Source organism: Mycobacterium sp. E136 (assembly GCF_001666865.1).
Classification (GTDB): Bacteria; Actinomycetota; Actinomycetes; order Mycobacteriales; family Mycobacteriaceae; genus Mycobacterium.
Genome location: NZ_LZJE01000271.1, coordinates 1 through 46,658 on the forward strand (window position 1 = coordinate 1; position 46,658 = coordinate 46,658).

Below are 46,658 nucleotides of genomic sequence, written 5' to 3' on the forward strand. Positions count from 1 at the left end.
CGATGATCTGACCCCACTGCGGGTCCTCCGGGCCCACGACGGCGCAATCGCGCACCGCCGGATGTTCGACGAGGACGTCCTCGATCTCGGCCGGTGCGATGTTCTCGCCGCCGCGGATGATCGTGTCGTCGGAGCGCCCGCCGATGAACAGATAGCCGTCCTCGTCGAACATCCGGCGGTGCGCGATTGCGCCGTCGTGGGCCCGGAGGACCCGCAGTGGGGTCAGATCATCGTTGCGGTGGTCGTCCCCGACGGCCCGGCCACCCCGGACCCGGACGAACTGCGCGAGCACGTGCGACGCCAGCTGCGCGGGTCACGGACTCCCGACCGTGTCGTGTTCCGCGACGAGTTACCGACGAACGCGACCGGCAAGGTGTTGCGTCGAGAACTGATCGCCGAGTTGACAGCTACCAAATAGCAAGGAGCCCAGCATGATCAAGAACGGCACGCGGCTGCAGAGTCAGGTGTGCGACACCCAGGTCATCGTCGTGCGCAGCGCGGACAGCCTCGACGATCTGCGCGCGGGCGGCGTTCCGATGGTGCCGCTGGACGCCGAGAAGTCCGCCGACGCCCAGATCGACCCGGAGTTCTCCGGCGGCAACGCGATGGGCAAGCGCTACGTCGACGACAACGGCGCCGAAGTCCTGGTGACGAAGGCCGGCGCGGGCACGCTGAGCGTGGGCACCACGCCGCTGTCTCTCAAGGAAGCCAAACCGCTGCCGGCCAGCGACTGATATTTTCCACGGGTGAGCCCACGCCGCCTGCTCACCCGGTATGTGGCTGGCCTCGCGTCGGCCTACCTGCTGACGGCCGTCGAGGTCATCGCGATCGTCGGACTCCTCGCCGGGCGTAGCGTCGTCACGCTCGAGAACGTGCTCACCGCGGCGGCACTGCTTGCGGTTGGCACCGCGACCGTCGGCCTCAGCGCCGCGTACATTCTGCTGCAGCCACTGCGTCACCTGCGCGCCGGACGCGAACCCACCGCCGCCGAACGGCGCTCGACGCTGATGATGATGCGCCGCCAGTCCGCGGCCACGCTGGCACCATGGATCCTGACGGCCGCGGTCCTGGTACCGCTGAACCTCGACGCCGGATCCGAGGCGCTGGCCGTGATCGGGTCGGCCATGCTCTTCGGGGCGATCGCCACGGTGTGCACCGGATTCCTTTTCACCCTGCGGACGCTGCGGCCCGTATTGGCAAGTGTGGCACCGGATTCCACCACACCGCGGTTGACAGCGCCGGGAGTTCGGGCGCGGCTGCTGCTGATGTGGACCGTGTGTACGGCGCTACCGGGCGTGGCCATCGCCGCACTGTTGGTCATGCGCAACAACGGTTGGCTGATCGCGGAGAGCGCCGCGATCGAGTTGGCGCTGATCGTGCTCGCCCTCGTCGCGGTCGTGCTCGGCCTGCGTTCGCTGATCCTGACCTCGATGTCGATCTCCGATCCCGTCGGCGAAGTCGTGAAGGCGATGGCCGACGTGGAACGCGGTCACATCGACCGATCCGTCGAGGTATACGAATGGTCCGAAATCGGCCGTCTGCAACGCGGTTTCAACAGCATGGTGGCGGGGCTGCGGGAGCGGGACCGGCTGCGCGACCTGTTCGGTCGCCACGTCGGCGAGGACGTGGTCCGGCGGGCGGTCGATGAGAACGAATCACTGTCGGGCGACGAGCGAGACGTCGCGGTGCTGTTCATCGACCTGGCCGGGTCGACCAGGTTGGCGGCCATCCACACGCCGGGCGAGGTCGCCGACCTCCTCAACGACTTCTTCCGCATCGTCGTCGCGGCCGTCGACCGGCGGCACGGCCTGATCAACAAGTTCCAAGGCGACGCGGCGTTGGCGGTGTTCGGCGCCCCGTTGCGCATCGACGATCCGGCGTCGGCGGCGCTGGAGACCGCGCGGGTCCTCGTCACCGATCTGCAGCGCCTGCACCTCGACTTCGGCATCGGGGTGTCGGCCGGGCCGGTGTTCGCGGGCAACATCGGTGCGGAGAACCGGTACGAGTACACCGTCGTCGGTGACGCGGTCAACGAGGCGGCGCGGTTGGCCGACCGCGCCAAGGAGTTCAGCGGACGCGTGGTGGGTTCCGGTGCCGTACTCGAACGCGCCGGCGAGGCGGAGCGACGGTGCTGGGGGGCGCAGGGCTCGGAAACCTTACGCGGTCGATCCGCACCCACGCAGCTGTGGGCACCGTGCAGAGACGCTGGTTAGAGACGCGGACCGTCGGGGAATACAGCGGCATGGCTGTGCGCACCGCGGACTCCGACGCCCTTCGCAAGGCTGTAGCCGGCGCATCGATCGGCAATGCCGTGGAGTGGTTCGACTTCGCCATCTACGGGCTCCTCGCCACCTACATCGCGGAGAAGTTCTTCCCGCCCGGCGACGAGACTGCGGCCCTGCTCAACACTTTCGCCGTCTTCGCCGCCGCCTTCTTCATGCGGCCGTTGGGCGGCTTCTTCTTCGGCCCGCTGGGTGACCGGATCGGCCGTCAACGCGTGCTCGCGCTGGTGATCCTGCTCATGTCGGCGTCGACGCTGGCCATCGGTCTGGTCCCGAGCTACGAATCGATCGGTGTGGCGGCGCCGCTGCTGTTGCTGTTTCTGCGGTGTCTGCAGGGTTTCTCGGCCGGAGGCGAGTACGGCAGCGGCGCATGCTTCCTCGCCGAATACGCCACCGACAAGCATCGCGGTTTCATCGTCTCGTTCCTGGTGTGGTCGGTTGTCGTCGGTTTCCTTTTGGGGGCGTTGACCGTCACCGGGCTCGAGGCCGTCTTGTCCGAACCGTCGATGGACTCCTTCGGGTGGCGAATCCCCTTCCTGATCGCCGGTGTGCTCGGGGTCGTCGGGCTCTACATCCGGTTGCAACTTCGCGACACACCGGAGTTCGAGGACCTGCGCGAGAAAGGGGAGGTCGCGACGTCACCGCTGCGCGAGGCGCTGCGCACATCATGGCGGCCCATCCTGCAGATCGCCGGTCTGGTCGTGATCCACAACGTCGGGTTCTACATCGTATTCACGTATCTGCCAACATATTTCACCGAGACTCTCGACTTCACCAAGGTCGACGCCTTCGTCTCGATCGCGGTCGCCAGCGTTGTGGCGATGATCCTGATCCCACCGCTGGGCGCGCTGTCCGACCGGATCGGGCGTAAGCCGCTGCTGTTCTCCGGCGCGATCGGTTTCGCGGTCTTCGCCTATCCGCTGTTCCTGCTGTTGAATTCGGGTTCGCTTGTCGCCGCGGTCACGGCCCACGCCGCCCTGGCCGCCCTCGAGTCGGTGTTCGTGTCGTCGTCGTTGGCCGCCGGTGCCGAGCTGTTCGCCACCAGGGTGCGTTCCAGTGGCTACTCCATCGGGTACAACGTGTCCGTCGCCGTATTCGGCGGCACTGCGCCGTATGTCGCGACATGGCTCGTCGACCGCACCGACAACCAGATCGCACCGGCCTACTACGTGATCGCCGCGGCCGCCGTCAGCATCGCGACTCTGCTGACCATGCGGGAGACCGCGCGTCGGCCGTTGCGCGCCACCGTGCACACATAGCGCACACCTCAGCGCCGCAACCGGCTGCACTGAATACGCGTATGCCACACAATCGGTGAATGCCGACGGTGTCTTCGCGGGTCTCCCCCGTGCGTGTGGGGCTGGCCAGCTTCATCGGAACAACGGTCGAGTTCTACGACTTCCTCATCTACGGCACGGCCGCTGCGCTGGTGTTCCCGAAGTTGTTCTTTCCCGCCGTGTCTCCGGCGACCGGACTGCTGTTGTCGTTCGCCACCTTTGGCGTCGGGTTCGTCGCGCGGCCGCTCGGCGGTGTCGTGTTCGGCCACTTCGGTGATCGCGTCGGGCGCAAGAAGATGCTCGTCTACTCACTGCTGGTGATGGGCACCGCGACGGTACTCATGGGCGTGCTGCCGACCTACGCTCAGATCGGACTCGCGGCGCCGCTCCTGTTGACGGCGTTACGGCTGGCGCAGGGTTTCGCCGTCGGAGGCGAGTGGGGCGGCGCGACACTGATGGCCGTCGAACATGCCTCCGACCGCCGCAAAGGTCTCTACGGGGCGTTCCCGCAGATGGGCGCTCCGGCAGGGACAGCATGCGCGACGCTGGCCTTCTGGGCGGTGTCGCGCCTGCCCGACGACCAGTTCCTCGCGTGGGGATGGCGCATCCCGTTCCTGGCCAGTGCGGTGCTGATCGCCATCGGACTGGTGATCCGGCTGTCGGTTGCGGAGAGTCCGGATTTCGCGGCGTTGCGGCGACGCGATCAGGTGGTGCGCATGCCGATCGCGGATGCGTTTCGCAGGCACTGGAAACAGATCCTGCTGGTGGCGGGCGCGTATCTGTCTCAGGGCGTCTTCGCCTACATCTGCGTGGCCTACCTGGTGTCGTATGGGACCACCGTCATCGGGATCGACAGGACCCAAGCACTTTTCGGGGTCGCCGTGGCGGCAGTGATCGCGGTAGCCACCTATCCGATGTTCGGCGCGCTGTCCGACCGCCTGGGCCGCAAGCCGGTCTTCCTCGCGGGTGTGATCCTGATGGGGCTGTCGATCGGCCCGGCGTTCGCGTTGATCAACACGGGCAGCGCGCTGCTGTTCGGGGTCGCGCTGTTGCTGGTGTTCGGTTTGGCGATGGCTCCGGCCGCCGGGGTCACCGGTTCGTTGTTCAGCCTGGCGTTCGATCCCGACGTCCGCTACAGCGGCGTGTCGATCGGCTATACGTTGTCGCAAGTAGCGGGTTCGGCGTTCGCGCCGACGATCGCCACCGCGTTGTATGCGGCGACGAAGACGAGCGGGTCCATCGTCGCCTATCTCACCGTCGTGTCGGTGATCTCCGCGCTCTCGGCCTGCTTTCTACCGGGCGCGTGGACGCGCTCGCCTGCGGATCAGCCGGGTGAACTCGACCGCCGAGCGGCGGACCGACTCCAATTCGAGTGAGACGAAGAGGGTGTCGACCATCGCGAACGGCAGAGTCGTGGCCACCGCACCGCGGCCGTACTCGATGTGCCAGGATCCGGGATGGATGGTCAAGCCCCTCGCCCGTCCTTCCTCTAGGCACGTCCGCTCACCGGGCAGCAGCGTCGCCGCCGTGTTGTCGTCGGATTCGAGGTCGTAGGAGTCGATCCGGCCGGCCATCAAGAACTTGTGGATCTGCACCCGCTTGTAGCGACCCGAAAAGCCTTGTGTGCCGGTCGGCGAGCCGAAGATGACGATGTACTCACGCGGGCTGAAGTACACGAACCGGACCTTGCCGAGGATTCCGCCTGCCCTGCTGGCGACCCACCGTCCCGGTGCGTCGTCGATGAGGTCGGGGTACGCGTCGGCGAGCAATCGGATCGCGCGGGCGGTGAGCTCGCCGTCGTCGACGGGCAGTCCGACCACCTGCCGCGCGACGTCGTGGAGCACGTCGGGATCGATTCGGTACCGCATCAATCGAACTCCAGCGGCAGGCTGGTCGGCCCGCTCATACCGAGCAGCGGCTTCCACGGGGCCGGTCCGGCCAGACGTGGGTTCGGCATACGGTGCGCGATGATGATCAGCGCCTCGCAGAGCTCACGGCGTGCAAGGTTCGCGCCCAGGCAGTAGTGCGCACCGCCCCCGAAGGTGAGGATGGGTGGTGGATCGCTTCGGGTGATGTCGAAGCGGGTCGGGTCGTCGTAGACGGCCGGATCACGGTTGGCGGCATAGGTGTTGACGATGATGAACGTTCCGGCAGGGAAGGTGTAGTCGCCGATCGCGACGTCGTCTGCGACGGTTCGGACCGTGCTGCACATCGACGGTGAGTGGCGCATGGTCTCTTCGACGGCACGCATCGCGAGGCTGGGATCGTCACGCAGCAGCGCCCACTGATCGGGGTGCTCACACAGCACCTGCATGGATGCCGCGAGTTGGCTTCGGGTGGTGTCTGTTCCGGCGATGAGCACGCTGAAGGCCAGCATGCGTAGTTCACTCGCATCGAGCCGGTCACCGTCGTCTTCGGCCCGGATGAGCTCGGAGAGCAGGTCATCGGTGAGGTCGCGGCGGCGATGGGCGATCATGTCGTCGATGTAGCGGTCGAATTCGTCCCACGCCCTGAGAACGGTCGGTTCTTCCGCGGCGAGATCGCAGTCGAAGCTGACGATCTTGAAGATGTCTTCGGCCCACCGTGAAAACCGTTGCCAGTCCTGCCTTGGCGCTCCCAGCAGCGCGCAGATCACGGGGATGGGGTACGGCCTGGCGATGTCGTCGACGAATTCGCAGCGCCCGTCGTGGACGACGCGGTCGATGAACTCGTTGACGACCGTGTGGATGGTGGGATCCATGCGTGCCGTCGCCCGTGGTGTGAAGGCCTTCGACACCAGCCCCCGCAACCGGCGGTGTTCTTCTCCGTCCATGTTGAGGATGCTGTGGGTGACCCTGTCCCACAACTCGCCTGAGGTGATGCCGTGCGCCGACAGGTGGATGCCCTTGGGGATGCCGAATCGGGGATCGCGCAGGACGGTCCTGGCCAGCTCGTAGGACAGCACCTCGGGCCCGATCGGGCCGAGCGCGACCGGCGCTTGGCGCAGCGCCGCCTGGAACTGCGGATAGATCTCCTGCGGCGTCGCCGTGATGTCATAGGACAGCGTCGGCAGCCCGGCGTCGAAGATGCTGGGCTTCGCGGTCCCGACGCTCATCGTGTGCTCTCCGCCCGGATCTTCAGCGGAAGCTCGGGCAGCGAGCACGTCGCCGACGGCCATGTGATCTCCGGGACGAAGTCGGGAGCGAGTTCGAACTCCGGTATCCGCGTGAGCCATTCGGTCACGACGAGCCGCAGCTCCATCCGGGCCAGATGGGCGCCCAAGCAGCGGTGTGGACCGCCGCCGAAGCCCCAGTGCTTGTGCAACTTACCGTCCATCACCAGGTCGTCTCCGGAGTGCGGATCGCTTCCGTCGCGGTTGATCGCGCCGACACAGAGCCGGACTTGTGCCCCCTCGGGCAACGTGACGCCCGCGACCGTCACCTCTCGTGTGGTCACGCGCCCCAATACCGGCGCCGCCGGTTCCAACCGGATCACCTCCTCGACGAACGCGCCGACATGGTCGGGTTCCTCCCGGAGTCGCCGGCGCAGGTCCGGACGACGGGCCAGTTCCAGCATGGCGGCACCGATCGAGGCCGTGACGGTGTCGAGGCCCGCGAGGACGAACACGAGCGACATGCCCGTCGCTTCGGCGTCGGTGAGCGCATCCTCGCCGCGGAGGACGTCGGACAGTATGCCCGCCTGCGGTGACTCCCGCTGCGTCCGTACGGCTTCGGTGAGGTAGCCGAAAAGCTCGGCTGCGGGGGTCAGGTCGACGCTTGTCGGGTCGGTGGCGAGGCTTACCGCGATGATCGCGTCCTTCCACGCGATCAAGCGCTCACGGTCTTCGAGCGGAAGACCGAACAGGGTCAGAAACACCTGTGACGGATACGGGATCGCGAGGTCTCCCATGACCTCGCAGTCGGGGCGGTCGGCGATCTCGTCGATGATGTCGATCACCTGCGCCTGCAGTGACGGCAGCAGCGCGCTGAGCGTCTGCGGGCTGAAGTAGGGATGCAGCAGGCGGCGGTACCGGGTGTGCTCGGGTGGGTCGAATCCGAGCGGCACGAGCGGAACCGGGCTGATCATGTCGTCGTAGTCGGTCCTCGACGAGAACGTCTCCGGATCCCTGAGTGCGGCAAGCACATCGCCGCGACGGGTGAAGTAGAACCAACCCTCGCCGTAGAGCACCGGGCCCAGGTCGCGCAGTTTCGCCCAGCCCGCACCGCGGTCTCGCGCCATGGGCAGATCTTCGTAGCGGACCTGCGTCAGCCCCAGCGCCTCGGTCATGACACGTTGGTGGCCAGAAACGTCAGCGGAAGCCCGACGACCGACAGGTCGATCTCGTCGAGATAGGATCCCTCACCCGAGAACCCCTGGCGGAAACGAGTGGTGGAGCCGTAGCGCTGCGCAACGGATTCCGCGGCCGAGGCGTCCGGTACCCGCAGCACGACCGTGTACACACCGTCGCCGTGGCGATTCAGGAACTCATTGACATACGTTGCGACCGAGGCCGTGGAGTCGGGTACCGGGCTGATCAGCTCGATGCCCCGGTTCCAGTCCAGATGGACGCGGACCCCGAGTTCGGTGAGTTCGGCTTCTTCGAATTCGAAGCCGAGGTCGGTGAACATCGCCGCCATCGTCTCGCGCCGTTGTGGCGCCACCGCGAATACGACGTGATGCAATTGCAGCGGAGATGCGTTGTCGCTCATCGGCGTACCAGCCCCCGAGGTTGCACCAGGCCGAGGTCCAGATGAGTCAGCCATCCGGGCGGGGCGTCGCAGACGTCGGGTATGGCGTTGATGGCCCCCATCGCCGTCCAGGTGTAGCCCGGGTGGGTCATGGTTCCGTCGGCCCTCACCACCCCTTGCAGCGTGAGTTCGGTGGGCGGGTCGCCCTCGATGACGATGCGATAGCGGGTTCTGCCCCAGTCCCAGGCCGGGTCGAGCTGGTCGGGTCCGCCGGTCAGGTAGATGGCGTGGTAGACGATCAGCGGTTCGCCGCCTGATCGGGCGGCCCAGGTGTGGTGTTGTGCGGCAACGGTTCCACGCGGAATAACACCCTCGTCGTGCGAAATGTCCTCGGTGGCCACCGCGGCCTGGACGTCTGCGGCGGTCACATCGTCGATGGTCACGCCGAGTCCATCGGCGACCATGTGCATCGACTGCGCGAAGAAGGGCACGCCGAGCCCGAGGATCGTCGGTTCCGAGAGGAACTTCTCCTTGTCCTTGCCGAATCCCATCCAGTCGATGTGGTCCATCGGGGCGTCGGTCAGCACGTTGACGACTTCCCACACCTCGATCTTGTCGACCGCGCTGGCGACGCGCGCGAGGGTGAGGGGCAGGATGTCACCGGCGTAGCCGGGATGGATGCCGCCGGCGTGGAAGGAGGCCCCGCCGTCTTGACATGCGGCGCGGATCTTGTCGCCACCGTCGCGGAAATCCTCTGTGGGATAGAAGAAACCACTCGTCGTGACGACATTCTTGCCTGACCGCAGGAGTCCGCACACGGTGTCGATGTCCATGATGACGGGCGTGTAGAACACACAGTCGGCGTCGAGGGCGGTGATCGAGTCGACGTCGTCGGTCGCGACCACCCCGACGGGCCCGATGCCCGCGATCTCGCCGGCATCCTTGCCGACCTTGTCCTTGCTGTGCACCAGCACCGCGACGAGGTCGAAAACCGGACTCTGCGCGAAATGCCGCACCCCGACCTGGCCGACGTCGCCCGTCATCCACTGGATGACCCGGTAGGTTTTCTCAGGCATTGAGGACTCCCCGCGGAAGTAGCAGCGGCAGGTCGTTGTAGGTGGCGATGCCCGGTTGCGCCGCCACGACGGCCGGGATCGCGGTGATCGCCGGCATCGCGACGATCGACAGGCCGAGCATGATGTAGTCGTCCAGGGTCTCGCCCACGAAACCCTCGGGCGGAAGGAAACTCAGCGTGGTCTTGATGGTCGGCGTGCCCGCGACCTCCACCGTGTAGCCCATGTCGAGTTCCCAATCCGGGTCGAGCGTCTGGCCCTTGCGCCACCGCCCGCGAATCTCGATGACCTCCTTGCCGCCGACGATCCCCTTCCAGCCGACGTCGACCCCGGCGACGCAGCCCTTCGCGATCACCCAGTCGCCGGGCAGGTGGAGGTCGGCAGTGGTCTGGGCGTACGCGACGTCGCAGCGGACCTCGTCGAGACTCACGCCGAGCGCTTCGGCGACGAGCAGGACACCGTCTCGGAAGATCGCCGAGCCCTTCTCGGTGATCGATTTCAGATCTGGATGGTCGATGGGATAGCCGAAGCCCATGGGCTTTTCGGTGTCCGGTGAGTTGTAGATCGTGGTGTCGATGGCCTCCACGACCGACACCTTGTCCACGCTCTCCGACAAGCCCGCCGACACGATGGCGAAGAGTTGGATGAAGCCGGGGTTGATTCCGCTGCCGAAAATGGTCGACTGACCGTGCCGGCACGCCTCGACGATGCGGTCGCGGTCGTCGCCGAAGAAGTGGCCGGTGATGAACTCGGATGTGGAGACGATGTTCACCCCGGCGCGCAGTATTCGAACCATCTCGTCCACGTCAGCGAACATCGGGTTGTAGACGACACAGTCCGGTCGCAGCGCCAGCAGGGCGTCGACGTCGTCGGTCGTGGTCACGCCCAGCGGGTCGATGCCGCACAACTCCCCCACGTCGCGACCGACCTTGTCTTTCGACCACGCATAGCATCCGACCAGCTCCAGATGCGGGTTGCGGGCCACCGCGCGGACCGAACGCTTGCCCACGTTGCCCGTTGTCCACTGGACGATGCGATACGTCATGCCGCCGACCGTTCGGCGGGGCTGAAAACTACTGGCACCGAGCGGAATCCGCGGGTGACCGAGCTCCCGTGAAAGTGTCCCGATGCATCGGGGTCGAGGGCGAGGTCCGGCATCCGCGTCAGCACCTGCTCGAGACCGACCTGGAACTCCAGTCGCGCGAGGTTCGAGCCGAGGCAGCGGTGCACACCCGCACCGAAGCCCAGATGCCGGTTCTCCCGGCGGTCGAGAATGCACCGGTCGGCGTCGCGGAACTCGCGTTCGTCCCGGTTGGCGGAGGCGTAGTTGACGATGACCGACTGGCCCGCTTCGAACGTCTGCCCGCCCAACTCGACCTCTTTGGCGACAGTGCGGGGGATTCCGTGGATCGATCCGCCGAATCGGATGAACTCCTCGACCGCGCGCGGCACCATGTCCGCGTCACCGGCCAATCGGTCACGCTCCTCGGGATGGGTGGCGAGGTAATGGAAGGCGAATGACATCGCGCTCGCGGTGGTCTCCAGACCGGCCTGCACCAGCAGCATCGCGTTCGACACCACATCGGCGAACGGCAGCTTCTCGCCGTCGATTTCGGCCGACAACAGGACGTCGATCATGTCGTCCTGCGGTGGTGCGGCGCTGCGCTCGGCCACCGCATCATGGATGTGCTGGTAGAGACCACCCCATGCGGCCATCCGCTCGTCCTCGGTCGCCCCGTTGAGGGCGGTGTCCGTCAGCTCGACACACAGCGGGACATCCCCGATCGGCATGCCGAGGAGGTATTTGAAGAACACGATGCCGGGCTGCCGCCAGGCCACCTCGGCCAGGTCCCCGGCACCGCGTTCGATGAAGCCGTCGATCAGTCGATCGGTCTCCTCCCGGATCTGCGGCCGCAGCGCCTTCATTCTGGCCGGGGAGAAGTACGGATTGAGCACCTTGCGAAACTTCTGCTGACGCGGCGGGTCGAGGGTGATGACGAGGTCGCCCGCGAGGTGCTCGGACGCTTCGGGTGTCGGATTGCTGGAGAAGTGCTGCCAGTCCTGGAGGATCTTGTAGCACTGCTCATACCGCACGGCCACCCACGCGCCGCCGGGGGTGGCGCTGAGGAACGGCGAATCGGTGTGGGCGAACGGCGCATTGCGGCGCATCACCGCGTATACGTCGTAGAGGAACTCCTCGTCGTTGAAATCCTCGTGCCGGAGATCCCAGTTCGCCGCGTGTTCCTCCGGGGCTTTTCGGCTCACGGAGCCGGATTCCCTTGGGATTGGGCGGCTTGCCGCGCCTCTCGCTCCTGGTGGATGCGGACCAGTTCGCGCCAACCGATCCGGTTGTACTTCGGCACCGGCTGAACGCCCCACTCGTCCTGAGCGGTGTCTTTGCCCTCGGCGCCCTCCGGGGGACCCAGCGGCGGATACGGCACCTTGCACTCCAGCGCGTCATCGGAGTAGCGAACCTTGAGCAGCTCACTGCAGATCTCGGTGAGGCTCAGGGTGGGATAGCCGTAGTAAACCGCCATGAACGGCAGCGTGAACGCGCCCTCGATCACCAGCGCGACCAGGCAGACGAGCACGGCACGCTTGATGTAGAGGTGCATCCGCGCGTAGTACGGCGTGGTGCCGGGTGGTAGGTCGTCGGCGTTGTCTTTCTCGCCGCTGTCGGGGGTAAGCGAAGGCGATGTCATCAGTCGGCTCCTTGAACCTGTTCAGTCGGTGAAGATTTCGCGGTTGACCGTGTGGAGATACGGAATGGCCAAGAAGGGCGTGATGTAGAAGATGTCGTACAGCCACCAACCGATGACCGGGAAGACCACGCCGGCATAGCGCACGTCGGCGTACATCGTCATGTTGAACACGTACAGACACCAGATGAGCACGCCCATCCAGCAGGTGATGATCATCCACTGATGACCCCAGCGCTTCATCTGCAGAAACCCGATTGCCGCGGCGCACCGCATCGCGAAAACCGTCAGGATCATGCCGAACACCATCGACTTCTCGCCCGATCCGGCCGCGCCACCCACCCACAGTTCGTTGTAGTGCCAGAAGTAGCCGGCGTCGAACATCGCGCCCCAGCCGACCATCAGCACCCGATTGATCAGCGTGTGGTTGGCGACCAGATCGAGCGCCCAGCCGAGGCTGTTGAGCATTCCGTCGATCAGCACGAGATAGCCGATCAGAGTGACGATCATCGGTCGCATCGACAACCCGGCGCGCGCAGCCTGACGCTGCAGCCACACGCCGCGCATGAAGATGGGGAATCCGATCAGCCCCGGCGCCCACATACCCATCAGCGCGGCACCGACGATCATCCACTTGTCCGCACGACGCTGGGCGAGCCGCGATTGGTCGTGGTGTTCCTCGAGGCTCACGGACCCGTCCCCCGCCGCGGGCACATTCGAACGACGGTTCAGCAGAGGCAGATTCACAATTCCCACCATCCGCGCGCGAACGACATGTAGAGCTGGATCGCGAACATCGCGAACAGGTAGCCGTAGATGACTATCTGCAGGATGATCAGCGCCTTCTTGCGCTTGCGCTCCTTTTGATCCATGCGGTTGGACTCCTTCCTAGCCGTGGGTGCTTCCAGCGTCGGCGGCCAGGCTGGCCACGGCGACTTCACGCAAGCCGTCGGTGATGGCACCGTCGGTGGACAGCGGCGCGAGGATGCAGGCCTCGGCGGCTTCCAGTTCGGTTGCGCCGGCGACGATCAGCTGCGCGGCGGTCACGAGCACGCGGGTGGACGGCGGTTCGAAGTGAAACGCCTCATCGGCCGTGCGGATCGCGGTGGCGCAGTGCACGAGTCGCGTCGCGGTCGCGGAGTCCACCCCTGTTTCGGCGCCGATGACCTCGGCTTCGCGGCCGGGTGCCAGGTACCCCATCGGGATCGTGACGAAGCGTTGACGGAACGACGGTTTGAGTTCCTTCAGCGAGCTGCGGTAGGCGGGGTTGTACGAGCACACCAGCATGAAGGTGTCCGGCGCCTTGACGACCTCACCGGCCCGGTCGAGGTACAGCGCGCGGCGGTGATCGGTCAACGAGTGCAGGATGGCCAGCGAGTCGTGGCGGGCCTCCACCACCTCGTCGAGATAGCAGATCGCACCGTCCTTCACGGCCCTGGTGAGAGGCCCGTCCGTCCACACCACGTCGCCGCCGGTGACCATGAATCGTCCGACGAGGTCGGAACTCGTCAGGTCGTCGTGGCAGCTGATCGTCACGACGGGCCGACGCAGCAGCACCCCCATGTGCTCGACGAGCCGGGTCTTGCCGCAGCCGGTCGGACCGGTCAGCATCACCGGCAGCCGTTGTTGGTAGGCCTGCTCGAAGAGCTGGACTTCGTTGGCGTTCGCGTAATAGTCGCTGTTGCCTGTTCGTTCGCTGGCGTCGGTCATGCGGCCACCAATTCACGATGGACGTGGGCAAGCACTCGGGGCAGCTCCTCGACTCGTCGGATGCGTTGTGAGCGTTGAGGTCCGAAAACCTCCGGCAACGGGTCGACTCGGGTGGGCCCCACGCCGACGTAGTAGATGCGAACACCCGCATCGTTGGCCTCTTCGACGGCGTGTGCGGCGTCGGCCCAGGCGTATCGGCCCTCGTATCCCTCGTCGGAGATGAGCCCGTCACCGATCACGATGAGCAGCCGGCGCTCGGACGGTTGAGCGAGCAATCGGCTGGTCAGATGGCGCAGCGGGGCGCCGAGCCGGGTGTAGCCGCCGGTGGCCAGTCCGAGACGGCCGGGCGGCACGAACCTGCGGTCCTCGAAGTCCTTGAGGCAACTGACTTCGACGCGATGACGGGTGTTTCCGGTGAACACAAAAATGCCGTGCCGCTCGCGGGCCAGCGTCATCGCGCGCGAAAGCGCGTCGGCGCAGGCCAACTCGAGCTTGAAGATGCGGCCGCCGTGCACTCCGAGCGACGAACTGCCGTCCAGCAGAAGCGCCGTGGTGACGTCCCGGTTGCTGGGCAGCAGTTCGCGGAAGATCCGCGGCTCGATCGCCTCACCGGTGGCGAGGTCGACGTAGTGGTTGACGTACTGTTCGACGTCCAGGTCGGACCCGTCCTCCAACCGGTTCTTCATCGCGCGATGAGTGTGCTCCTCGAACCACCGGCGCAGTTCGGCGGATGCGGATTCCGGCTCGCGCGTGCGCGAGGCGTGCGCCTTCTCGAGCACGGCGACGTGGTCGCGCATGAAACTCTTGGTCCACGCATTCCATTCGGGGTAGGGGATTCCGGGCCGGTGATCGGGCGTGATGTCGAGATCGTTGTCCTGAGGGCGGCTCGGCGGCGGAAGGTTCGGATTGCGAATTCCGCCGTCGCCTCCGACAGGGATGGAATACGGCCGCGGCAGCCGCTTCTCGGATGTGGTCCACGGCATCCTGCCCAGCGTGCGGCGCAGCTTGTCCGACATGCTCTGCGGAGCGGTGTACGCCAGAGGAAGCCGGCCGAACAGCGGATCGACGCCGAGCGATTCGGTGGTGCGCGCCAAGGCGATCGCCCGGTTGAGCATCGAGGTCGCATCGAGGTCACCGTCGAGCATCTCGATGGCGCCGAGTACGCGCGCGAACTCGGGCAGCAGACCGGGCCAGCGCTCGGCAGCCCAGCCCAGTGCGACACCGGCCTCCACCACGGTCAAAGCCCGCAGTTCACGTGTCGACAGTTCGTTCAGCCGGAACCCGACCACTTTGTCCTTCGACGGCGAGCACTGCAGCGCGATCCCACAGGTGAGCGTCCGCCGGGTCCAGCCGTGAGCGATCGGATACGGCACGTGGACGTAATCCAGTGCGGCGTTGAGGCCGAACGCGCGGTGCTGCCCGGTCACGAGGCGAACGCCTTGACGCCGTTGCCCGCTCAGCGCCACGGCCGTCACCGCGCAACTGCGCTCGACCGCCATCGCGTGTGAGTCGGAGAGTTCAGCCATGGAATTCGGGGCCGCTCAGAAGGTTCCGATGTTGGAGAACATCCAGTACCAGAACCAGATGATCAGGCCGGTGCCGCCCCAGGCGGCGACGTAGCGAAGTATCTCCCAGATCCAGTCCACGTGTGCGCCTCCTCGGAGCGGGTTGATGTCAGCGGGATGTGCTCAGCCGCACGGCCGAGGTGGCCGATTCGGGCGGCATCGAACGGCGACCGCGGCCGGCAGTTCGTCCCGGCCTTCCACGCGCGCCAACAGCTTGGCCTGAGCCGTCATCGTATGCCCTTTGTAGTCCATATACTGACTTAGGTCAATGAGTTGAGTCAGTCGGAGAAGATTTCCCTGTTCACCGTGTGCAGGTACGGAATCGCGAGGAACGGCGTGATGTAGAAGATGTCGTACAGCCACCAACCGACGACGGGGAAGATCGTGCCCGCGTACCGCACGTCGGCGTACATCGTCATGTTGAACACGTACAGACACCAGATGAGCACACCCATCCAGCAGGTGACGATCATCCACTGGTGACCCCAGCGCTTCATCTGCAGAAACCCGATTCCCGCGGCGATCCGCATGGTGAAGACGGTGAGGATCATCCCGACCTCCATCGCCTTCTCCCCCGGTCCGGCGGCGCCGCCGAGCCACAGCTCGTTGTAGTGCCAGAAGTAACCGGCGTCGAACATCGCGCCCCAGCCGTTCAACAGAATTCGCGCCAGGATGGTGTGGTTCGCCACTAGGTCGAGCGCCCAGCCCACCGTGTTGATGGCCGCGTCGATGATCACCAGATAGCCGATCAGTGTGACGATCATCGGACGCACGGCCAGGCCCTCGCGCGCAGCCTTGCGCAACAGCCAGACACCGCGCAGAAACAGCGGGAGGCCGAAGATCCCAAGGGCCGCGGTACCGATGAGCAGGCTGCCGGATATCAGCCACTTGTCCGCCTGGCGTTGGGCCAGCCGGGAGCGTTCCATGTGCTCGTCCAGACCGCCGGCGGCGACGGGTTCTGTGCGCAGAGTCAAGGCACCCTCCTGAGAGTCGGCCTTGTGAGCATCGCAGGAAGACTGACCTCAGTCAACAAACTATCGGGCTTCGATACCCCGCAGGGTGCGTGTCACATAGTCGTCGAGCATGGAGCTCTGCGTGGGCCATTCGTGCGTGGTCGTCAACAATGCGTAAAGGCCCAGCAAGAAGAACACCGCACTGTTCATCGGGTCGACGTCGGGGGCAACCCGGCCTGATTTCCGTGCTCGCTCGATCTCCTGGGCGACCCTGACGATGACTGGATGCTCGTTGCTCTCATCCGCGGGACGTGTCTGCGAGAAGTGCAGGGCGAGAAAATCTTTGAACAATATCGCCCCGAGACGGCGTTCCAGACCCAGAACGAGTTGAACCGCCTCGTCGAGCACGGCGGACAGGTCGCGAGCCGAATCGGCGTATCGACCGAGCTGTTTGGCGATGCGCTCCTCTTCGCGACGCTCCAGTTCGAGCAGCACATGTTGCTTCGTCGGGAAGTGGAAGAAGAACGTGCCGTGCGCGACCCCGGCCGCGGCGACGATCGCGCCCACATCGGCCTCGGCCATGCCCGACCGCTTGAACTCCGCAATGGCCGCGCCCATCAACCGCTCGCGCGTCTGTAAGCGTTTGGCCTCGCGCGCTGAGGGTTTGTCCACCACTGCCATGCCCCGACGATAGCAATACCGACCGGGTATTGACACGTGTGATTGACTGCAGTCAATTTCGGAAGGAGTCCGATGGCGCTCGAACAGTTCAACCTCGACGGACAGGTGGCGATCGTCACCGGAGCGGGCAAGGGGGTGGGACAGGGAATCGCGAGGGTCCTCGCCGAAGCAGGGGCCACCGTCGTCGGCACCGCACGCACCGAATCCGACATCGTGGCAACGATCAAGGGCATCGAGGATTCGGGCGGTAAGGGGCTCGCCCTGGTGGCCGACGCCATCAGCCGTCCGGACGGCGAACGTGTGGTGGACACGGCGATGAAAGAGTTCGGGCGCATCGACATCCTCATCAACAATGTGGGTGGTTCGACGTTCGGGTCGTTTCTCGACATCACCGACGAGGACTTCCGGCACACGTTCGACTGGTGTGTCACGTCAGCGTTCATCATGAGTCAACTCGCCGCCCGCCACATGATCGAGGCCGGACGCGGCAACATCGTCAACATCTCGTCCGGATCAGCACGTTTCGGCATCCGCGCGCTCACCTCGTACTGCGTCGCCAAAGGTGGGCTCGAAGCGCTCACCCGGGCGATGGCCCAAGAGTTGGCGCCGAAGATCCGCGTCAACGCCATCGCACTCGGCTCGTTCGCCACCGAAGGACTGCAATCCGGTCTCGACATGATGCCGGGGGCGTTGGACACGATGCTCTCCCTCACGCCGCTGCATCGACTCGGCGACGTCGAGGATCTCGGTCGGCTCTGCGTCTACCTGTCGACCAGGGACTGCTACGCGACCAACGCCATCTTCCACGTCGACGGCGGAATCGAATCGAATAACCTGCCGCTGCCCATACCCGACTACTGATCGAGGCGTGCAATGCGAAGAGTGGTCCAGTTCTCCACCGGAAACGTCGGTCAGCAATCACTTCGGGCGCTCATCGGCCGTCCCGACATCGAACTCGTCGGCGTCCACGCCGCCAGCCCCGAGAAGGTCGGGCGCGACGCGGCCGAGTTGTGCGGCCTGGCCGATCCGACCGGCGTCATCGCCACCGACGACATCGATGCGCTGATCGCGTTGAAGCCGGACTGCGTCGTCTACACCGCCCTCGGTGAGACGCGTCCGATGGAAGCCCTGGAACAGATGTCGCGGTTCCTGTCGGCTGGGATCAATGTCGTCGGGACGTCGATGGTGTGGCTGGTGACGCCGCGCCAGGCCGACGACTGGCTGCGGGGACCGTTGGAAGATGCCTGTGCGAAGGGCAATTCGTCGCTTTACGTCAACGGGATCGACCCGGGGTACTCGGGCGACACCGCGGTGCTGGCTGCGCTCAGCCTCGCGACCCGTGCGGAGTCGGTCACCGTCCGGGAGGTCTTCGACTACGGCAACTACGACGACTACGAGTACACCGGCACCGCAATGGGTTTCGGCAGCAAGCCAGGCGACGACCCCGCGATGGCCTTCTTACCAGGCGTCATCACCGCGATGTTCGGTGGGCTGGTGCGCAACATCGCCGCCCACCTTTGTGTCGAACTCGACGACGTCACCGAGCGTTTCGAGCCGTGGTACACCGACAGGCGAATCGAATGCAGGATGATGACCGTCGAGCCCGGCGGGATGGCGGGTGTGCGCTTCGCAGCCGAAGGCTTCCGCACCGGCTCCCCCGTCATCACCGTCGAGCACACCACCCGGCTCACCCCCGCGGCCGCGCCGGACTGGGAGTACCCACCGGACGGACACTCCGGGGTGCACAAGGTGATCATCGAGGGTGAGCCGCGCGTCGAGATCAACACCCTGCTCTCGCACCCGGTTCTCGACGTCACCGAGGCGGGCTGCGTCTCGACCGCGGCCCGCGTCGTCAACGTCATCGACTGGGTGTGCCGCGCCCCCGCGGGCCTGATCTCAATGGAGGAGATCCCGCCGTCGGAGATGGCCCGCGGCCTGATGTGGTGACCCGCCGAGCCTATGCCTTCGCGAGCTGCTTCTGCTCGTAGAGCCGCGCCCACTCCTTACGGGGGCGAATCGAGACGTCGACGTCGGTGGCCTTGGCGCGCAACGCCCCTGCGGTCGCCTGCTCCTTCGGTGTGAGCTTGAACGGATCCCAGCTGAAGAACCGGCACGAGTTCTCCCACGTGATCTTGTTGATGTCGGAGTCGGATGCACCGGCCGCATTCAGTTCGGCGAGCACCTGTTCGGGCGCATCGGGCCAGAAGCAGTCCGAGTGCGGGTAGTCGCATTCCCACGCAATGATGTCGATGCCGATCTCGTGACGCAGCTTCAGCGACGTCTTGTCGGTGACATAGCAGGCCAGCGAATGCTCGCGGAACACGTCGGACGGCAACTTGTCCCCGAAGTCACGTCGCAGCCACTTCTGGTTGGTGTAGTGACGGTCGCTGCGGTCGAGGTAGAACGGGATCCAGCCGATACCGCCTTCGGAGAACGCGAATTTCAGGTCTGGGTAGTTGCGCATCGCCGGGCCCCACAGCAGATCCTGCGCGCACATCGCCGACACCTGAGTGGCCAGGATGATCAGATTGTCGATCGGGGCGTTGGGCGCCATGCTGATCGCGCCGAAACCGGTGCCGATGTGCAGGCACATCACCACGTTCTCGTCGGACAGGGTCCGGAAGACGGGGCCCCAGTACTCCTCGTCGTGATAGCTCGGAAGACCCTCGAGGTGCGGCAGTTCCGGCATCGTCACCGCACGACAGCCCTTCGCGGCGACGCGGCGGATCTCGTCGCACATGGCCTCCGGATTCCAGGTCGGCAGGATTGCGATCGGGATGAAGCGGTCGGGGTATGAACCCGCCCACTCGTCGATGTGCCAGTCGTTGTAGGCCGACACCATCACCAGGGTGGCCTCTTCGCGGTGCATGTTGAGGTGTCGTGCGGAGAACCCGGTGAACGTCGGGAAGCACATCGAGGCCAGGATGCCGTTGCGGTTCATGTCGCGGACACGCTCGTGCACGTCGTACACGCCGGGCCGCATCTCGGCGAAGCCGGCCGGATCGCGGCCCCACTCCTCGGCGGGCCAGGACACCACCGCGTTCAGCCCACTGACCCCCTGCGGGCGGCCCTGATACATCCATTGGTCGACGCCCTTGTCGTCGGTGACCACGATTGGCGCCTCGTCCTTGTACTTGGCCGGAACATGCCGAAGAAACATGTCGGGCGGTTCCACCACGTGGTCGTCGATGCTCACCAGGATCAGGTCGTCAACGTTCATACCTCAGTAGTACCGTCTAGCACCGTGACCGTCTCTGCGCTATCGGACAGAGGTTTGGCCGAACCGGCCAAACTGGCCGGCGTCCCCACCCGCCGGGTCATCGACCTGCGGCGAGGCGGGCGCGCGCTGGGCGGCAGCTATCTGTACGAGGGTGACGCGCTGATCACCGGTTGGCACTCGCACGACGTGCACCAGATCGAGTACGCGCTCGGCGGGGTTGTCGAGGTCGAAACCGACTCGGCGCACTACCTGTTGCCGCCCCAACAGGCGGCTTGGATTCCGGTCGGGCTCGAACATCAGGCCACCATGAACCCCGACGTCCGGACCGTAGCGGTGATGTTCGATCCGCAACTGATCCCGCACGCTGGCGAGCGGGCACGCATCCTCGCGGTGTCGCCGCTGATCCGCGAGATGATGGTCTACGCGCTGCGCTGGCCGATCGACAGGCCGGAAGGCGACGAGATCTCCGATGCGTTCTTCCGCACCTTGGCAAACCTGGTGGCCGAGGCGCTCGACCACGAGGCGCCGTTGAGCCTGCCCAGCTCCGAACACCCGATCGTCGCCGCCGCGATGGCCTATACCAAAGAGCATCTGGACGGGGTGAGCGCGGACGAGGTGAGCCGGGCGGTTTCCGTATCGGAGCGTACGCTGCGGCGACTGTTTCAATCTGCGGTCGGAATGCCATGGCGCACATACCTTCTGCACGCTCGGATGCTCAAGGCCATGGCGTTGCTCGCCGCACCGGGGCAGTCGGTTCAGGAGACGTCGTCGGCCGTGGGCTTCGACAGCCTCAGTTCGTTCACCCGGGCCTTCACGCAGTTCTGCGGGGAGACGCCGACGAGCTACCGCAAACGGGTCGGCGGCACCTCGCTGTAGACGTCAGGATTGGTGGCGCATCTGCCCATCACGCAGGAGGGAGTCAGTGGCCTCTTGCCACCGCCGCAATTGTGTCGGCGTCTCGAGCGGTTCGGGAAGATGACGCTCGATGTGGGCGCGCAGCACCCACGCCCCGAGCGCCAGCACCAGCGGATTCAGCGTGCCCCAGATCGGATCGAGATCCGGTCGGGTCAGGTTCTGCTCGGCGCGCACCTGCCACCGCTCGGCACCGATGTCCGCCAACGCATCGAATACCTCCCGCCCGAGCGCGCTGCCGTCGGTGAGCGCGCGGCCGACGTACGCCACCACATCCGGCTCGTCGGCGACCAGCGACGTCACCCTGTTACCGATGTCGGCGATGGAATCTGCCGGCGGTTCGGGAATGGGTTTCGCGAGCGCGGAGGCCATCACACCGAGCACATGTTCGTCGACGGCCTTGATCAAGTTCGCCTTGGTGTCGAAGTGGTGTTGCACCAATCCGAGGGAGACACCCGCTTCCGCCGCGACCGCGCGCAGCGACGTCGCGGACGTGCCCCGGTCCGCGAAGCATTTCAGTGCCGCGTCACGAATCCGTTCGACGCTCGGACGCTGATCACCACCGGAGGCGTACCGATCCGCCCGTACCGCCGTCATCGATACCCGCGGGCGAGAGAGTTCACCCCCACACCCTAGCCACTGCCGAAGTGTCGCCAGCAACGATACACGTGTATTGTCGGCCGAGTCGCGGACCGAAGACCGAGAGGAGACGCAGATGCCCGCCGACGAACGGCCGACCGGCAGGACGGCGCGCCCCTTTTCGGTCGGCGCATTGCAGAACGCTCCGATCGGCGCCTGCGCCCAGGACCCCGACCGATGGGCCCTAGGGGCCGACGACGGCGCCAAGGAGTTGTGCCGGACATGTCCGCGACGCTGGCTCTGTGCGCGGGAGGCGTGCCAAACGCCGGGGGCCGTCGGGGTATGGGCCGGCATCCACATCCCCGACACCGGCCGGTCACGCCAATTCGCATTGCGGCAACTGCAGTCGCTGGCCGAACTCAACGGGTTCACGGTCCGAAAGGCGGGCTGAACCGGGTCTTTTCGGGCGCGGGTTTCACGGCGGTTGCCAGTGGGCAACCTCAGCACAACCGTCCGTAACCGCGAGCCAACAGGAGACCTCGATGCGCGAGCGCGCCCTCGCCCCCGCTGACAATCCAGCCGCCGAAGCGCTCGCCACCACGGGCCTCTTCCTGATCTTCACCGCGATCATCGCGGTCGCGGTCGGGCTCGCGAGTTGGGGTGCCTCCGACGCGCCGCTGGCCGCCACCGCCGGTGTGGTCGCGGTCTTCAGCTTCACCGCCAGCATGGTCTGCTTCGGCAAGCAGAGCCGGGACGACTGAGCTCCCTCGCCGCGGGCCTGCCATGATGGCCAGCTATGGCCCGCTGGTATCCCCTTCTCTCCGCCGACGCCGACTTCCTGGTGTCAGCACCCCATGTCTTCCGCTACGAGAAGCGTTTCGCCGCGACGCCGGAACGCGTGTGGGAGTCGCTGACGTCGGACGAATCGCTGGCGGCGTGGGGGCCGTCGATCAAGGACGTCACCTGGACCTCACCGCGCCCCTTCGGCGTCGGCACGACTAGGGACGTCACCGCTCCCGGCGGTGCCGTCATGCGCGAGCGCTTCTTCGCATGGGACGAGGGCCGGCAGAAGTCCTTCTACGTCTACGAGTCCACGCTGCCGCTCTTCAAACGGTTCGCCGAGGCCTACCTCGTCGAAGCGGAGGGCCACCAGACGCGGTTCACCTGGGTGCTCGCGATCGAACCGAAGAGGGCCGCGAGCCTGCCGGTCGCGGTCCTGGCGCCTCTGCTCAGAGCCGGATTCGGGCGCATACCCAGCGGCGGGCAGAAGTACTTCGCCGGCTGAACACGCAGGCCGTGCATCACGATCCCGACGCAAAAACCGCCGATCGGCGTGGGTGCGCGAGGGGGGACTCGAACCCCCACGTCCACAGGACAATGGCACCTAAAACCATCGCGTCTTCCATTCCGCCACTCGCGCATGGGCCGTCCAAGGGTAGCGCGGTACCGTTGGAAGGTGTCCACTACACGGCGTAGGAGGCCGGCGCTCATCGCCTTGGTGATCGTCGGCGCCGCCGGCTGTCTGGCGTTGGCGTGGTGGCAGTGGACCCGCTTCGAGTCGGCCTCGGGCAGCTTCCAGAACCTCGGCTATGCGATGCAGTGGCCGCTGTTCGCCGGTTTCGTCGTGTACGCGTATTACAAGTTCGTGCGCTACGAGGAGGCACCACCCCAGCCGACGAATCGCGACATCACCGAGATCCCCGAGGACCTGCTCCCCCAAAAGCCCGCAGCGTCAACCCGCTTAGACGACGACGTCGACGACCCCGCACTACGCGAGTACAACGCCTACCTGGCCGAGCTCGCGAAGAAAGACAAGGAACACCCGGCCACATGACCGAGCAGCCGATCACCTCCGCCGAAAACATCCGCAAGGCACTTCTGGGCTACCGAGTGCTGGCCTGGACGACGGGCATCTGGCTCATCGCGCTCTGCTACGAGATGGTGATGAAGTACGTCTACCACGTCGAGGGTCTGAAGTGGATCGCGGTGGTCCACGGCTGGGTGTACTTCGTGTATCTGCTCTTCACCGCGAACCTCGCGGTCAAGGTGCGCTGGCCGATCGGGAAGACCGTCGGTGTTCTGCTCGCCGGCACCATTCCGCTCGTGGGCATCATCGTCGAGCAGGTTCAGACCCGCGAGATCAAAGAACGCTACGGTCTGTAGTCAGCGCCAGATCGGGCTCTGACTCCTCCGATTCGTCGCCCTTCGGGATCGCGAGCGCGGTGAGCGCGGCGATGACGGCCGCACCGGCCGCGATAAGCAGCGCCACGCGCAACCCGCCCAGCGACGGCACCTGCTGGCCGGCGACGGTCGTGGTCATCACCGTGAGCACCGCGCCGATGACCGCGCTGGAGATCGACGTTCCCAGCGACCGCGCCAGCGCGTTGATTCCGTTGGCGGCCGCCGTTTCCGACACGGGCACCGCCGCGTTGATCAGCGCGGGCAGCGACGAGAACGCGAAGCCGACGCCGACGCTGACCATCACGTTGAACACGCACAGCTGCCACGCGCTGTTCATCAGCAGCAGTCCCGACAGATAGCCGACGGCCACCACCGTCGATCCGACGAACAGCGTGAACCGCGGACCGCGTACACCGGCGATCCGGGCGGCCACCGGCGAGGTCAGCATCATCGCCAGACCGCCCGGCGCCATCCACAAACCGGTCTCCAACATCGACTGGCCCAGCCCGTAACCCGCACCCGCCGGCAGTTCGAGGATCTGCGGCGCGATCAACGACATCGCGAACAGCGAGAAGCCCACCGCGATGGACGCCAGGTTCGTCGTCAGCACCGGCCGCTTCAACGTCGTGCGCAGATCGACGATGGGAGCAGTCGTCCGGAACTGCCACAGCGCGAACAGTCCGAAGATCACCACCGACGCGGCGAACATCGTCACGGTGATCGCACTCGTCCAGCCCCAGCTTCCGCCCTTGGAGATGCCCAGCAGCAGTGTCACGAGCCCGCCCGCCAGCCCGAGCGCGCCCAACGCATCGAAGCGGTCGGCGGAGACCGACGGAAGGTGCGGCACCAGCACCGCGAACGACACCGCCGCCACCACCCCGAGCGCGGCGCCGAACCAGAACAACGCGTGCCAGTCGGACCGATCGGCGATGATCGCCGACAGCGGAAGCCCAAGCGCACCACCGACACCCAGCGATGCGCTCATCAGACCCATCGCGGTGCCGACCCGATGTGCCGGCACCGAGGCACGCATGACGCTGATGCCCAGCGGGATGATCGGCATGCCGAAGCCCTGGAGCCCGCGGCCCACGATGACCGGGATCAGCGCGGTCGTCGTCGCCGCGATCAGCGATCCCACGGTGAGCAGTAGGGCGCAGATGATCAGGATCGGCTTGGGCCCGTACATGTCGCCGAGCCTGCCGAACATCGGCGTCGCGACGGCCGCCGTCAGCAGCGTCGCGGTGATCACCCACGACGCGTTGGATGCGCTGGTGTTCAGCAGCGTGGGCAGTTCGGGGATCAGCGGGATGACGAGCGTCTGCATCAGCGAGACGCTGATGCCCGCCGCTGCGAGCACCGCAACGACGATCGCCGGGTGCCGCGTCCTGCCGACTTCGGATTCGACGGAGGAGCGGCGCACCCCGGGGATGCTACCGCTTAGTTGAGCTATACAAAATTTCGGCGGCGAACCTGAGTTTGTCCTCCAAATATCCGCCGAATCTCGAGCGCGAGCTCACGATCGATCGGCCAACGCGCGCAACGCGGGAAGCAGGGCAGTCAGCGCCCGCCCCCGGTGGGATGCCGCGTCCTTCTCGGCGGGGTCGAGTTCGGCGGCCGTGCGCGTCGAGCCCTCCGGCAGGAACACCGGGTCGTAGCCGAAGCCGCCGTCACCGCGAGGTTCGCGGACGATGCTGCCCGGCCACTCGCCCCGCACGACGACCTCGCCGGCGCCGTGCACCAGCGCGCACGCCGACACGAACGCCGCGCCGCGCCGGTCGTCGGGCACGTCGGCCAGCTGCGCCAACAGCAGCGCGGTGTTGGCCGTGTCGTCACCGTGCCGGCCCGCCCACCGCGCCGACAGCACCCCCGGCATCCGGTTCAGCGCCGCGACCTCCAGCCCGGAATCGTCGGCGACCGTCGCAAGACCCGTCGCCCGAAACGCGTCGCGCGCCTTGGCCAATGCGTTCTCCTCGAATGTCGCGCCGGTCTCGGGCGCCTCGTCGAACGCGGGCACGTCGTCGAGCGAGCGCAGCGTCAACCCCGACACCCCCGCCGCCGTCAGCACGCGGTGCAACTCGGCCAGCTTCTTCGGGTTGCGGCTGGCCACCAGCAGCTCGGTCAGCTTCCGAACGCCTTCTTCGGCGGCTCTTTCGACTCCGGCAACACCCCGGGATACGGCAGCTCCAGGGCCTGGCGCTGGATCTCGAAGATCTGCTCGCACGCACCCATCGCGGCGTCGAGCATCTTGTCCAGCGTCGAGCGGGGGAACGTCGCGCCCTCACCGGTGCCCTGGATCTCGACGAGGGTTCCGGTATCGGTGGCGACGACGTTCATGTCGACCTCGGCGCGCGAGTCCTCGCTGTAGGGCAGGTCGACGCGGACCCGGCCGTCGACCACGCCGACGCTGACCGCGGCGATCGCACACGACAGCGGGCGCGGGTCGGACAGCTTGCCGGCGGCGCCCAGGTAGGTCACCGCGTCGGCCAACGCGACGTAGGCCCCGGTGATCGCCGCGGTGCGGGTGCCCCCGTCGGCCTGCAACACGTCGCAGTCGATCGCGATCGTGTTCTCGCCCAGCGCCGCGAGGTCGATGCACGCCCTCAACGACCTTCCGACCAGCCGGCTGATTTCTTGGGTGCGGCCGCCGACGCGGCCCTTGACGGACTCGCGGTCGGACCGGTCGTGGGTTGCGGCGGGCAACATCGCGTATTCGGCTGTCAGCCAACCCTTTCCGGAGCCCTTACGCCACCGCGGCACGCCCTCGGTGACGCTCGCCGTGCACATGACGCGCGTCTGGCCGAATTCCACCAGCACGGAACCGGCGGGATGGGTGGTGAAGCCGCGGGTGATGCGAACCGGCCTCAGCTCGTCGTCAAGCCGGCCGTCTTCTCTCTGGGACACGCACCAACCCTATCGGTCGGTTCTGACTAGGCGGCGCGGACGACGTCGAACGTCTCGTTGCACACCACCGCGTGGACCGGACCGTCGAACTCGGCCTTGGCCTCGCTGATGACATCCTCGCGCGACGTCCACGGCGGGATGTGGGTCAGCAGGAGTTCACCGACTCCGGCCTCGGCCGCGGCCCGCCCCGCCTCGGTGCCCGACAGGTGCAGCCGCGGAGGCCGTTCCGGCGAATGCGTCCATGAGGCCTCGCACAGAAACACGTCGGCGCCGCGCGCCAAGTCGATGAGGGCGTCGCAGTAACCGGTGTCCCCGCTGTAGACCAGCGTCGCGCCGTCCTGATCGGTGATGCGCATGCCGTAGGACTCGGTGGGGTGACAGACGAGCTTCGGCGTCACGGTCAGCGAGCCGATGGTGACCGGTTCGTTGTCGACCCAATGCCGGATCTCGAAGATGTCGGAGAAGTCGTCGACCTCCCCGCCTTCGGGCGAGGACGCCGCGCCGAGCCGCGCCCAGGTGTTGGCGGGGCCGTACATGATGCCGCGCTCCTGCGCCGGCGACGGGTGATAGCGCCGCCACACGAACAGCCCCGGCAGATCGAGGCAGTGGTCGGCATGGAGATGGGACAGCAGCACGTGCACGTCGTTGGGATCGGCATGGCGCTGCAGCGCGCCGAGCACTCCGCCGCCGAAGTCGAGCACCAACGGCGGGGTATCGGGTGCGGAGACTAGATATCCGGACGCTGGCGAATCAGGTCCGACAACACTGCCGGAGCAACCGAGAACGGTGATTCGCACACTCACTAGCTTGCCATGCCCGATCGGCCTGTGACGAAAACATGGCCGGTTTGAGCGACCGAAATCATCTTGGCGCGCCGACGTGACGTTGAACAGGTCGAACGCCGTCGAGTGTGGGCCCGAGAAACCGTGCGGCCAGGGCGGTGAACGCGTCTGGATCGCCCGTCGCCTCGAAGATTCGCCGCACCGGAGGACCGTCGTGCGGGCGCAGCAAATCGAGTTCGGTGAGCACCTTCAGCAAGTCCTTGGCGGTCTCCTCGGCGCTCGACACCAACGTGACGTTGTCGCCCATCGCCAACTGGATCAGCCCGGACAGCATCGGGTAGTGCGTGCAACCCAGAACGAGCGTGTCGACCTGTGCGCGCTGAAGCGGTTCCAGGTACCCCTCGGCGAGGCCCAGCACCTGCCGCCCGCTGGTCACGCCGCGCTCGACGAAGTCGACGAAGCGTGGGCAGGCCACCCCGATCACCTCGGTGTCGCGGGCCGCCGCGAACGCGTCCTGGTAGGCGCCGGACGCGATCGTCGCCTCGGTGCCGATGACGCCGATCCGGCCGTTGCGGGTGGCGGCGACGGCCCTGCGCACGGCGGGCAGGATCACTTCGACGACGGGCACCGGGGCGTAGCGTTCACGGGCGTCGCGCAGGCACGCCGACGACGCCGTGTTGCAGGCGATGACGAGCGCCTTGATCCCGCGCGAGACGAGATCGTCCCCGATCGCCAGCGCATGGGCGCGCACTTCCGGGATGGTCAGCGGGCCGTACGGCCCGTTTCCGGTGTCGCCGACGTAGACGATGTTCTCGTCGGGCAACTGGTCGATGATCGCGCGGGCGACCGTCAGCCCGCCGACGCCCGAATCGAAGATGCCGACGGGCGCGTCCGCAGACACTGCCGGACTCACGACGTCAGGTACGGGTTCGTCGCCACGCTCTTGCGCTTCTCGCGTGCCTTGCGCTCCGGCCCGGACAGCAGATACGCCGCGATGACGCCCGCGACCGCACCGCTGAGATGGCCCTGCCACGAGACCCCCGGGGTGCCCGGCAGCACGCCGAGCAGAACGCTGCCGTAGACGAGCAGCACGATCACGCCAACGACGATCTCCCACGCCTTACGGGTGAAGAACCCGAACACGATGAGGAACGCCAGCCAGCCGAAGATCAGCCCCGAAGCGCCGATGTGGTTGGCCTCGCACCGCTCCCCGACGTACGGGCAGTGCATCCCGATGTTGCCGATCAGCCAGGTGCCCAGCCCGCCGAGAATCCACACGATGGCCGTCGCGAAGATGAACCGCGACATGCCCGCCAGCGTCATCAGGAAGCCGAGCACCAACGCGGGCACGGTGTTGGCGATCAGGTGGTCCCAGTTCGAGTGCAACAACGGGGCGAACAGGATGCCCAGTAGGCCATCGGACTCCAACGGCCGGATGCCGTTGTCGTCGAGCCGGTGGTTCGACAGCGAGTCGAACAACTCGATGACCCACAGCAGCACGACGAAGCTGAGTACCGTGACGGCGCCGATCACCCACGCGGGCCGCTTCCTCGGTTGCGACGGTGTGGTCCCCGGATAACCGGTCATGCCCATAGCTGCCCTTCAAGCGCGTCTTCGGCGTCATCAAGGCTACCGGCGTACGCACCGGTCGACAGATACTTCCACCCCGCATCGGCGACGACGAACGCGATGTCGGCCTGCTCCCCCGCCTTGACCGCCTTGGCCGCCATGCCCAGCGCCGCGTGCAGCACCGCGCCGGTGGAGATGCCCGCGAAGATCCCTTCCACCTGGACCAGGTCGCGGGTGCGTTTGACCGCGTCGTACGAACCGACGGAGTACCGCGTGGTGAGCACATCCGGGTCGTAGAGCTCGGGAATGAATCCCTCGTCGATGTTGCGCAGCGCGTAGACACCTTCGCCGTACCGGGGTTCGGCGGCGACGATCTTCACGTCCGGTTTGCGTTCGCGCAGGAACCGTCCGGTCCCCATCAGGGTTCCGGTGGTGCCGAGCCCGGCGACGAAGTGGGTGATCTCCGGAAGGTCGGCGAGGAGCTCAGGGCCGGTGCCCTCGTAATGCGACAGCGAGTTGGCCTCGTTGCCGTACTGGTAGAGCATCACCCACGAAGGGTTCTGCAGCGCAAGCTCTTTCGCATGCGCGACAGCGGTGTTCGAACCGCCCTCGGCGGGTGAGTAGATGATTCGCGCACCGTAGAGCTCGAGCAGCTGACGGCGCTCGATCGAGGTGTTCTCCGGCATCACGCAGATCATCTGGTAGCCCTTGAGCAGTGCCGCCATCGCCAGCGAGATGCCGGTGTTGCCGCTCGTCGGCTCCAGGATCGTCGCGCCGGGCTGTAGCCGGCCCTGCCGCTCGGCCTCCTCGATCATCCGCAGCGCCGGTCGGTCCTTGATGGAGCCGGTCGGATTGCGGTCCTCGAGCTTGGCCCACAGCCGCACATGGGGCTCCTCGTCCCAGCGGGGCGAGAGCCGGCGCAGACCCACGAGCGGCGTATTGCCCAGGGCTTCGAGCAGCGAGTCGTATCGCGCCAAGATCAGCCGCCTGCCACCGCGGGCAGGATCGTCACCGAGTCGCCGTCAGCGATCGTGGTGTCGAGCCCGCCCGAGAACCGCACGTCCTCGTCGTTGACGTAGATGTTGACGAAGCGGTTCAGCTTGCCGGGGTTGTCCTTGTCCATCAGGCGCTCGGAGATGCCGGAGTAGTTGGTTTCCAGGTCGCTGATCACCGCCGCCAGCGTCTCGCCGGATGCGGTGACGCGCTTCTCCCCACCGGTGTGGGTGCGCAGGATGGTCGGGATGGACACGGAAACAGACATGCAACGGCTCCTTTAGGGCTCAGGTCTTTTCAGTACTGCTCGACGATCTTGACGGGTTCCTCGGTGACGACGCCGTCGACGATGCGGTAACTCCGCAGTTCGTGTTCGTCCGGGTCGCGGGTCGACACCAGCACGTAGTGGGCGTCGGGTTCGGATGCGTACGCGATGTCGGTGCGGCTGGGGTACGCCTCGGTCGCGGTGTGCGAGTGGTAGATGATTATGGGCGCCTCACCTGCGTCTTCCAATGCCCGCCACACCTTGAGCTGTTCCCCCGAGTCGAACCGGTAGAACGTCGGCGACCGCTCCGCGTTGGTCATCGCGATGAAGCGCTCCGGGCGGTCCGAGCCCTCGGGCCCCGCGATCACGCCGCAGGCCTCGTCGGGATGATCGGCGCGGGCGTGGGCGACCATGGCGTCGACCAGATCCGCTCGGATGACCAGCACAGCAACTACCCCTTTCTGCACGAAACTGTATTCCAGCAGCGAAACATCGAGTAAACGGCTGCTGGAATGCAGTTTCGCGATTACTCGAACGCTCCGGGCAACAGGTCCCGGTACGCGGGTATTCCGGCCACCGACGAGGCGGCCAGCACACCGACCATCACCGCGCGGGCCAGGCAGTCCGCGGCGACGGCGCCCACCTGAGTGATCAGCGGCACCTCCGGCGACATCGACGCGGGCGTGGTGGGATCGGGAGGCACCTCGACGGCACCGGTGGCCAGCGCGAAGACGGTGTCCCCGTCGAGCGGCGTGTGACACGGCCGGATAGTGCGTGCCAGCCCGTCGTGCGCGGCGACGGCGACCCGCCGGCACCCCGCCGGACTCAGCGCGGCGTCGGTTGCGACGACGGCGATGGTCGTGTTGAGCGGGCTGTACTCCTGGTGCCGGTCGGCGTACGCCGCGATCTGGTCGGCCGGCGGGGCGACCAGACCGAACTCCTCGATCTGGTACGCCAGCCAGGGCAGTCCGGTCGCGGTGTCGACCGCATCCCCGGCGGCGTTGACCACCACGAGCGCACCGACGGTCGCGCCGCAGTCCAGGACCGTCGACGCGGTGCCCACGCCGCCCTTGAGCACGCCCACGCGCGCACCGGTGCCCGCGCCCACGGTGCCGAGCGCAACCTCGGTTCCGGCGTCGGCGGCCGCGGCGTAGCCGAACTCCGCGGTGGGTCGGCACTGCCATCCGCCGACCGGAAGGTCGAACACCACCGCGGCGGGCACGATCGGTACCACGCCGCCCTCCAGGGCGACGCCGCGACCCTGTTCCTCGAGCCAGCGCATCACCCCGTCCGCGGCGGCCAGACCGTAGGCGCTGCCACCGGTCAACACCACGGCGTCGACGTGGCGAACGGAGTTGATCGGATCGAGCAGATCGGTCTCGCGGGTGCCGGGCGCCCCACCCCTGCCGTCGACTCCGCCAACGGTGCCCGGCGGTGTGAGCACGACCGTGGTGCCGCTCGCCCAGCCCGAACCCAGCGTCACGTCAGGGTCGAGGCGATGGTGTTGGCCCACCCTGATGCCCGCCACATCGGTGATCGAACTCATCTCGACTTCCCCATCAATCCCAGCACCAGATACTCCTGCAGCACGGTCAGCCACTGGTAGACATCGAGATGCCCGGCCATCGGATGGTCGGGCGGCAGTTCGTCGGGCCCGTCCGGTGAGATCGCGAGCATGGTGCCCAGGGCCAGGCGCATGTCGTTGACCGCGGCGGCCCACGCGTGCGCGTCGTCCTCGGTCAGCTCGAACTTGCCGCCCTGGATGGGCATGGTGTCCAGAAGTGTCTGTGCCGCTTGACGTTTCGCTTCGATGATCTCGGGCTCATGCAGGCTTCGCAGTGCGCTGTTGAGGCTCTCGGTGGCATTGGAGCCGGCCGGGTGGTCGCGCTGCGGCCGGTAGAAGTCGGGCAGCAGACGTTTCATCGTGTCGTCGTCGGGCGGCGTCGAGTTACCGGTGCGCATACCGGTGATCTCTTCGAGTTCATCTGCGGGCGCGGATGATTCGCGCTCCTCGAGCATCCCCACGACCGAGGTGGCCAGGCTTCGCAACAATGCGGCCTCGTGAGGCGCGATGGCCGACCGGAAGCGTGCGCCATCGGCGGTCTCCACCCGCTTCCATTTACGCACTTGTCTGTCAGCGGTCCTGCTGCAGGGTCGCCCACAACCCGGCGGCGTGGAGCTTGGACACGTCGACCTCCATCGCCTCGCGGCTGCCCGCCGAGACGACCGCCTTGCCCTCGTTGTGCACCTGAAGCATCAATTTGGTCGCGTGCGCCTCGGGGTAGCCGAACAGCTTCTGGAAGACGTAGGTCACGTAGGTCATCAGGTTCACCGGGTCGTCCCACACGATGGTCACCCACGGAGTGTCGGTGGCGGCGTCTTCCGTCGCGACGGACTTGACGCCCCGCTCCTCGCGAGTCCCCGGTCGAGCCTTCGCCGGCGTAACCATGTTGTTCAGGATAGCCAACGCATAACCGGCACTTCGAGCTACTACGGTGACACCTGTGACCGCCGCATCCCCGGCCCTGCTCACCGACAAGTATGAGCTGACGATGCTCGCGGCCGCCCTGCGCGACGGCACCGCGCACCGACGCACGACCTTCGAGCTCTTCGCGCGCCGACTGCCCGAAGGGCGTCGCTACGGCGTCGTGGCAGGGACCGCACGGTTTGTTGATGCTTTGGCGCAGTTCGAATTCGACGATGCGACGCTCTCGGCGCTCGCGGACTTCCTCGACGAGAAAACACTCGCCTATCTGGCCGACTACCGGTTCGGAGGAGATGTCGACGGATACGCCGAGGGCGAGCTGTACTTCCCGGGCTCGCCGGTGCTCTCGGTGCACGGCACGTTCGGCGAATGTGTCGTGTTGGAGACCCTGGCGTTGTCGATCTTCAACCACGACACCGCGATCGCCTCCGCCGCCGCCCGCATGGTCAGCGCGGCCCAGGGAAGGCCACTGATCGAGATGGGCTCGCGGCGCACCCACGAACGAGCCGCTGTCGCCGCGGCCCGCGCCGCCTACCTCGCAGGTTTCGCCGGATCTTCCAACCTGGCGGCCCAACGCGACTACGGCGTTCCGGCGCTGGGCACCAGCGCGCACGCGTTCACGCTGCTGCACACCACCCCCGACGGCCCCGACGAACGGGCCGCCTTCCGCGCGCAGGTCGACGCGCTCGGCGCGGGCACCACGCTGCTCGTCGACACCTACGACATCACCGAGGGGGTGGCGACCGCCGTCGAGGTCGCCGGTCCGGAACTCGGTGCGGTGCGAATCGATTCCGGTGATCTCGGCGTGCTGGCGCGTCAGGTTCGCACGCAGCTCGACGACCTCGGCGCCACCAAGACCCAGATCGTCGTGTCGGGCGATCTCGATGAGTTCGCGATCGCCGCGTTGCGCGCCGAACCCGTCGACATCTATGGCGTCGGAACGTCGCTCGTCACCGGTTCCGGCGCTCCCACCGCCGGCATGGTCTACAAGTTGGCCGAGGTGGACGGTCTTCCGGTGGAGAAACGCAGCAGCCACAAACAGTCGCACGGCGGTCGCAAACAGGCGATGCGGCTGACCAAGAAGACCGGCACGATCGTCGAGGAGGTCGTCTACCCCTACGGCCGCCCACCCGCCGACACCGACGGGTTCACCTCGCGACCGTTGACCGTCCCCTTGGTGGAGCGCGGCGAACCCGTCGGTGAACTGTCCCTCGACGCGGCACGCGACCGCGTCCGAGCCGGGCTGACGAGCCTTCCCTGGGACGGGTTGAAACTGTCCCGCGGTGAGCCGGCGGTGCCGACGCGGCTGATCCCGCCCGGCGCGTAGGGGGTCATCACGTCGGATACGCCGGACATCACTGAACTACTGGCCACAGCCGTCGCGGGTCTCGGCGGCCGCGAACGCGAAGGCCAGATCGAGATGGCCAAAGCCGTCGCCAACGCCTTCGAGACCGGTGAGCACTTGGCCGTTCAAGCCGGGACGGGCACCGGGAAATCGCTGGCCTACCTGGTGCCCGCGATCGCACGCGCGGTCGACAGCGACGAACCCGTCGTGGTGTCGACCGCGACCATCGCGCTGCAACGCCAACTCGTCGACCGCGACCTGCCGCGGCTGGCCGAGTCGCTGTCCGAAGCGCTGCCCCGCACCCCGGAGTTCGCGCTGTTGAAGGGCCGCGGAAATTACCTGTGCCTGAACAAGATCCACAACGGAGCGGCCACCGAGCCCGACGACCGTCCGCAGGAGGAGCTGTTCGAACCCGTGGCGAGCAGCGCCCTGGGCCGCGATGTGAAGCGGCTCATCGCCTGGTCCTCGGACACCGAGACCGGCGACCGTGACGAGCTGACACCCGGTGTCGGAGACCGATCCTGGTCTCAGGTCAGCGTCTCGGCACGCGAATGCATCGGCGTGGCGCGCTGCCCGTTCGGCACCGACTGCTTCGCGGAGAAAGCTCGGGAAAAAGCCGGCCACGCTGATGTCGTCGTGACCAACCATGCGCTCCTGGCCATCGACGCGATCTCCGATGCCGCGGTGCTTCCCGAGCACCACTGGCTCGTCGTCGACGAGGCGCACGAGTTGGTCGACCGGGTGACCTCGGTGGCCACCGGCGAGCTGTCGGCGACGTCGCTCGGCGTCGCCCACCGCCGGGCCGCGCGCCTGATCGACGAGGAGCTCTCACAGCGGTTGGAGGCGGCGACGGCGACGCTGTCGTCGGCCATCCACGACACCGAACCGGGCCGCATCGACGTGCTCGACGACGAATTGGCGACGTATCTGACCGCGGTGCGAGACGCCGCGCATCGGGCCCGCTCGGCGATCGACACCGCACCCAGCGACCCGGCGGCGGCCTCCGCGCGCACCGAGGCCGTGACCGCGTTGACCGACATCGGCGACACCGCCTCGCGCATCATCGACTCCTTCGTCCCGGCCATCCCGGACCGCACGGACGTGGTGTGGATCGAACGCGAGGATACGCGCGGGTCCGAGCGGACGGTCTTGCGGGTCGCGCCGCTTTCGGTGTCAGGATTGTTGCGCACCAGGCTCTTTGAGAATGCGACGACCGTGCTGACATCGGCGACGTTGACCATCGGCGGCACGTTCGACGCGATGGCCTCGGCGTGGGGCCTGGCCGGCGAGGACACCAAGTGGCAGGGCATCGACGTCGGATCGCCGTTCGAGCACGCGAAGTCCGGGATCCTCTACGTCGCAGCGCATCTGCCGCCGCCGGGACGCGACGGCACGGGATCGGCGGAACAACTCGACGAGATCGCCGGCCTGATCGCCGCGGCCGGCGGTCGGACGCTTGGGTTGTTCTCCTCGATGCGCGCGGCCAAGGCCGCCGCCGAGATCATGCGCGACCGTCTCGACACCCAAGTGCTGTGCCAGGGCGAGGACACCACGTCGGCGTTGGTGAAGCGGTTCGCCGACGACCCGGAGACGTCGTTGTTCGGCACGTTGTCGCTGTGGCAGGGCGTCGACGTCCCCGGTCCGTCGCTGTCTCTCGTCCTCATCGACCGCATTCCGTTCCCCCGCCCCGACGACCCGCTGCTGACGGCCCGGCAGCGGGCGGTGGCCGCCCGCGGGGGCAACGGATTCATGGCCGTCGCGGCCAGCCATGCCGCGCTGCTGTTGGCACAAGGGGCGGGACGACTACTGCGCACCGTCGACGATCGCGGTGTCGTCGCCGTGCTCGATTCCCGGATGGCCACCGCCCGCTACGGCGGATTCCTGCGGGCCTCGCTGCCGCCGTTCTGGGCGACAACCGACTCGCACCGCGTCCGTGCCGCGCTCGAACGTCTACGCGCGGGCTGATTCTTCCTTATTCTGTCAACGCTTCATTGTGCGCGCCCCAGGCCGCCTCGACGCGAAAGGCGGCGTCCATGAAACCAGTCCGCGCCGTGGCGGTGTTCTCGGCGGTGCTCGTCATGGCCGGGTGCACGACCACGCTACGGGGCGAACCCGTTTCGGTGTTCAGCGATCCGTTCCGCGTCGCGGGCATGCCGGCGACCGACGGCCCCACCGGTTTACGGCCGGATGCACGCGGCCCGACACGCGTGGTGGTGGGCACCGACGGCAGCGAGATCGACGAGCTCGGCCGCCAGGCGATCAGCGACATCGAGGAATTCTGGGAAGGCGCCTATAGCAGCGCCTTCGACGGCCAGTTCGAACCGGTCGATCGCGTCTACTCCTGGGACGCCAACGGATTCGACAGCACCGGATTCTGCGACACCGACACCTATGGTCTGGTCAACGCCGGCTACTGCAACACCGACAACACGATCGGATGGGATCGCGGCGAACTTCTTCCGAGCCTGCGGCAGGAGTTCGGCGACATGGGCGTGACGATGGTGCTCGCCCACGAGTATGGGCACGCGGTGCAGAAGCTGGCAGGTCTCGCCGATGACGACACCCCGACTCTGGTCTCCGAACAACAGGCCGATTGCCTCGCGGGTGGCTACATGCGCTGGGTCGCCGAAGGCGACTCGCCGCGCTTCACACTGTCGACAGGCGACGGGCTCAACAACGTGTTGGCGGCCGTCATCGCTTTCCGCGATCCGCTGCTGAGTGAGGACGACCCGGAAGTGGGTGTCGACGAACACGGTTCGGCGTTCGAACGCCTATCGGCCTTCCAGTTCGGCTTCACCGACGGGCCCTCGGCGTGTGCGAGCATCGACATGCGCGAGATCGGCCAGCGCCGAGGCAATCTGCCCGTGCTGCTGGAAGAGGACGAGACCGGCGAGTGGCCCGTCTCCGAAGAGTCGGTGCGATCGGTCATGGACGCGATGGGCATCCTCTTCAAACCCGCGAACCCGCCGCAGCTCAGCTTCGAACGCGCCGAGTGCACCGACGCGCGGCCGAGCCCGCCGGTGTCCTACTGTCCGGCCACGAACACGATCGCGGTCGACCTCGATGAGCTCGCAGAAGTGGGCGCCCAGCCCGACATCGAGGATCCGGTCGGCCTGGCCAGCGGCGACAACACCGCCTACTCGGTGCTGGTGTCGCGCTACATGCAGGCGATTCAGAACGAACACGGCGGCGTCGCACTGGACAACGCCGAGGCCGCGCTGCGCACGGCATGCCTGACCGGGGTGGCGACCACCAAACTGTCCAAGAGCGTGACAACCCCGGACGGCAACACCGTGGCGCTCACGGCCGGCGACGTCGACGAGGCCGTGTCGGGCATCCTCACCAACGGCCTGGTGGCCAGCGATGTCAACGGCGAATCGGTGCCATCGGGGTTCTCCCGCATCGACGCCTTCCGCGTCGGTGTCCTGGGCGACACCGAACGCTGCTTCAAACGCTTCGACTAGGCGGCACTCAGATCTTTTTGGTCACGCCGTACCAGGCCAGCACCGCGTCGGACTGGTCGGTGGAGTGCACCAGATACGCATAGGACCGGATGAACGACTCGCCGACGCAGCCGTCGATCTTCACCCGAAAACCGCTGACCATCACCCATGGGTCGGTGCCGGTGAACTCCTTCTTCGTCACCGGAACCACATTCACCAGGCCCGGCTTGAGGCCGACGGTGATGCCGCCGCCGATGTTGCCGCCGAGGCTGGGCAGGACCCCGAAGTCCGATCCCTGGGCAACGGTCAGGCCCAGCAGGCCTATCGACGGGTTGATACCGGCGGTGCCGGTCAGCGAGACACCGTTCGACGTGCTCATGTCGATGCCGCAACCGATTTCGTAGCCGACCTCGAGCGTGCCCTGGGGCGCTTCACCGTCGTCCGCGCCGACCAGCGACCCCTGGTACGTGCCGCCGACGACGTACTCGCGGGACGACAGGGCGGTCGTCAGCGGCGGTATCGGCGCCTGCGTCTCCTCTCTGGCCGACAACGTCAACGTCCACCCGTTCGGGGTGTCGGTCACCGCGGGCGGCGTCGACTCGACGGCCCCGTCGGGCGGAGGCGGAGGCGGAGCACCCTCGGCGGGCACCTCGGCGACGACCGGCTCGACCTCCGGATCGGCCGAGGCGGGTGCAACCCCGAAAGTGCCCAGGACACCCGCGACCGCGACCAGCGTCATAGCTCGTCGCAGCACAATTCCAACCGCCACTGCCCACCCTCCATCGTTAGCAACGCTTCGGAACCTACCGCGCCAGATGTGAGCCGCGGGCGGATGCTCCCAGAATCGGCCCGATCGCCCGGTCAGGAGGGCATGCGTAGGACGTGACCTGCCTCCAGCGCGACCCACACGGCGCCTTCGGCGTCGACCGCGAGCCCGTGCGGTTCGCTGCCAGGCGGCAGGTCGATGGTCACGACGTCACCGTCTCCCCCGACACGGGCGAGCTGGCTCGAACCCCAGAGGGTCACCCACACGCCGTCGCTGGGATCGGCGATCACCGCGTGCGGCTTCCCGGGCAGTTCGATCTCCTGGATCGCGTCGTCCATCGGTATCCGGCCGAGTCGTTCGGCGAGGATCTCGGTGAACCACACCGCATCGTCGTGCGTGGCGGTGATGCCAACGGGACCCGAAGCGGCGGTGGGGGTTTCGCGCACGGTCAGTTCACCGGACAGGGTCAGCCGGCCGATTGCACCGGCCTGGTTCATGGTGAACCACAGCGCGTTGTCGGGGCCGGAGACGATCATCGACGGGGCGCCGCCGACCGGATGGGTTTCGGTCAGCTCACCGTCGACCGAGACTCGCCCGACGACCCCGGACGTCATCGCGGTGAACCAGAGCGCACCGTCGGGTCCGACGGTGATGCCGTAGGGGTCGCTGCCGTCGGGCAGATCGACGGCGCTGAGCTCGCCGGCGGTGGTGATGCGGCCGATCCTGTCGTCGTAGCGGGTGAACCACAGCGCGCCGTCCGGGCCTGCGGTGATGACCATCGGGCGGCTGTCGGGCCCGACCGGGTACCGCGTGACCTCGCCGGTCGCCGTCACCCGGGCGATCTCGTGTGCCTGGGCCAGCGTCACCCACATCGCACCGTCGGGCCCGGCCGCGATCCCGTACGGACCGCCGTCGACGGCGACCTTGAGCGCTTGCGTCATGCCGTCACGCGAGCGTGACGAGGCCGAGCTCGTTGTCACCCGCCAACAGCGGATGATGCGGCAGCACCCGGACCGTGTAGCCCACCGGTCCCGCGACCGGCAACGGTGCGGTGGCCGAGAACACGTCTTTGCCGCCGTCGGCGGGCCCGGTGTGCGCCATCGGCACGGTCACCGGATTGACCAGGTGATCGCCGGCGTCGACGCGGCCGAGCACCGCTTGCACCGCGACCTCGTCGGGCCGCAGACCGGCCAGGTACACGGTGGCGGTCAGCGTCAGCTCCGAGCCAAGCAGCGGGGTGTCGGGCAGCCCGTAGCTGTCGACGTCGGTGATCTGAAGCTTGGGCCACGACTCCTGGACGCGCAGCCGATAGTGCGCCAGATCCCTTGCGGCGCCGAATGGTTCACCATCACCACCCGGTTCGACGGTCCGTCGCAGCGACTGCGCCGCCGGCGCGTAGTACTTCTCCGTGTAGTCACGCACCATCCGCGAGGCCAGCACCTTGGGCCCGAGCACGATCAACGTGTGCCGCACCATCTCGACCCACCTCGCCGGGACGCCGCGCTCGTCGCGATCGTAGAACTTCGGCGCCACCGAGGTCTCGAGAAGGTCGTAGAGCGCGGCCGCCTCGAGGTCGTCGCGCCGGTTCTCGTCGGCCAGGCCGTCGGCGGTCGGGATCTCCCAGCCGTTTTCGCCGTCGTACCACTCGTCCCACCACCCGTCGCGGATCGACAGGTTCAGCCCGCCGTTGAGCGCGCTCTTCATGCCCGACGTGCCGCAGGCCTCAAGCGGACGCAGCGGATTGTTCAGCCAGACATCGCATCCCCAGTACAGCTGGCGGGCCATCGACATGTCGTAGTCGGGAAGAAACGCAATCCGGTGGCGGACCTCGGGCCGGTCGGCGAACCGCACCACTTGCTGGATCAGCGCCTTGCCGCCGTCGTCGGCGGGGTGTGACTTACCGGCGACGATGAGCTGGATCGGCCGTTCATCGTTGAGCAGCAGCCGTTCCAGCCGTTCGGGGTCGCGCAGCATCAGGGTCAGACGCTTGTAGGTCGGCACCCGCCGGGCGAATCCGATCGTCAGGACGTTCGGGTCGAAAGCCGTTGCGATCCAACCCAGCTCGGCCTCGGCCGCACCGCGCTCCAGATAGGAGCGACGCAACCGCGCGCGCACGTCCTCGACGAGCTGCTCGCGCAGCTGCGAGCGGATCCACCACAGATGCCCGGTGTCGACCTGCTGCAGCCGACCCCACACCGCTGGCTCTCGCGCACTGCTGAGGTCCTCGCTGCCGAGCAGTTCGCGCCCGAGTTCCATCCACTGCGGCGCCGCCCAGGTCGGCGCGTGCACACCGTTGGTGATCGACCCGATCGGCACCTCTTCGGGATCGAACCCCGGCCACAGCTCGTTGAACATGTGCCGGCTGACGCTGCCGTGCAGCAGCGAGACGCCGTTGGCACGCTGCGCCAGGCGCAGGCCCATATGGGCCATGTTGAACTTGGTCGGATCGTTCACTTCGCCGAACGCGACGATGCGATCGACGGGAAGGCCCGGCAGCAGCCGCGACATCTGCCCCGCCGGGCCGTCGGTGGAGCCGCCGAAGTACCGCCGCACCATCTCCTCCGGGAACCGGTCGATACCGGCGGGCACAGGGGTGTGCGTGGTGAACACCGTCGACGAACGCACCACGGTCAGCGCGGTGTCGAAATCGAGCCCGGCGTCGATGAGTTCGCGGATGCGCTCGACACCGAGGAAACCGGCATGCCCCTCGTTCATGTGGAACACCTCGGGCGAGGGCCTGCCCTCGAGCTCGATGAACGCCCGGATCGCGCGGACGCCGCCGATGCCGGCGAGGATCTCCTGCTTGATGCGGTGTTCCTGGTCGCCGCCGTAGAGCCGGTCGGTCACGCCGCGCAGTTCGTGGTCGTTCTCCGGGACGTCGGAGTCCAGCAGCAGCAACGGAATTCGGCCCACCGGGGCGATCCAGACCCGGGCCCGCAGCTGGTTGTCGAGGCCCTGTTCGCTGGGCATCGCCACCGAGACCAGCACCGGGTGCCCGTCGCGGTCGGTGAGCAGTCGCAGCGGCAGACCCTGCGGGTCGATGGCCGGGTAACTCTCGTGCTGCCAGCCGTCGGCGGTCAGGGACTGCCGGAAGTAGCCCGAGCGGTAGAGCAGTCCGACGGCGATCAACGGCAGCCCGAGATCCGATGCGGCCTTGAGGTGGTCGCCGGCCAGGATGCCGAGTCCGCCCGAGTAGTTCGGCAGCGACTCGGCGACGCCGAACTCCATCGAGAAGTACGCGATGCCGTTGGGCAGCTGTGAGCCGTTCTCGACCTCCTGCTGGTACCACAGCGGGCGGCTGAGGTAGTCGTCGAGATCGGCGGCCAGACCGTCGAGGCGGTGCAGAAACGCCTCGTCGTCGGCGAGCACGTCCAGGCGCTGCGGGCTGACCTGACCCAGCAGACCCACCGGATCGCATCCGACCCGCTTCCACAGCTCGGGGTCGATCGCCGCGAACAGATCCTGCGTCGGCCGATCCCAGGACCAGCGCAGGTTGACCGACAACCGCTCGAGCGCTGCCAGCCGATCGGGCAGATGCGCGCGGACGGTGAACCTTCTCAGGGCTTTCATCGGGCCATCACGCGACCCAACATTACTGACAATCCGCCGTTGCGCAGGGTCCGCAGTCGGACTGCTTCGCCCGCTTCGGGTTGGGTCGCGCACTAACGTGGGTATAGGGCGCGACGAGGCTTATTGAACTTGACTGTGAACACGACCGAGAAGAACAGCGGCCACGTCGGCGGTGCCGGCGGAGCACTTCGGTGGCCGCGCCAGAAGAAGGAGTGGTAGGTGGCCGGTCGAATCGAAATCGATGACGTCGCGCCTGTCGTCTCCGGGGGGCGGTATCCGGCCAAGGCGGTCGTCGGAGAGATCGTTCCGGTCGCGGCCACGGTCTGGCGCGAGGGCCACGACGCGGTCGCCGCGACCTTGGTGGTGCGCTATCACGGCACGGCCTACCCTCGGCTCGCCGATGACCCGCCGGGGCTGGCCAAGACCACCGAGGCGGTGCCGATCGAGACCGTGCTCACGGCCGGACCCCGCAAGAAGCCGCAACACCTGCCGATGTCGACCGGTCGGACCCCGGACGTCTTCCACGGTGCGTTCGCCCCCGATTGCGCGGGTCTGTGGACGTTCCGCGTGGACGGTTGGGGCGATCCGGTCGCGACCTGGCGCAAGAACGTGACCGCCAAGCTGGACGCGGGTCAGAGCGAATCGGAGCTGTCCAACGATCTGTTGATCGGGGCCCGGCTGCTGGAGCGCGCCTCGGCCGGCGTGCCCCGCCAGCACCGCTATCCGCTCATCGAGGCGGCGGCGCGGCTGCGCCAACCAGGGGACCCGTTCACCCGCGCCGGCGCCGCGCTCGCACCGGAGGTCACCAGCCTGCTCGACGAGTATCCGCTGCGCGAGTTGGTCACCCGCGGCGAGCAGTACGGCATCTGGGTGGATCGTCCGGAGGCGCGGTTCAGCGCGTGGTACGAGTTCTTCCCCCGCTCCACCGGCGGCTGGGACGCCAAGGGCAACCCGGTGCACGGCACGTTCGCGACCGCCACCAAGGCGTTGCCGCGCATCGCGCGCATGGGCTTCGACGTCGTCTACCTTCCGCCGATCCATCCGATCGGCAAGGTGCACCGCAAGGGCCGCAACAACAGCGTCACCGCCGCACCCAACGACGTCGGTTCGCCGTGGGCGATCGGCAGCGACGAGGGCGGGCACGACGCGGTCCACCCCGACCTGGGCACGATCGAGGACTTCGACGAGTTCGTGGCCGCGGCGCGCGACGACGGCATGGAGGTGGCCCTCGACCTCGCGCTGCAGTGCGCCCCCGACCACCCGTGGGCCAAGGAACATCCCGAGTGGTTCACCGTGCTGCCCGACGGCACGATCGCCTACGCGGAGAACCCTCCGAAAAAGTATCAGGACATCTACCCGCTGAACTTCGACAACGACCCGGCCGGGCTCTACGAAGAGGTGCTGCGGGTCGTTCAGCACTGGATCGCGCACGGCGTCAAGATCTTCCGGGTCGACAACCCGCACACGAAGCCACCGAACTTCTGGGCCTGGCTGATCGGCCAGGTGAAGAACGAGCACCCCGACGTCCTGTTCCTGTCGGAAGCGTTCACCCGTCCGGCACGGCTGTACGGATTGGCCAAACTCGGCTTCACCCAGTCGTATTCATATTTCACCTGGCGCACCGCGAAGTGGGAGATCACCGAGTTCGGGGAGCAGATCGCCGAGCACGCCGACTATGCGTGCCCGAACCTGTTCGTCAACACGCCCGACATCCTGCACGAGAGCCTGCAACACGGTGGCCCAGGGATGTTCGCGATCCGCGCGGTGCTTGCGGCGACGATGAGTTCGGCCTGGGGGGTGTACTCGGGTTTCGAACTCTACGAACATCGCCCCGTCCGCGAGGGCAGCGAGGAATACCTCAACTCCGAGAAGTACGAACTGCGACCCCGTGACTTCGATGCCGCGCTGGCCGACGGTGAATCGTTGGAGCCGTTCATCACCCGGCTCAACGAGATCCGCAAGCTGCACCCGGCGCTGCACCAGTTGCGGACGATCAAGTTCCATCGCGCCGACAACGACGCGCTGCTGGCGTACAGCAAGTTCGATCCCGTGACCGGGGATCAGGTGCTGGTGGTGGTCACGCTCAACCCGTTCGGGCCAGAGGAGGCCACGCTGTGGCTCGACATGCCCGCTCTCGGGATGGAGCCCTACGACCGTTTCTGGGTGCGTGACGAGATCACCGGTGACGAATACCAGTGGGGCCAGGCCAATTACGTGCGTCTGGACCCGGTGCGCGCGGTGGCACACGTCTTGAACATGCCGCAGGTGCCCGCCGACCAACGACTCAATCTGCTGCGTAGGGAGTGACGAGATGACGCAGACCCGACAGGCGAGCAGCCCACATCTGCGGCCGCACACCGCCGACCTCAACCGGCTGCTGGCCGGCGAACACCACGACCCACATTCGGTGCTCGGTGCGCACGAGTACGACGACCACACCGTGATCCGGGCCTATCGGCCGCACGCCGTCGAGGTCGTCGCCGTCGTCGGCGGTGAGCGATACAGCTTCCAGCACATCGAATCCGGGCTGTTCGCGGTGGCGTTGCCGTTCACCGATCTGGCCGACTACCGCCTCGAGGTGCACTATCCCGGCGGCGACGGCGCGACGCACGTGCACACCGTGGCCGACGCGTACCGCTTCCTGCCCACGCTCGGCGAGATGGATCTGCATCTGTTCTCCGAGGGCCGCCACGAGCGGCTGTGGGAAATCCTCGGCGCGCACCCCCGCCGCTACACCACGCCCGACGGCGACGTCGAGGGTGTCTCGTTCGCGGTGTGGGCGCCGAACGCCAAGGGCGTCAGCCTGATCGGCGAGTTCAACCACTGGGACACCAACGAGGCGCAGCTGCGTGTGCTGGGCTCGACGGGCGTCTGGGAGGTGTTCTGGCCGGGCTTCGAGATCGGCGGGCTGTACAAGTTCCGCATCCACGGCGCCGACCGTTCGGTCAGCGAGCGCGCCGACCCGATGGCGTTCGCCACCGAGGTTCCGCCGAAGACCGCCTCGAAGGTGACCAAGAGCAGCTACACATGGGCGGACGACGAGTGGATGGCGCGCCGTGCCGCGCAGAATCCGGTCTTCGAGGCGATGAGCACGCTCGAGGTCCACCTGATGTCGTGGCGGCCGGGCCTGAGCTACCGCGAACTCGCCACGCAGCTCACCGAATACGTCGTCGAGAACGGCTTCACCCACGTCGAGTTGATGCCGGTGGCCGAGCATCCGTTCGGTGGCTCGTGGGGGTACCAGGTCACGTCCTACTACGCGCCGACGTCACGGCTGGGCTCACCCGACGAGTTCCGGCACGTCGTCGACACGCTGCACCAGGCCGGCATCGGCGTGATCATGGACTGGGTGCCCGCCCACTTCCCGAAGGACGCCTGGGCGCTCGGCCGTTTCGACGGCACTGCGCTCTACGAGCACTCCGACCCGCGCCGCGGCGAACAATTGGACTGGGGCACTTACGTCTTCGACTTCGGCCGCGCCGAGGTCCGCAACTTCCTGGTGGCCAACGCGCTGTACTGGCTGCAGGAATTTCACATCGACGGCCTGCGGGTGGACGCGGTCGCCTCGATGCTCTACCTGGACTATTCACGCCCCGAGGGCGGCTGGACCCCGAACATCTACGGCGGTCGCGAGAACCTCGAGGCCGTGCAGTTCCTGCAGGAGATGAACGCGACCGTGCACAAGGTCGCCCCCGGCATCGTGACGATCGCCGAGGAGTCCACATCGTGGCCCGGCGTGACGAGGCCGACGAACCTTGGCGGCCTTGGCTTCTCGATGAAGTGGAACATGGGCTGGATGAACGACACGCTGGAGTTCATCAAGCGCGATCCGATCCACCGCAGCTACCACCACCACGAGATCACGTTCTCGATGCTCTACGCGTTCAGCGAGAACTACGTGTTGCCGATCAGCCACGACGAGGTCGTCCACGGCAAGGGCACGCTGTGGGGCCGCATGCCCGGTAACGACCACAACAAGGCCGCCGGCCTGCGCAGCCTGTTGGCTTACCAGTGGGCGCACCCGGGCAAGCAGCTGCTGTTCATGGGTCAGGAGTTCGGCCAGCGCGCCGAGTGGTCCGAGGAACGCGGCGTCGACTGGTACCAGCTCGACGAGAACAGCTTCTCGACCGGCATCCAGCGCATGGTGCACGACATGAACACGATCTACCGCAGCAGGCGCGCGCTGTGGTCGCAGGACACCCGCCCCGAGGGCTACAGCTGGATCGACGCCAACGACTCGGCCAACAACGTGCTGAGCTTCCTTCGCTACGGCGACGACGGCTCGGTGCTGGCGTGCGTGTTCAACTTCTCCGGCGCCGAGCACACCCGCTATCGCCTGGGCCTACCCCACGCGGGCACCTGGCGTGAGGTGCTCAACACCGACGCCGACATCTACAACGGGTCGGGCATCGGCAACTACGGCGCCGTCGAGGCGACCGACGAGCCGTGGCACGGTCGACCGGCGTCGGCGGTCATGGTGCTGCCGCCGCTGTCCGCGCTGTGGTTCGAGTACACGCCCGAGTAGCCGGCGTCCCCACCCGGGGAACCTTCCCTCGCGAGCAGACGTGAAACTGCCTACTTTGCGCCGAAAAGCGACAGTTTTGCGTCTGCTCGCGCAGCCGACAGCTGATATGTAGGCACCGTTTGTCAATAGGCAGGTGAAGGTTGCGTCCACCAAGGTGGTGTACGAGTCGGGACCTGATTAGCGGTGCCGGCGTGTCGTAGCCGAATGAATGAAGG

Annotated in this window: 49 protein-coding genes, 1 tRNA gene and 1 pseudogene; 18 read left to right on the forward strand and 33 right to left on the reverse strand. The window is 66.9% G+C overall.

Annotated elements, in window-relative coordinates; genetic code table 11:
* A partial coding sequence (locus A5698_RS29525; protein WP_502688948.1) for an AMP-binding enzyme occupies positions 1–172 on the reverse strand: 172 nt, incomplete at its 3' end.
* On the opposite strand from A5698_RS29525, the pseudogene A5698_RS18010 reads away from it, so the two are divergent.
* The 5 genes and pseudogenes from A5698_RS18010 to A5698_RS18030 all read left to right on the forward strand — a co-directional run.
* Positions 155–418 (forward strand): annotated as a pseudogene (locus tag A5698_RS18010) (AMP-binding enzyme); the annotation flags it as partial. The gene A5698_RS29525 and the pseudogene A5698_RS18010 sit on opposite strands and share 18 nt — an antisense overlap.
* A 13-nt stretch (positions 419–431) precedes the next feature.
* On the forward strand, positions 432–734 hold the full coding sequence (locus A5698_RS18015) for a hypothetical protein (RefSeq protein ID WP_067084853.1): 303 nt from the start codon (positions 432–434) through the stop codon (positions 732–734).
* 12 nt (positions 735–746) lie between these two features.
* Positions 747–2,213 carry an adenylate/guanylate cyclase domain-containing protein gene (locus A5698_RS18020; RefSeq protein ID WP_068299688.1) on the forward strand — a complete coding sequence of 489 codons (1,467 nt, stop codon included), beginning with the start codon at positions 747–749 and terminating at the stop codon, positions 2,211–2,213.
* A gap of 29 nt (positions 2,214–2,242) precedes the next feature.
* The gene (locus tag A5698_RS18025) at positions 2,243–3,541 is read left to right on the forward strand and encodes an MFS transporter (protein ID WP_068299805.1); all 1,299 of its coding nucleotides are present in this window, start codon (positions 2,243–2,245) and stop codon (positions 3,539–3,541) included.
* 59 nt (positions 3,542–3,600) lie between these two features.
* Positions 3,601–4,935, forward strand: coding sequence for an MFS transporter (locus A5698_RS18030; RefSeq protein ID WP_068299690.1), 1,335 nt, complete (start codon positions 3,601–3,603; stop codon positions 4,933–4,935).
* Here A5698_RS18030 and A5698_RS18035 read toward each other — a convergent pair.
* The 14 genes from A5698_RS18035 to A5698_RS18095 form a co-directional block, all read right to left on the reverse strand.
* Complete coding sequence (locus A5698_RS18035) at positions 4,852–5,427, reverse strand: isomerase (RefSeq protein WP_067084859.1); 576 nt, start codon at positions 5,425–5,427, stop codon at positions 4,852–4,854. The two genes, A5698_RS18030 and A5698_RS18035, sit on opposite strands and share 84 nt — an antisense overlap.
* Positions 5,427–6,653, reverse strand: a complete 1,227-nt coding sequence (locus A5698_RS18040; RefSeq protein ID WP_068299808.1) for a cytochrome P450 — start codon at positions 6,651–6,653, stop codon at positions 5,427–5,429. Before A5698_RS18040 ends, A5698_RS18035 begins: the two co-directional genes overlap by 1 nt.
* Positions 6,650–7,825 (reverse strand): cytochrome P450, encoded by a 1,176-nt coding sequence (locus A5698_RS18045; protein WP_068299696.1) that lies wholly within the window; start codon positions 7,823–7,825, stop codon positions 6,650–6,652. Before A5698_RS18045 ends, A5698_RS18040 begins: the two co-directional genes overlap by 4 nt.
* A complete protein-coding gene (locus tag A5698_RS18050) occupies positions 7,822–8,247 on the reverse strand; it encodes a VOC family protein (protein WP_067084862.1) in 426 nt (141 codons plus the stop codon). Before A5698_RS18050 ends, A5698_RS18045 begins: the two co-directional genes overlap by 4 nt.
* Positions 8,244–9,302 (reverse strand): NAD(P)H-dependent amine dehydrogenase family protein, encoded by a 1,059-nt coding sequence (locus A5698_RS18055; protein ID WP_068299700.1) that lies wholly within the window; start codon positions 9,300–9,302, stop codon positions 8,244–8,246. The genes A5698_RS18050 and A5698_RS18055 overlap by 4 nt, the downstream gene beginning before the upstream one ends.
* Complete coding sequence (locus tag A5698_RS18060) at positions 9,295–10,344, reverse strand: NAD(P)H-dependent amine dehydrogenase family protein (RefSeq protein ID WP_068299702.1); 1,050 nt, start codon at positions 10,342–10,344, stop codon at positions 9,295–9,297. Before A5698_RS18060 ends, A5698_RS18055 begins: the two co-directional genes overlap by 8 nt.
* The gene (locus A5698_RS18065; RefSeq protein ID WP_068299706.1) at positions 10,341–11,564 is read right to left on the reverse strand and encodes a cytochrome P450; all 1,224 of its coding nucleotides are present in this window, start codon (positions 11,562–11,564) and stop codon (positions 10,341–10,343) included. The genes A5698_RS18060 and A5698_RS18065 overlap by 4 nt, the downstream gene beginning before the upstream one ends.
* Positions 11,561–12,001, reverse strand: coding sequence for a hypothetical protein (locus tag A5698_RS18070; RefSeq protein WP_068299708.1), 441 nt, complete (start codon positions 11,999–12,001; stop codon positions 11,561–11,563). Before A5698_RS18070 ends, A5698_RS18065 begins: the two co-directional genes overlap by 4 nt.
* Before the next feature lie 21 nt (positions 12,002–12,022).
* On the reverse strand, positions 12,023–12,745 hold the full coding sequence (locus A5698_RS18075) for a hypothetical protein (RefSeq protein WP_084792508.1): 723 nt from the start codon (positions 12,743–12,745) through the stop codon (positions 12,023–12,025).
* Complete coding sequence (locus A5698_RS29770) at positions 12,742–12,870, reverse strand: hypothetical protein (RefSeq protein WP_268777979.1); 129 nt, start codon at positions 12,868–12,870, stop codon at positions 12,742–12,744. Before A5698_RS29770 ends, A5698_RS18075 begins: the two co-directional genes overlap by 4 nt.
* A 16-nt stretch (positions 12,871–12,886) precedes the next feature.
* Positions 12,887–13,708 carry a CbbQ/NirQ/NorQ/GpvN family protein gene (locus A5698_RS18080; RefSeq protein WP_068299712.1) on the reverse strand — a complete coding sequence of 274 codons (822 nt, stop codon included), beginning with the start codon at positions 13,706–13,708 and terminating at the stop codon, positions 12,887–12,889.
* On the reverse strand, positions 13,705–15,234 hold the full coding sequence (locus A5698_RS18085; protein ID WP_068299716.1) for a nitric oxide reductase activation protein NorD: 1,530 nt from the start codon (positions 15,232–15,234) through the stop codon (positions 13,705–13,707). Before A5698_RS18085 ends, A5698_RS18080 begins: the two co-directional genes overlap by 4 nt.
* Positions 15,235–15,551: 317 nt before the next feature.
* Positions 15,552–16,199, reverse strand: coding sequence for a hypothetical protein (locus A5698_RS18090; RefSeq protein WP_231967446.1), 648 nt, complete (start codon positions 16,197–16,199; stop codon positions 15,552–15,554).
* Positions 16,200–16,307: 108 nt separating this feature from the next.
* Complete coding sequence (locus A5698_RS18095; RefSeq protein ID WP_068299719.1) at positions 16,308–16,907, reverse strand: TetR family transcriptional regulator; 600 nt, start codon at positions 16,905–16,907, stop codon at positions 16,308–16,310.
* 72 nt (positions 16,908–16,979) lie between these two features.
* Between A5698_RS18095 and A5698_RS18100 the strand changes: the two genes are divergently transcribed.
* Both A5698_RS18100 and A5698_RS18105 read left to right on the forward strand, forming a co-directional pair.
* On the forward strand, positions 16,980–17,768 hold the full coding sequence (locus tag A5698_RS18100; protein WP_068299720.1) for an SDR family NAD(P)-dependent oxidoreductase: 789 nt from the start codon (positions 16,980–16,982) through the stop codon (positions 17,766–17,768).
* A 12-nt stretch (positions 17,769–17,780) separates the two neighbouring features.
* Positions 17,781–18,854, forward strand: coding sequence for an NAD(P)H-dependent amine dehydrogenase family protein (locus A5698_RS18105; RefSeq protein ID WP_068299730.1), 1,074 nt, complete (start codon positions 17,781–17,783; stop codon positions 18,852–18,854).
* A gap of 10 nt (positions 18,855–18,864) precedes the next feature.
* On the opposite strand, the gene A5698_RS18110 is transcribed toward A5698_RS18105, so the two are convergent.
* Positions 18,865–20,127: an amidohydrolase family protein gene (locus tag A5698_RS18110; protein WP_067084883.1), complete on the reverse strand. Its 1,263-nt coding sequence runs from the start codon at positions 20,125–20,127 to the stop codon at positions 18,865–18,867.
* A gap of 24 nt (positions 20,128–20,151) precedes the next feature.
* On the opposite strand from A5698_RS18110, the gene A5698_RS18115 reads away from it, so the two are divergent.
* Positions 20,152–21,003: an AraC family transcriptional regulator gene (locus A5698_RS18115; RefSeq protein ID WP_068299735.1), complete on the forward strand. Its 852-nt coding sequence runs from the start codon at positions 20,152–20,154 to the stop codon at positions 21,001–21,003.
* A 3-nt stretch (positions 21,004–21,006) separates the two neighbouring features.
* Here A5698_RS18115 and A5698_RS18120 read toward each other — a convergent pair whose 3' ends face one another.
* Positions 21,007–21,636: a TetR/AcrR family transcriptional regulator gene (locus tag A5698_RS18120; protein WP_068299738.1), complete on the reverse strand. Its 630-nt coding sequence runs from the start codon at positions 21,634–21,636 to the stop codon at positions 21,007–21,009.
* A 118-nt stretch (positions 21,637–21,754) separates the two neighbouring features.
* Here A5698_RS18120 and A5698_RS18125 point away from each other — a divergent pair, with 118 nt between their 5' ends.
* The 3 genes from A5698_RS18125 to A5698_RS18135 all read left to right on the forward strand — a co-directional run bounded on the left by A5698_RS18125 (position 21,755) and on the right by A5698_RS18135 (position 22,903).
* The gene (locus tag A5698_RS18125; protein ID WP_084792511.1) at positions 21,755–22,069 is read left to right on the forward strand and encodes a WhiB family transcriptional regulator; all 315 of its coding nucleotides are present in this window, start codon (positions 21,755–21,757) and stop codon (positions 22,067–22,069) included.
* A 91-nt stretch (positions 22,070–22,160) separates the two neighbouring features.
* Positions 22,161–22,379 carry a hypothetical protein gene (locus A5698_RS18130; protein WP_067084888.1) on the forward strand — a complete coding sequence of 73 codons (219 nt, stop codon included), beginning with the start codon at positions 22,161–22,163 and terminating at the stop codon, positions 22,377–22,379.
* A 35-nt stretch (positions 22,380–22,414) separates the two neighbouring features.
* Entirely contained in the window at positions 22,415–22,903 is a 489-nt protein-coding gene (locus A5698_RS18135) for an SRPBCC family protein (protein WP_068299742.1), read from the forward strand.
* Positions 22,904–22,956: 53 nt separating this feature from the next.
* Here the strand turns inward: A5698_RS18135 and A5698_RS18140 are convergent.
* A tRNA-Leu gene (locus tag A5698_RS18140) sits at positions 22,957–23,038 on the reverse strand.
* Positions 23,039–23,074: 36 nt separating this feature from the next.
* Here A5698_RS18140 and A5698_RS18145 point away from each other — a divergent pair.
* Complete coding sequence (locus tag A5698_RS18145; RefSeq protein WP_068299748.1) at positions 23,075–23,452, forward strand: hypothetical protein; 378 nt, start codon at positions 23,075–23,077, stop codon at positions 23,450–23,452.
* A complete protein-coding gene (locus A5698_RS18150; RefSeq protein ID WP_068299751.1) occupies positions 23,449–23,781 on the forward strand; it encodes a DUF3817 domain-containing protein in 333 nt (110 codons plus the stop codon). Before A5698_RS18145 ends, A5698_RS18150 begins: the two co-directional genes overlap by 4 nt.
* Here the strand turns inward: A5698_RS18150 and A5698_RS18155 are convergent.
* The 12 genes from A5698_RS18155 to clpS all read right to left on the reverse strand — a co-directional run bounded on the left by A5698_RS18155 (position 23,759) and on the right by clpS (position 32,758).
* The gene (locus A5698_RS18155; protein ID WP_084792509.1) at positions 23,759–25,219 is read right to left on the reverse strand and encodes an MFS transporter; all 1,461 of its coding nucleotides are present in this window, start codon (positions 25,217–25,219) and stop codon (positions 23,759–23,761) included. The two genes, A5698_RS18150 and A5698_RS18155, sit on opposite strands and share 23 nt — an antisense overlap.
* 93 nt (positions 25,220–25,312) lie before the next feature.
* A complete protein-coding gene (rdgB, locus tag A5698_RS18160; RefSeq protein ID WP_068299813.1) occupies positions 25,313–25,921 on the reverse strand; it encodes an RdgB/HAM1 family non-canonical purine NTP pyrophosphatase in 609 nt (202 codons plus the stop codon).
* Positions 25,918–26,700 (reverse strand): ribonuclease PH, encoded by a 783-nt coding sequence (rph, locus tag A5698_RS18165; protein WP_067084896.1) that lies wholly within the window; start codon positions 26,698–26,700, stop codon positions 25,918–25,920. Before rph ends, rdgB begins: the two co-directional genes overlap by 4 nt.
* Before the next feature lie 26 nt (positions 26,701–26,726).
* The gene (locus A5698_RS18170; RefSeq protein ID WP_067084898.1) at positions 26,727–27,503 is read right to left on the reverse strand and encodes a cyclic nucleotide-degrading phosphodiesterase; all 777 of its coding nucleotides are present in this window, start codon (positions 27,501–27,503) and stop codon (positions 26,727–26,729) included.
* Positions 27,504–27,561: 58 nt separating this feature from the next.
* The gene (gene murI / locus A5698_RS18175; protein WP_068299758.1) at positions 27,562–28,383 is read right to left on the reverse strand and encodes a glutamate racemase; all 822 of its coding nucleotides are present in this window, start codon (positions 28,381–28,383) and stop codon (positions 27,562–27,564) included.
* A gap of 8 nt (positions 28,384–28,391) precedes the next feature.
* Positions 28,392–29,075 (reverse strand): rhomboid family intramembrane serine protease, encoded by a 684-nt coding sequence (locus A5698_RS18180; protein ID WP_068299761.1) that lies wholly within the window; start codon positions 29,073–29,075, stop codon positions 28,392–28,394.
* Entirely contained in the window at positions 29,066–30,028 is a 963-nt protein-coding gene (locus A5698_RS18185; protein ID WP_067084903.1) for a cysteine synthase, read from the reverse strand. Before A5698_RS18185 ends, A5698_RS18180 begins: the two co-directional genes overlap by 10 nt.
* A 2-nt stretch (positions 30,029–30,030) precedes the next feature.
* The gene (locus A5698_RS18190; RefSeq protein ID WP_068299764.1) at positions 30,031–30,312 is read right to left on the reverse strand and encodes a MoaD/ThiS family protein; all 282 of its coding nucleotides are present in this window, start codon (positions 30,310–30,312) and stop codon (positions 30,031–30,033) included.
* Between the two features lie 29 nt (positions 30,313–30,341).
* Entirely contained in the window at positions 30,342–30,776 is a 435-nt protein-coding gene (locus A5698_RS18195) for a M67 family metallopeptidase (RefSeq protein ID WP_286144548.1), read from the reverse strand.
* A gap of 59 nt (positions 30,777–30,835) precedes the next feature.
* On the reverse strand, positions 30,836–31,855 hold the full coding sequence (locus A5698_RS18200; protein WP_068299772.1) for a P1 family peptidase: 1,020 nt from the start codon (positions 31,853–31,855) through the stop codon (positions 30,836–30,838).
* Positions 31,852–32,436, reverse strand: coding sequence for an oxidative stress transcriptional regulator AosR (gene aosR / locus A5698_RS18205; RefSeq protein WP_068299775.1), 585 nt, complete (start codon positions 32,434–32,436; stop codon positions 31,852–31,854). Before aosR ends, A5698_RS18200 begins: the two co-directional genes overlap by 4 nt.
* A 7-nt stretch (positions 32,437–32,443) precedes the next feature.
* The gene (gene clpS, locus A5698_RS18210; RefSeq protein ID WP_068299778.1) at positions 32,444–32,758 is read right to left on the reverse strand and encodes an ATP-dependent Clp protease adapter ClpS; all 315 of its coding nucleotides are present in this window, start codon (positions 32,756–32,758) and stop codon (positions 32,444–32,446) included.
* A gap of 103 nt (positions 32,759–32,861) precedes the next feature.
* Here clpS and A5698_RS18215 point away from each other — a divergent pair, with 103 nt between their 5' ends.
* From A5698_RS18215 to A5698_RS18225, 3 genes are all read left to right on the forward strand, one after another.
* Entirely contained in the window at positions 32,862–34,121 is a 1,260-nt protein-coding gene (locus tag A5698_RS18215; protein ID WP_068299816.1) for a nicotinate phosphoribosyltransferase, read from the forward strand.
* 6 nt (positions 34,122–34,127) lie between these two features.
* Positions 34,128–36,104: an ATP-dependent DNA helicase gene (locus A5698_RS18220; RefSeq protein ID WP_068299781.1), complete on the forward strand. Its 1,977-nt coding sequence runs from the start codon at positions 34,128–34,130 to the stop codon at positions 36,102–36,104.
* A 68-nt stretch (positions 36,105–36,172) separates the two neighbouring features.
* Positions 36,173–37,603, forward strand: a complete 1,431-nt coding sequence (locus A5698_RS18225) for a neutral zinc metallopeptidase (protein ID WP_068299785.1) — start codon at positions 36,173–36,175, stop codon at positions 37,601–37,603.
* A gap of 7 nt (positions 37,604–37,610) precedes the next feature.
* On the opposite strand, the gene A5698_RS18230 is transcribed toward A5698_RS18225, so the two are convergent.
* The 3 genes from A5698_RS18230 to A5698_RS18240 all read right to left on the reverse strand — a co-directional run bounded on the left by A5698_RS18230 (position 37,611) and on the right by A5698_RS18240 (position 41,918).
* Complete coding sequence (locus A5698_RS18230; protein ID WP_502688949.1) at positions 37,611–38,339, reverse strand: MspA family porin; 729 nt, start codon at positions 38,337–38,339, stop codon at positions 37,611–37,613.
* A 104-nt stretch (positions 38,340–38,443) separates the two neighbouring features.
* On the reverse strand, positions 38,444–39,289 hold the full coding sequence (locus A5698_RS18235; protein ID WP_068299790.1) for a virginiamycin B lyase family protein: 846 nt from the start codon (positions 39,287–39,289) through the stop codon (positions 38,444–38,446).
* A gap of 4 nt (positions 39,290–39,293) precedes the next feature.
* On the reverse strand, positions 39,294–41,918 hold the full coding sequence (locus A5698_RS18240) for a glycosyltransferase family 1 protein (RefSeq protein ID WP_068299793.1): 2,625 nt from the start codon (positions 41,916–41,918) through the stop codon (positions 39,294–39,296).
* 219 nt (positions 41,919–42,137) lie between these two features.
* Here A5698_RS18240 and A5698_RS18245 point away from each other — a divergent pair, with 219 nt between their 5' ends.
* Together A5698_RS18245 and glgB are read left to right on the forward strand one after the other, a co-directional pair.
* Positions 42,138–44,225 (forward strand): alpha-1,4-glucan--maltose-1-phosphate maltosyltransferase, encoded by a 2,088-nt coding sequence (locus tag A5698_RS18245; RefSeq protein WP_068299795.1) that lies wholly within the window; start codon positions 42,138–42,140, stop codon positions 44,223–44,225.
* A gap of 4 nt (positions 44,226–44,229) precedes the next feature.
* On the forward strand, positions 44,230–46,443 hold the full coding sequence (glgB, locus tag A5698_RS18250; protein WP_068299802.1) for a 1,4-alpha-glucan branching protein GlgB: 2,214 nt from the start codon (positions 44,230–44,232) through the stop codon (positions 46,441–46,443).
* Positions 46,444–46,658: the final 215 nt, after the last annotated feature.

What these genes read in the sequence shown, in the direction of transcription:
- A5698_RS18015 (WP_067084853.1), top strand. Translation starts at nt 432, where the DNA reads ATGATCAAGAACGGCACGCGGCTGCAGAGTCAGGTGTGCGACACCCAG.
- A5698_RS18025 (WP_068299805.1), top strand. Translation starts at nt 2,243, where the DNA reads ATGGCTGTGCGCACCGCGGACTCCGACGCCCTTCGCAAGGCTGTAGCC.
- A5698_RS18030 (WP_068299690.1), top strand. Translation starts at nt 3,601, where the DNA reads ATGCCGACGGTGTCTTCGCGGGTCTCCCCCGTGCGTGTGGGGCTGGCC.
- A5698_RS18035 (WP_067084859.1), bottom strand. Translation starts at nt 5,427, where the DNA reads ATGCGGTACCGAATCGATCCCGACGTGCTCCACGACGTCGCGCGGCAG.
- A5698_RS18040 (WP_068299808.1), bottom strand. Translation starts at nt 6,653, where the DNA reads ATGAGCGTCGGGACCGCGAAGCCCAGCATCTTCGACGCCGGGCTGCCG.
- A5698_RS18045 (WP_068299696.1), bottom strand. Translation starts at nt 7,825, where the DNA reads ATGACCGAGGCGCTGGGGCTGACGCAGGTCCGCTACGAAGATCTGCCC.
- A5698_RS18050 (WP_067084862.1), bottom strand. Translation starts at nt 8,247, where the DNA reads ATGAGCGACAACGCATCTCCGCTGCAATTGCATCACGTCGTATTCGCG.
- A5698_RS18055 (WP_068299700.1), bottom strand. Translation starts at nt 9,302, where the DNA reads ATGCCTGAGAAAACCTACCGGGTCATCCAGTGGATGACGGGCGACGTC.
- A5698_RS18060 (WP_068299702.1), bottom strand. Translation starts at nt 10,344, where the DNA reads ATGACGTATCGCATCGTCCAGTGGACAACGGGCAACGTGGGCAAGCGT.
- A5698_RS18070 (WP_068299708.1), bottom strand. Translation starts at nt 12,001, where the DNA reads ATGACATCGCCTTCGCTTACCCCCGACAGCGGCGAGAAAGACAACGCC.
- A5698_RS29770 (WP_268777979.1), bottom strand. Translation starts at nt 12,870, where the DNA reads ATGGATCAAAAGGAGCGCAAGCGCAAGAAGGCGCTGATCATCCTGCAG.
- A5698_RS18080 (WP_068299712.1), bottom strand. Translation starts at nt 13,708, where the DNA reads ATGACCGACGCCAGCGAACGAACAGGCAACAGCGACTATTACGCGAAC.
- A5698_RS18085 (WP_068299716.1), bottom strand. Translation starts at nt 15,234, where the DNA reads ATGGCTGAACTCTCCGACTCACACGCGATGGCGGTCGAGCGCAGTTGC.
- A5698_RS18090 (WP_231967446.1), bottom strand. Translation starts at nt 16,199, where the DNA reads ATGGAACGCTCCCGGCTGGCCCAACGCCAGGCGGACAAGTGGCTGATA.
- A5698_RS18095 (WP_068299719.1), bottom strand. Translation starts at nt 16,907, where the DNA reads ATGGCAGTGGTGGACAAACCCTCAGCGCGCGAGGCCAAACGCTTACAG.
- A5698_RS18100 (WP_068299720.1), top strand. Translation starts at nt 16,980, where the DNA reads ATGGCGCTCGAACAGTTCAACCTCGACGGACAGGTGGCGATCGTCACC.
- A5698_RS18105 (WP_068299730.1), top strand. Translation starts at nt 17,781, where the DNA reads ATGCGAAGAGTGGTCCAGTTCTCCACCGGAAACGTCGGTCAGCAATCA.
- A5698_RS18110 (WP_067084883.1), bottom strand. Translation starts at nt 20,127, where the DNA reads ATGAACGTTGACGACCTGATCCTGGTGAGCATCGACGACCACGTGGTG.
- A5698_RS18120 (WP_068299738.1), bottom strand. Translation starts at nt 21,636, where the DNA reads ATGACGGCGGTACGGGCGGATCGGTACGCCTCCGGTGGTGATCAGCGT.
- A5698_RS18125 (WP_084792511.1), top strand. Translation starts at nt 21,755, where the DNA reads ATGCCCGCCGACGAACGGCCGACCGGCAGGACGGCGCGCCCCTTTTCG.
- A5698_RS18130 (WP_067084888.1), top strand. Translation starts at nt 22,161, where the DNA reads ATGCGCGAGCGCGCCCTCGCCCCCGCTGACAATCCAGCCGCCGAAGCG.
- A5698_RS18135 (WP_068299742.1), top strand. Translation starts at nt 22,415, where the DNA reads ATGGCCCGCTGGTATCCCCTTCTCTCCGCCGACGCCGACTTCCTGGTG.
- A5698_RS18150 (WP_068299751.1), top strand. Translation starts at nt 23,449, where the DNA reads ATGACCGAGCAGCCGATCACCTCCGCCGAAAACATCCGCAAGGCACTT.
- A5698_RS18180 (WP_068299761.1), bottom strand. Translation starts at nt 29,075, where the DNA reads ATGGGCATGACCGGTTATCCGGGGACCACACCGTCGCAACCGAGGAAG.
- A5698_RS18190 (WP_068299764.1), bottom strand. Translation starts at nt 30,312, where the DNA reads ATGTCTGTTTCCGTGTCCATCCCGACCATCCTGCGCACCCACACCGGT.
- A5698_RS18200 (WP_068299772.1), bottom strand. Translation starts at nt 31,855, where the DNA reads ATGAGTTCGATCACCGATGTGGCGGGCATCAGGGTGGGCCAACACCAT.
- clpS (WP_068299778.1), bottom strand. Translation starts at nt 32,758, where the DNA reads ATGGTTACGCCGGCGAAGGCTCGACCGGGGACTCGCGAGGAGCGGGGC.
- A5698_RS18215 (WP_068299816.1), top strand. Translation starts at nt 32,862, where the DNA reads ATGCTCGCGGCCGCCCTGCGCGACGGCACCGCGCACCGACGCACGACC.
- A5698_RS18225 (WP_068299785.1), top strand. Translation starts at nt 36,173, where the DNA reads ATGAAACCAGTCCGCGCCGTGGCGGTGTTCTCGGCGGTGCTCGTCATG.
- A5698_RS18235 (WP_068299790.1), bottom strand. Translation starts at nt 39,289, where the DNA reads ATGACGCAAGCGCTCAAGGTCGCCGTCGACGGCGGTCCGTACGGGATC.
- A5698_RS18240 (WP_068299793.1), bottom strand. Translation starts at nt 41,918, where the DNA reads ATGAAAGCCCTGAGAAGGTTCACCGTCCGCGCGCATCTGCCCGATCGG.
- glgB (WP_068299802.1), top strand. Translation starts at nt 44,230, where the DNA reads ATGACGCAGACCCGACAGGCGAGCAGCCCACATCTGCGGCCGCACACC.